Origin of the sequence: Desertibacillus haloalkaliphilus, from assembly GCF_019039105.1 — a bacterium.
Taxonomy (GTDB): domain Bacteria; phylum Bacillota; class Bacilli; order Bacillales; family KJ1-10-99; genus Desertibacillus; species Desertibacillus haloalkaliphilus.
The window spans coordinates 1-52974 of the sequence record NZ_JAHPIV010000022.1 but is presented as its reverse complement, the minus strand read 5'-3'; the positions used below and the strand labels follow the sequence as shown (position 1 = coordinate 52974).

Here is a 52974-nt window from a genome sequence, read left to right as displayed (position 1 = left end):
ATTGCGGGTGTAGTTTAGTGGTAAAACAAGAGCCTTCCAAGCTCTGGTCGTGAGTTCGATTCTCATCACCCGCTCCATATTTACTTCTTGACTGCTTCTTTGCTAGTTTGAAACAGCGTTAGCAGCACAGGAGCATGACGATAAATACTTACATTTCTTTAATTTTGGGGCCTTAGCTCAGCTGGGAGAGCGCCTGCCTTGCACGCAGGAGGTCAGCGGTTCGATCCCGCTAGGCTCCACCAACTATACATATTCAACCTTAGATCTAGGATCTAAGGTTTTTTTAATTGAGTGATTGTTTTGCTGAGACATAATTCTCATATTCATTAAGTAATTTATCGAGCTTTTGACTCATTTCAATCATTTCCTTTGATAGAAGGTTGTTATGTTTACTTATTGTATGTAACGCTTGTCTAGTTTCTTCAATTTCTTGTAGGAGCTGTTCTTTCTCATTTTTAAAAGTTGTCATTGGAGCACACCCTTGCATCGTAATTTTAATATGGTATGGTTATTACCCATATGAAGATTTTATAAACATTTGTTTTCAAAGTCTCTGCACGCTAAAAATTGAAAGTGTTAAAATAGATACAATTACATGTTGGAACCTTTTCGGTGATAAATCGTAAGTATGATAAACCGCACAGGGGCGGAGGTTAACGATGGATAGAGTAGTAAAACGGATCATAAAAGAAGTGAAAAAAGGCGACCAACAGGCGTTTGGAGAGCTCGTTGAGTTATATAAGGACAAGGTATATCAATTGTCCTATCGTATGCTTGGAAATGCTCATGAGGCGGAGGACATCTCACAGGAGGCTTTTTTACGTGCCTTTAGCAACCTTGACTCATATGATACGAAGCGGAAATTTTCAACCTGGTTATTTCGGATAGCGACGAATCTTGCTATTGATCGATTGCGAAAGAAAAAGCCTGATTACCATTTAGAGGATAAGGTTACTGGTACTGAAGGCTTAACACTGCTATCGCAAATTGCAGTTGATCAAGCGTTGCCTGAAGAAGAAGTGTTAACACATGAACTTCAAGAATGGATTCAGAAGGAAATTGCCTGTTTACCGATTAAATATCGCTCAGCAATTATTTTGAAATATATTGAAGACCTTTCGTTAAAAGAAATAAGTGAAATTCTCGACTTACCTGTTGCTACTGTCAAGACAAGGGTGCATAGGGGAAGAGAGGCGCTTCGAAAAAGACTTCGTAATGTTTAGGAAAGGAAGGGTCTGTAATGAGCTGTAAAAAGCAATATCATGAGTTAATTCATAAATACTTAGATGAAGAGATGTCAGAACAAGAAAGTAAACAACTAATCGACCACTTACAACAATGTAATTCTTGTAATCAACACTATCAAGAGTTAAAGAAGTCTATTGCCTTCGTGCAAAGTTCATCGCATATTGAAGCACCTATTGGCTTTACTGAACAAGTGATGAAGCAACTTCCTAATCAAAAAAAATCAACGAACTGGAAAGTATGGGTAAAAAAGCATCCATTTCTTGTTGCAGTCTCTGTTTTTTTATTATTAATCTCAACAAGTGTATTTTCGCTATGGAGTGATCCACATGGTGAGTTAGTTGTTACAGGAGCTGCAAATGTTCAAATTGATCAGGATGGATCGACAGTGATCGTCCCTGAAGATGAGGTGATTGAAGGGGATCTGGTTATTAGAAATGGACGGTTAGAGGTTGAAGGTGAAGTCAAAGGAAACATTGTGCTTATTAATAGTGAGCAATACCTTGCTTCAGCAGGTACTGTTTCAGGTGAAATTGAAGAAATTGACCAAATGTTAGAATGGGTATGGTATCATACAAAATCGTTTTTTACAGAGGTTATTACTGTCTTTGAACGAGATCGTAATGATTGATACGGTAAAGCTTGTTTTGAAATTGTGATATAATGATAAAGCTACTAATAGTGGGTAATTTTTGTTGAATAAGGTTTGAAGGAAGTGCTGCTATGTTTCCTGGAGAAGATTTTCAACTGCTTAATTATCTGGGAAGAATCATTGATATTTTATTAGTAACGTATGTTGTCTATAAATTAATCATGGTCATTCGCGGAACAAGAGCAGTCCAGCTATTAAAAGGGATTACAGTCATTTTAGCAGTGTGGTTTTTGAGTAGTTTTTTTGGCTTAAGGACACTGCAATGGATTATGGAACAAACGGTCACCTACGGGGTGTTGGCCATTATTATCATTTTCCAGCCAGAGTTGAGGCGGGCGCTTGAACAGTTAGGAAGAGGGCGCTTTTTTTCTAGAGGGACAAATCATCAAGATGAGGATGTTTCTAAATCAATTGATTCCATCGTAAAAGCTTCTAAGTATATGGCAAAAAGGCGAATCGGTGCCTTAATGTCAGTTGAGCGTGAAACCGGAATGAATGATTATGTAGAGACCGGGATCCCGATGAATGCTACATTAACATCTGAATTATTGATTAATATTTTTATCCCCAATACACCACTTCATGATGGGGCAGTCATATTAAAAGAGAATCAGATCGTAGCAGCTGCATGTTATTTACCTTTATCTGAAAACCCATTTATCTCCAAAGAGTTAGGTACACGCCATCGCGCTGCTCTTGGTGTAAGTGAGGTGACAGACAGTCTCACGATTGTTGTATCAGAGGAGACTGGGAACATTTCGTTAACAAAGAATGGTGAGATTCACCGTGATTTGAACGAAGAGACGCTAAGACATTTATTAGAGAAGGAACTTACAAGTGAAGCGAAGCAAACCTCTTCATCTCGTTGGCAATGGGGAGGGAAAAAACATGGATAAGCTATTTAATAGTCCCTGGTTTGTTAAGATTATTTCATTTTTCATTGCGCTAATGCTGTTTTTGATGGTTAATATGGATAACTTTAATAATCAACCAGGTGGTGTTTTGCCACGAATAAGTGATGGTTCTTATACATTAGAGGAAGTCGAACTTAGTGCATATTATGATGAAGAGAATTATGAAATCACTGAAATTACCGAAACCGTTCAAGTCAACCTTAGAGGACCGCAAAGTGTGTTGACGATGTTGCAAGTAACGAGACCGGCTTTTGATGTGTATGTTGATTTAAGGGATCGAGAGGCAGGTGTCCACCATGTCAGTATCCAACATGATGGATTTCCAAACCAACTTTCTGTGTCGATTGCGCCGCAGTTTGTAAGGGTCGTTTTACAAGACAAGAAAACAATCTCAATCCCAGTCGAAGTTGACTTGGTCAACGAGGGGGAAGTAGCGGAAGGCTATTCAATAGGGGAGCCGATCGTTACACCAGTTAATGTTGAAATTACGGCTGCCGAAGAATGGATTGATCAGGTGGCGAAGGTGAAAGCCTATGTCGATGTCAAAGATGCAGATAAAACGATTGAACAAGGGGTGCCGGTAAAGATTTATGATCATGTCGGTAATGAACTACAGTTAGATGTGGAGCCATCTGTTGTCGATGTTAAAGTACCGATTACAAGTCCACATACGGATGTACCCGTAAAAGTCACACGTGTAGGTGAATTGCCAGAAGGACTAAGTGTTGATTCATTAACGGTTGATCCTAAGGAAGTAAGGATCTTTGGACCGCAAGATATTATAAATGCAATTACGGTTATTGATGGTTTAGAGTTAGATTTGGATGAAATCACTGAAGATCAGACGGTTGAATTGGAAGTACCGAAGCCCACTGGTGTTGAGAGGGTTGACCCTGAAAAAGTCAATGTAACAGTTGAATTAAATGAACAAGAGAGTTTGGGGTTCTACAATATCCCTGTTGAAATCAGCGGGCTTGTCGACGGATATAGGGTGAATTTCGAATCTGAAGCAGGGCGCTTTATTGACGTTGTCGTCAAAGGAACTGAGACCGTCTTGAGTAAAATCATTGATACAGATATTCAAGCGTACATCGATGTTAATGAATTGTCGCTTGGTGAACATGTTGTGCCAATTCAAATTAATGGACCTCAAGACCTTTCGTTTGAAACAGATCGCCTAGAAGCAGTCATTACGATTGAGGAAGTTGAAAATGAATAAACACCATTCATTATGGTGTGACGAATGTGCATTGAAGGAGAGATCATGATGGGAAAGTATTTTGGAACTGACGGTGTTAGAGGCGTTGCTAATACAGAACTAACTCCGGAATTAGCATTTAAATTAGGCCGTGTTGGTGGTTATGTGTTAACGAGAAATACAGAAAAGCCGAAAGTCTTAATCGGCCGTGATACGAGAGTTTCAGGACAGATGCTTGAAGGGGCACTAGTTGCAGGACTTCTATCGATTGGTTGTGAAGTGATGCGATTAGGCGTGATTTCTACACCAGGCGTTGCCTTCTTAACAAAAGCTCTAAGTGCGCATGCAGGGGTAATGATCTCTGCTTCACATAACCCTGTTGAAGATAACGGAATAAAGTTTTTTGGTCCAGATGGGTTTAAATTATTAGATGCGCAAGAACAGGAAATTGAAGAGTTATTAGAACAGCAAGATGACATTCCTCGTCCAGTAGGAGTTGAACTTGGTCATGTCAGTGATTATTTTGAAGGCGGTCAGAAGTACTTGCAATTCCTTAAACAGTCTGTTCAAGAGGATTTTGAAGGCATTCATATTGCGCTTGACTGTGCCCATGGTGCAGCTTCCTCGCTAGCACCACATCTATTTGCTGATTTGGAAGCTGATATTTCTACGATGGGGACATCACCGAATGGCTTGAACATTAACGATGGTGTCGGTTCAACTCATCCCGAAGCTCTAGCTGAATTTGTTCAAGAAAAAGGAGCTGATGTCGGTCTTGCTTTTGATGGTGATGCAGACCGTCTCATCGCAGTTGATGAAAAGGGCGAGATTGTTGATGGTGATCAAATCATGTTCATCTGCGCAAAGTATATGAAAGAGCAAGGCTGGCTTAAAGATAACACAGTTGTTACTACAGTTATGAGTAACCTTGGTTTTTATAAAGCAGCTGAGGAACATGGTATCCAGACGAAGCAAACAGCTGTTGGTGACCGCTATGTTATGGAAGAAATGCGCAAGGCTGATTATAACCTCGGTGGGGAGCAGTCAGGACATATTATTTTCTTAGACCACATCACAACAGGCGATGGGATGCTTTCGGCCCTGCAGCTAGTCAATGTGATGAAAGCGACAGGAAAGTCTCTATCTCAACTCGCTAGTGAAATGGAAAAGTTCCCACAAACGTTAGTTAATGTCAGAGTTGTAGATAAAGACGCTGTCAAGACTAGTGCTGTAGTTACTGAGGCGATTGAAGCTGTGGAAAAGGAAATGGCAGGGAATGGCCGTGTGCTCGTCCGACCATCGGGAACAGAACCGCTTGTTCGTGTGATGGTTGAAGCACCAACCGTTGAACTTTGTGAGCAATATGTAAATCAAATTGTAAATGTAGTGGAAGAACAATTTGGTATGAGTGAGTAACAACTAACATAAAATAAAAAAACATGCATAGGTGGCACATCTAACGCTGCCTATGCATATTTTTAACTATACGGCAATTGGTCGTTGTTCAATAATTAGACATTGACCGTATTTACAATTTTGTTGTATGATTATCCTTGATTCAAAATGATAGGAGGATCGTACAATATCTAGAAAAGCGCCTGAACTATTTTAGGGACTACGCAGTACTAAAATAGTTGACGAGGAAGAGGTTTATCGAACGATCGGCGGATACCTCTCGGTTGCATCACCACAACCGTAAACGATTGTTTAAAACAAGGAGGCAACTCTTTGCACAAAAGCAATCGTACTGGTGAACAAATCAGTATTTAAGGTTAGCATGGATCGGTAAAGATGCGACCCTTTAAACATGTCATTATTTAAAGAGTGGGGCAAGAACGCCCCTGGTTTTCTTGCCCCCTAATCAGGGAGGTCATTCATTTATGTGTGGAATTGTCGGATATATTGGAAACCAAGATGCAAAAGAAATTTTATTACAAGGACTAGAGAAACTTGAATATCGTGGCTATGACTCAGCTGGTATTGCAATCGTTAGTGAGGATAACAACCATCTTTTCAAAGAAAAAGGGCGCATTGCTGCTTTACGTGAAGCTGTAGACTATAATGTAAATGGAACGGTCGGTATTGGGCATACACGTTGGGCGACACACGGTGCGCCAAGTCAAATCAATGCTCATCCACATCAAAGTGCTTCTAAACGTTTTACAATTGTACACAATGGTGTGATTGAAAATTACCAGCAACTGATGAGAGAGTATTTAGCAGACGTTGATTTTGTGAGTGATACAGATACAGAAGTTGTCGTTCAGCTTATCGAGAAGTTTGTTAGTGAAGGTCAATCAGTTGAAGGAGCATTTCGATTTACGCTTTCATTGCTAAAGGGCTCTTACGCGTTAGCTTTATTAGATCGTGAAGACCGTAATAAGGTATACGTTGGAAAGAACAAGAGCCCATTGCTTGTTGGCATTAGTGAAGATGTCAATGTAGTTGCTAGTGATGCAATGGCAATGCTACATGTAACTGATCAATTTGTTGAGCTAATGGACCAGGAAATGGTTATTGTTACACGTGATAACATTACGATTAAAACATTAGCTGGTGAAACCATTGATAGAGAGCCATATACAGCAGAGCTTGATGCTAGCGATATCGAAAAGGGAACGTACCCTCATTATATGCTTAAGGAAATTGATGAACAGCCACTAGTCATTCGTAATATTATTTCAAAATACCAAGACGACAATAATGATATCAAATTATCAGCCGATATTCGTGAAGCCATGAAAGAAGCGGATCGAATTTATATTATTGCGGCTGGAACGAGTTATCATGCAGGACTCGTTGGTAAGCAATTAATCGAAAAGTTAGCTGGCAAACCAGTTGAAACGCATATTGCTAGTGAATTTCTTTACAATATGCCATTATTATCAGAAAAACCACTCTTTATCTTTATTTCACAAAGCGGGGAAACGGCGGATTCACGCGGTGTCCTTGTGAAGGTGAAGGAAAAAGGCTACCCAGCATTAACGATTACGAACGTACCGGGGTCAACATTATCTCGTGAGGCAGACTTCACCTTGCATACGTTCGCTGGACCGGAAATTGCGGTAGCTTCGACAAAGGCTTACACAGCACAAATGGCTGTATTAGCGATTCTTGCTGTTGATACAGCAAAGGCTAAAGGAATCGAAATTGATTTTGATCCAATTCAAGAGTTAAGTATTGTCGCAAATGCGATGGAAGCTCTTTGTGATCAAAAAGAAAAATTAGAAAAAATCGCCCGTGAGTATTTAGCAGTAACACGTAATTGCTTCTTTATCGGTCGTGCAGCTGACTATTTTGTCTGCTTAGAAGGGGCTTTAAAGCTTAAGGAAATTTCTTATATTCAAGCTGAAGGCTTTGCAGGTGGAGAGCTGAAGCACGGAACGATTGCTTTAATTGAAGACGGCACTCCAATCATCGCAATTGCGACACAAGAACATGTCAACTTAAGCATTCGTGGAAATGTCAAAGAAGTGGCTGCTCGTGGTGCGTATCCATGTATTATTAGTATGGAAGGATTGCAGGAGGAAGGCGACACATTAGTAATTCCAGCAGTACACGAGTATTTAACAACTCTTGTGTCAGTGATTCCTTTACAGATTATTTCTTACTATGCAGCTCTACATCGTGACTGTGATGTTGATAAGCCGAGAAACTTAGCAAAAAGTGTAACTGTTGAGTAGGTTATCGTTAGTTAAGAAACTTGAGCTTGTTTTTTATCCAAACGTAATTTCAAAGCAAAAAAAGAGATGTATCTCTACTCGAGATACATCTCTTTTTTTATTTACAGATGTAAATAAGCACTACATTAAAAAGTCGTTAAACTAGTAAAACGTAATCGTAACTTTTTGCCTTTAAGATTAGTTTCGATAGTAATGTAAAATAAGCTATCATCAAAGTGTATATTTTAAATTTTTTAAATTGTGCGTTAGTTTTCCTGACGCACAAAGAGACTTCTAGAAAAAATACTGCTAACCTTGAGGGTGTAAGAAGTGGTACATAATAAAGCTTAGGGGGATTTTTTATGGAAAGGAACAAACGGAAAGCCACATGGTTAGGAGGCCTGTTTCTAGCAATGCTACTGTTACTTGCAGCTTGTGGAAATGAGCCTAGTGATTCTTCTGGTGAGTCAAACGGTGGATCAATTGAAGGGGATGAAGGAGTCGAGATTGATTCAGATCAAATTCCTGTTGGTATTCTACACTCGTTAAGTGGAACAATGGCCATGAGTGAGACATCAGTACGAGATTCAGAGTTATTAGCGATCGAAGAGATTAATGCTGCTGGTGGGGTACTAGGTAAAGAATTAGTTCCAATAATTGAAGATGGAGCCTCAGAGCCATCAATTTTTTCAGAGCGAGCTGATAAGCTTTTACAACAAGATGGAGTTGATGTCATCTTCGGTGGTTGGACATCAGCCAGTCGTAAAGCCATGCTACCTGTCGTTGAAGAAAATAATGGGCTACTCTTTTATCCCGTTCAATATGAAGGGATGGAGGCTTCACCTAATATTTTTTATGCGGGTGCAGCACCAAACCAACAAATTGTTCCAGCAGTCGATTGGTTGCTAGATAATCGGGGAACTGAATTTTTCCTTTTAGGTTCTGACTATGTTTTCCCTCGTATTGCCAACCAAATTATTAAAGCACAGTTAAAGGAAAATGGTGCAACGTTAGTCGACGAACAGTATACACCACTAGGTCATACTGATTACAACACGATCATTTCAAGAATCGGTGATTCAGAGCCGACAGTGATTTTTAATACTTTAAATGGAGATAGTAATGTTGCTTTCTTTAAGCAACTAGCAGATGCAGGAATTACAAGTGAAGATGTCACGGTTATGTCTGTAAGTGTGGCAGAAGAAGAAATACGAGGAATTGGTGCAGATGTCTTGGAAGGTCATTTAGCAAGCTGGAACTATTATCAAACAACAGAAACACCAGAAAATGAATCTTTCGTTGCCAATTATAAAGAAGCGTATGGTGAAGATCGAGTAACGGGTGATCCGATTGAAGCTGGCTATTTTATGGTTCATTTATGGGCACAAGCTGTTGAACTAGCTGGAACTACAGATGTAGATGAAGTTCGTGAAGCTGCTGCGGGTATTGAATTTGGTGCACCAGGCGGTCCAGTTCAAGTGGATGGTGATAACCAGCATGTCTATAAAACGGTAAGAATTGGTGAGGTTCGGACTGATGGACAGTTTGAGGAACTTTGGAATTCAGGGGAACCAGTAAAGCCTGATCCATACCTGGAGAGCTACGACTGGGCAAGCGGAATTATTGCGCCACAATAGAAAGGTAGATTCAGAGGGTGACTTAAAAAGTTGATGATTCACTTTTTGAGTCACCCTCATCTAAGAAAGATGGTCTGGTGTGAGATCTACATACGGATGCATGATAAGCAAATGTTTGTTTTTAAAAAACGAAGAGGGTGTGAAGCGACCTTAATAATGTTTATCACTTCTATGGAAAAGGGTGGATGAGTTTTGGAAGGAATCATTATGCAAGCATTTAATGGGATAAGTCTTGGTTCAATTTTATTATTAATTGCTCTTGGTTTAGCAATAACATTTGGATTAATGAAGGTTATTAATATGGCTCATGGTGAGTTGATTATGATCGGGGCATACGCAACCTATGTCGTCCAAGTCATTTTTAGTCAGTACCTCCCAGAAGCTATGTACGATTGGTACTTTTTCTTAGCGATACCTTTATCCTTTTTGGTTGCTGCATTAATCGGAATGTTATTAGAGCTTACGGTTATTCGACACCTCTATGGACGACCGCTTGATAGTTTATTAGCAACGTTTGGGGTAGGTTTAATCCTTCAACAAGCTGCCCGGTCGATATTTGGAGCAACCAATGTTGGTGTAGAAAGTCCTGGCTTTCTACGAGGTGGGTTAGAAGTTATGGGGGTAACTCTACCATATATCCGTCTTTTTATCCTAGCACTTGTAGTCGTCAGTTTCGTATGTTTAGCGTGGTTTTTATATAAAACCAGAAACGGTATGAAAATTCGTGCTGTTATGCAAAACCGTGAGATGGCTACATGCTTAGGTGTTTCTTCAAGAAAGGTTGATATGATAACGTTTGCGATTGGTGCTGGATTTGCAGGTGTTGCAGGTGCTGCCCTAACCTTAATTGGTCCAATTGGTCCGACGATTGGAACACACTATATCGTTGATGCCTTTATGGTTGTTGTTGTCGGTGGCGTAGGGATGCTGCTAGGGACAGTGGCTGGTGCAATGGGTATCGGTGTGTTTAATACGGTTTTTGAATATTGGACCGATGCGTCAATGGGGAAAGTTCTAGTGTTCGCACTCATTATTTTATTTTTGCAATGGCGTCCATCTGGATTACTGTCCATTCAATCACGATCTCTTGATTAATTTTGCGAGAAGGGAGTTTGACTATGCAATCGTTTAGCTCGAGGTTGTTAGAGCGTAAGTGGTTATTTCTTGCTCTAATTCTTATATTAATTTTGCTACCCTTTTTCCTATCAGATTTTCGAACCAATCTACTCGGTCGTTACATTGCTTTTGCCATTTTAGTGATTGGACTTGATTTGCTGTGGGGGTACTCAGGCGTACTAAGCCTTGGTCACGGTATATTTTTCGGGGTAGGTGCTTACATTACTGCGATGTATTTAACGATGGAAGGGATGACTGGAGCGGTTCCTGATTTTATGATGTGGAATGGAATCTCCGAGCTTCCATGGATTTGGGCAATCTTCCAAAATCCTGTTGTCGCTTTAGTAGGGGCGGTGATCGTGCCGATGATGGTTGCATCGATTCTTGCCTTTTTTACATTCCGTAACCGAATTAAAGATGTCTATTTTACGATTTTAACGCAAGCACTCGTTCTTGTGACGGTAACGCTTATTGTTAGTCAGCAACATTTAACAGGAGGAACAAATGGGTTAACTGGTTTTTCAACCGTACTCGGATTTTCGCTTTCATCACCAGTGACACAACAGGTGCTTTACTACATTTCTGTAGGCTGTTTACTTGTCGTATTTATGATCTGCTCACTTATTGTTAACAGTCGTTTTGGGAAAACATTAATTGCAATCCGTGATGGTGAAAATCGGTTGAGATTTTCGGGGTATGATACTTCAATGTTTAAAGTGTTCATCTTTACGATTTCAGCAGGAATTGCAGGTTTAGCTGGTATGTTGTTTGTGGTGCAGGTTGGAATTATTGCACCGACAACAATTGGGATTATACCTTCGATTGAAATGATTTTATGGGTAGCGATCGGTGGTAGAGGTACGCTTATTGGACCGGTAATTGGAGCGATTTTAACAAACAGTGTAAAAACGTTCTTTAGTGAGACATATCCAGATATTTGGTTGTATTTTATCGGTGCAGTCTTTGTGATTATCGTTATTTTCCTTCCTGGTGGATTAATGAGCTTAGGTGAAAAATTAAAAAGAAGAGGTGGAAAAAATGAAAAACAAGCAATTGGATCAGAAGGAACAGAGTCCAATCATTCTGCAGTCGGATAAGGTTTCTGTAAATTTTGGAGGGTTTTATGCCATTAAAGAGTTTGATTTTTCGATTCCACAAGGAGAGTTACACTTTCTAATTGGTCCTAATGGTGCTGGGAAAACAACATTCCTTGATGCTATTTGTGGCAAAACAAAGTACAGTGAAGGGACTTTGATATTTGATGGAAAGGAAAACCTTGCAAGGTTAAAAGAATTTAAAATCGTTCGTGCTGGTATTGGACGGAAGTTCCAAGCCCCGTCGACCTTCCCTCATTTAAAGGTAACCGATAATTTAGAGCTGGCAATGAAGCAAGATAAACGCGTATTCCCGATGTTGTTCTCGAAAATGAAATCAGAAGATAAAGGAAAAATTGAAGCTATGTTAGAGCTCATTGGCTTAAAAGAACAGAGGGGTACAATCGCAAAGAATCTATCTCATGGGCAAAAGCAATGGCTTGAAATTGGAATGGTCATGATGCAGGAACCTAAATTGCTATTGTTAGATGAACCAATCGCTGGGATGACTGAGGAAGAAGAACATAAGACTGGGGAGCTTCTACTAGAATTAAAGAAGAGTTGTTCGATCATTGTCGTTGAACATGATATGGATTTCGTTCGAAAGTATGCTGAGAAAGTAACCGTCATGCACGGTGGTCAATGGCTCTGTGATGGAACAATGGATGAGGTCCAGAACAATGAACGAGTGATGGAGGTTTACCTCGGTCGAAAAGGAGAGGACTCGCATGCTGAAGCTATCTAATATAGAAGTAGCGTATGATGGGAGTACAGTGATACGTGATGTTTCAATGAATGTAGAGGAAGGAAAAGTTGTTTGCCTTATGGGACGTAATGGTGTTGGTAAATCGACAATCATTAAGACGATCATGGGTGTGATCCAACCAGAACAAGGTGGGCTTTCATACGATGGGGAAGAAGTGACCAACAGAAATTCAACATACCGAGCCCGTAAAGGCTTAGGATATGTGCCCCAAGGACGAGAGATCTTTCCTCAGTTAACGATTTACGAGAATCTTCTCATGGGACTAGAGGCTAGGACGAAAAAGGAAGAGAAGATTGATGAGAAGGTGTATGAATATTTTCCTGTTCTAGAAGAAATGAAAAGCCGGCGTGGTGGTGATTTAAGTGGTGGACAGCAGCAACAATTAGCCATTGCAAGGGCTCTTGTTTCTAACCCTAGCTGTCTCTTATTAGATGAACCGACAGAGGGAATTCAACCAAATATTGTTGCAGATATTCAAGAGGTCATTAAAGACATAAAACGAAACCAAGAGAAGACGTCGATTCTTCTCGTTGAACAAAGTATTGATTTTGCAAAAAGTGTTGGTGATTACTTTTATGTGATTGATAAGGGACGTGTTGCTTACGAGGGGGAAGAGTTAGTCGAACAAGACGTAAAACAATATTTAAGTGTATAGAACGCTTTTGCAGTAGGACTATACTAAAAGGCAAAGATCTTTCTTTTAGTATAGTCCTAACTTTTAGACAAGGTACAGAAAGGACGTTCATCTTGAGGTGATCGTTTAAATTATGTTTACTCTTTACTCTTTACTCAATAGTATTACGAACAATTATTTTGTGTTGGTAAAGCCACCTACATAGCGAACGCCATATAATGTCCTCATTAAATTGATATTGATGACCTGGTCAATCTCTTCAATCGTTTTTTCTAAGAAAAACTTCCGGTTCCCAGATACCCGGCATTGTTGAAAAAATTCGGTAGTACCAAACTCCTCAACAGTTTTAGTAACATAATGTTTCACTTCGTCTGGATTTGATACATCAGCTTTAATGAAAATAACTTTCGGATCAATGTTTTGGACCTTTTCAACCGTTTCCTGACTACCTTGCTCATTAAATCAACAGCAGCAATGTTTACTCCTTCTTCTGCTAATCGTAGAGCGATTGTGTGTCCCAAGCCAATACCAGCACCTTCTTATTGAAGAAATATGTCGAATTCACGAAAAGGATATTCAATAATTTCTGAAAAAATCGAACTTTTGTGTTATAATAAATGTCGATTTATCAGAAAAGTGCAACTTTATTACCAACTTATTAGAGAGTAGTTTTGGGATGTTGTACATAAAAAAGGTCGGAAATGTACAGAAAGGTCAGGGGGAGTGAAGGTCATGAAAAGAATCGGAAGTAAATTAGTGACTGCGATTGTTTTACTCTTGTTAGTTGTAACAGTCGCTTTATCTACTGTTTCTTATTTGATGTCTTCAAATGCAGTTAGTGAGGAAGCAGAACGAGCGTTATTATACAAAGCAGAAGATAACGCACGTGTGATTGCAACTGAATTTGAAATGAGAATGAGTGAATTAGCAGGGGTTGCAAATCGAAGTGAAATCGTTAGTATGGATTGGGAACTGCAGAGAGGGGTCTTAATTAATGAGCGTGAGCGCTTGGGATATGAAACATTGACATTTGTTGACGAACAGGGGATTGCTCATTTTGATGATGGAACAACAATCGATCTTTCAGACCGTGAGTATGTGAGAACAGCACTAGCAGGAACCGCAAATGTTTCGGATGTGCTCATTAGTAGAGAAAACAACCAGCCAGTTGTCAGCATTGCCGCTCCAATTACCGATAGAGGAGAGGTCCTTGGTGCCCTAGTATCAACAGTTGATGGCTCTTATTTTAGTGAAGCGGTTCAAAATATATCATTTGGTGAAAGCGGATACGCCTTTATCATTAATGAATCTGGTGTAGTGATGGGCCATGATAATCATCAATTTGTCATTGATCAGGTGAATATGATTGAGCAGTCTGAGGTAAATCCTGATTTAATCCCATTGGCCAATGTAATGCGGGGGATGATCAAAGGAGAGACAGGTGTTGCTCAGTACCCATTTGAAGGGATCGAGCGTTACATGGGGTATAGTCCAATCGAAGGAACAGGTTGGTCTATCGCTGTAGGTGCCTTTGAAGAGGAGATCTTAGAAGGGTTGAACAGTTTACAAGCATTTATGGTGACTTTAACAATCATTGTCATTCTTGTAGGAGCTGCTATAGCATATTTATTAGGTAGAATGATCAGCCGTCCAATTAATGAAGTAGCAGAGTTAGGAAAAATTCTAGCAAAAGGCGATTTCACAGAAGATGTTTCTAAGAGCCTGTTGGAGCGAAAAGATGAAATTGGAACGCTTGCTTATGTGTTTGAACAACTGACAAAGAGTATGCGATCGATGATTACGAAGATTACCGAAAGTGCTGAAGAAGTGACAAACTCGGCAGAAAAGATGAACCTAAGTGCAGAACAATCAACAGAAGCGGCTAATGAAGTGGCAGCCTCGATCCAAGAAGTTGCTCAAGGCTCAGAAGGCCAAGTCCAAAGTTCTAATGAAAGTGCACGAGCGATGGAAGAAATGGCTACAGGTGTTCAAAAAATTGCCGAGTCGTCCTCGTCGATAGCGGAGTTTTCAAATACCACCACTGAAAAAGCAAGAGAAGGAAATGAAGCCGCTCATCTTGCAGTTAGGCAAATGGATGAAATTCAAAAGGGAACGAACGCCACAACAGAGATCATTAATGATTTGAAACAAGATTCAAATGAAATTGGTGACATCATTCAAATGATTACTGATATATCGGAACAAACGAATTTACTAGCATTAAATGCAGCGATTGAGGCAGCTCGAGCTGGTGAAGCTGGCAAAGGCTTTGCCGTAGTTGCCGATGAAATTCGAAAGTTAGCGGACCAGACAGGAAAATCAGCAGCAAACATTAATCAGCTTATCGAAAAAATTCAGGTTAATATTGCAAATGCCGTATCCTCAATGAATGAAGGTAAAGGCGAAGTAGATGAAGGTAAAAGCCTGATTACGAATGTCGGTGATATGTTTACTGATATTTTAAAAGCGATTGAGGATGTTGCTGGACAGGTTGAAGAGATGTCGGCAATCACAGAAGAAATGTCTGCAAGTTCAGAGGAAGTGACGGCATCTGTTGAAGAGATGGCAAGTACAGCTGAAGTCTCGTCTCAAAACTCGCAACAAGTTGCTGCGGCATCACAAGAACAGTTAGCGACAATGGAAGATATTCAAAAGGCATCTGAATCTGTTTCGGGAATGGCGAAAGAGTTAAAAGATTTAGTTCGTCAATTTAAAGTCTAATTAGTGATAAGAGCGTCAATTTATGGATTGATGCTCTTTCTTTTTGTAAAGCGCACCACCATCTTTAAAAAGCCCGTTGTGAGTCGGTTTCTCACAACGGGCATGTGGCGAGTGAAGCCAATGCCAATATTTTAACTAGTTTTGTCCTGACCCCTTCCTTAAAAATAGACTTAGAATATGAGTAACGCGCATATCGTTGTTATACAAAGGCCTATAACTACAGGGATGAAACTTTTTCGAACAAGGTCGAGCACGGAAATTTTGGCAAACCCTGCAATGGCAATAATCGGTGACCAAGCAACGAGGGTACCACCACCGACCCAAATGGCGCCAATTTGCCCAATTGAAGCAAGTGTTGCAGGATCCAATCCTGTTGAAGTTGCTAGTGCCTCAGCTAATGAGCCGATGAGCGGAAGAGCGGAGAACCCTGAACCATCGAGACCAGAAATCATCCCTAAGATGAGGATCCCGAAGGCGGTGATAAATGCGTTATCTGGTATAAAGGATTGACTTGCTTCAACGAGGTCAAATAAAAACGACGGTGCGTGATCTGGGTCTGTTCCTAGTATTTGTGCCGAAAGCTCTGCACTACCGATAAAGAAGAAGCCTGCAACGGGTATGACTAGACCCATCACTTTAAAGGCATAAACGAAGCCGTTGACAATATGGTCACTAACCTCTTGCAATGTTTTACGGTAGTTACGGAATAGTGACACCATTAGGATGAGCAAAATGGCTGTACCTCCGACAAGTGATGAGCCTGCTCCGTCTTCAATAGTAGGCAGGAGGTCGGAGAATGTAGCAACGACAACATAGGTGACGATGAGTAAAAATACGGACGGTACAAGAATGGCAAAAATATAGCTATATTTGTTCGTTCTTACTTCCATGTGATCAGCACTGATTTTTATATCGTCATCTCCGCTGTTTTCCCAGTCCGTTAAGTTCTTTTCTGCTGGCGTTTTAAACGATTTACGAACCATGAAATATGCGATAGTTAAAGCAACCGCCCCTGTAATCAGTGACAAAACCAATGTTTGCTCACCGATTACACTTGCTTCGATACTCGTACTAGATGCTGTTAACCCCGGTGCGACGCCTAGAATGAAGTCTGAGGAAAGCGCCATCCCATGTCCTGCTAGTGAAATGGCTAGCGCTGCTCCAATCGGTGGCAAACCAGCTTTAATCGCCACTGGGATTAGTAGAGCACCGATTAAAGGGACCGCCGGTGCAGGCCAAAAGAATAAAGATAAGAAGTAAGTGATGGCGACAAGGATCCAAAACGCTAGATGTCCATTTGTCATTACCTTTTGAAATGGGATGACCATTTGTTGATCTGCACCTATTGACTTTATTGAGCGTAGTAGTGCCGTCATTACCGCAATAATTAAAAAGATTTGAAACAGCTCAGTAGCCGCGAATAAGTTGGCATTAAAAATCGCGTGGATGCCATCTAAAAAAGAACCACTATAGGCCCAAGCAACCAAGAAACTCATAACTAACGCTGGGACTACAACATTTTGTCTAAAAAGCATTGTAACAATAATGAGACAAGTACCAGTAAGGTATAACCAATGTCCTATCGTTAGTTCCATGATTGTATGCTCCTTTACGGAAATATATGAGTCACTAATCAATGTATGCTGATAGCTAGGCCGACGTGTACATGGTACATGCTCATTCTCCTTCTCCTTGGGTATCATTTGAATGAGATAGAGGAAAAACAAATGGGTATACCGATTGATCTCGATCAGAGAAGAAGTCGTCGTTTAATTTTGTTAGAATCCGTTGACACTGAGAAAATAAATGTTATATAATTATCTCGAATTCGAGATAAAATGGTGGCATTTTTTATAGGCTAAAAAGGATGTTTGTATAACTTTATATCTCGAATTAATAATAAACCAATTAAAAATTAATTTATATTTTAAAACTTGCTTATAGAATAGGAGAGATAGATGATGGTAAAAAAAATTGATAATAAAAACATGGGCTCTAGTGATCTTGGTTGGCTAAAGAGTAAATTTCATTTTTCATTTGCACAATATTACAATCCTGACAATATTCAATTCGGTGCATTGCGAGTCATTAATGACGATTTAGTTCAACCAAAAACAGGATTTGATACGCATCCTCACCGTGATATGGAGATTATTTCTTATGTCGTTGATGGAGAGTTGACTCATGGTGATAGTATGGGGAATCAAAGCACGATATCACGAGGTCATGTACAATACATGAGTGCTGGAACAGGGGTCCTTCATAGCGAGCATAATTTAGGCGAGGATGTATTACGGTTTTTACAAATTTGGATTTTACCAGACCAACGAGGGCACGAACCGACTTATGGCGATTATACATTTGATTGGGAAGACAGAAAGAATCAATGGCTGCAGATGGTATCTGGAAAAGATGGTGAGGCACCAATTAAAGTTAATCAAGATATCCATATGTATTCCTTAGAGTTAGAGGAAGGTAAAGAGATAGGCTTTCCAGTCAAAGAAGGGAGACAAGCCTATTTGGTTCAAATCGAAGGTTCATCGGTTATTAATGAGATTCAACTAGTAGCTAGAGATGGGATGGAAATCGTCGAGGAAGACATTACAATTAAGGCAGATGAAACATCACATTTTCTAGTCATCGAAATGAAAAAGTAAGAGTAGTGAAACAGTTTTGATCTAGAAATGAATGTAAGTATTTACAACAGTTAACTCTTTGTTTCAGTTTTAGTGAACTATTATGATGAAGCGGAAGGGTGGCGCTACTAAACTGAAGTACTAATCCTATTTATTAGGCCTCCCACCACCTATATATAAGCCTCCTATTCTCAATGAGTAGGGGGCATTTTTTGTCTCCATAAAAGGATATAATGGGGATGACCAGATGGTTATGTTAGAAAATAAACAAATGAAGTACTATATTAAGGATCGGTGATTATTCGTATTTTTGAATGAGCTGATCAAGTAGCTCAAGGTGTTGCTGGTCGTTGTTTAGTATGTTTTTAACGAGCTCTAAACTTTGGGGGTCTAAATCGCCATTGAGTAGTTCTTTGGACTTCTTGATTCCCCTACTTTCGCCCACCAGAGCATCCTTTAAAATCGAGGTTCGATCAGTTGTGGCCCCTTTAAGGTTGACAACAAATTCAGCAATTGTTCCACCGAAACCAACATGATCAACAGGGACGCCACCAAGGTCTTGGATTCGCTCTGCGATCATGGTTGCGTGATGTTTATGTTCTTGTTGGAGTTTTTGTAAAATCTCTTTAACCGATTGATCATCAATGTGGTGGATATAGTTTTCATAAGCATGAATAGCCATGAAATTTCCTTCAAGGAATTTGTTTAGTTCGTCGACCACGTGGTTTTTCATCTTAAACTCTCCTTGGCACTTTTTCTTATAGGGTTTCTGTTAAATGAAGTTTTATACAGTGGGGTAGCTTTGATACAGTGCAATGAACTAAAAAGTCTTATGTAAAAGCTTTTGGCTTGTAATATTGTTAGCTAATGAATAGGAATGATATTTGTGCAGTCTGGGTAGACAGGGAAATGTGTATTTCATACTCGCTTCATTTCTTAGGGCGCTCGACATTGAGCACTTATTTTCAGGAAGAGGAGCTCATCAAATATAAAAAAGCAAAGAGGCTAAGTCAAAAGTTACATATCTTTGACTTAGCCATCTTAATGACTTAATTATGCCTGCTCATCTACTTCTTCATATATTGAGTCAATGTGTTCGACATGTTTTTCGCCCCATTCACTCATCTGGTGAAGAATAGGTATTAAGCTTTTACCATGTTCGGAAAGTGAGTATTCAACCTTTGGTGGAATTTGTGCGTACACTTTGCGCTCGATTAAATCATGGTATTCCAATTCACGTAATTGTGAGGTAAGCATTTTTTGAGTGATGTTAGGAATAGACCGTTTTAGTTCATTAAACCTCATTTTATCATTATTGATCATTTGGAATAAGATTTTGTGCTTCCATTTGCCGACAATCGCTTCTAGTGCAAGGTCTACTTTACATTCTGACATAGTTACCCCTCCTATTAGTATCCTTTTGTATACTATACCACTTTTAAGTGCGTACTTACGAAAATCTTATATATATTCCATAATAATAATAACAGAAAACAAAAACATTTGATAAACAATTAGGAGGTACACAGTAGTGAGTAACAAATTCGAAATAGGACTAGTAGTGGTAAGAGTTATACTGGGGCTAACGTTTTTTATCCACGGGTTAGATAAATTTCAAGGAGGTATCGGTAACACCGCAGCATGGTTTGGAAGTATTGGCATCCCTGAATTTATGGCGTATGTCGTTGCCATTATTGAACTTGTTGGCGGTTTAGCGATGATTTTAGGTGTTGGGGTAAGAGTGGTGGCTATTCTCTTTACATGTATTATGATTGGTGCCATTTTCACCGTGAAAATTTCCGGTGGCTTTATGGAATATGAGCTTGACTTAATTTTGTTAGCTGTTTCTGTACAGTTAGCGATTACTGGTAGTCACCTCTACTCCATCGATCGATTGTTAGCGAAAAAATCATCTGAAACAGCAGTTAACGGCTAACTAAAGGGCAGACAATGTTGAAGCTGACTTGAAGGGGGGTGAACCAATTGGCTAAGTGCGGATGTGGAAATACTAAAAACCCTAACGGCAACTGTGATGGGTCTCATTTAAATATCAAAAGTGATGAAAACAAATAATGATCATACAGTCAAGGTTACATACGAATGTGTAATCTTGACTGTTTTTTTGTTATGTTTTAATAAATCACGTAAATCTGTTCATAAGAAACCAAAAAATCGATCGCGGAATGACAGAGGAGTTAGCAGGATTGGCGAAGAAGGATTGTGTAATAGATTTCTTTTTAATAAATGGTTAAACCTAATGGGAAAGAGGGATTTTATAAATGAAGAAGCGAGGATGTATTAAGTGTGGAGGTACAGAGGCAGAGACAAAGGAAATTGCTACTACGGGAACGGGTTTATCTAAGATGTTTGATATTCAACATAACAAATTTTTAGTCGTCTATTGTAAAAACTGTGGTTACTCAGAGTTCTACAATAAAGAAGCATCGACTGCTTCAAATGTGATTGACTTTTTCTTCGGCAGTTAACAACAGCACTAACTTAAATTATTGGTATAAAAAACTCCCTATTCGTGATGGAATGGGGAGTTTTTTATGATGAAACTTTCTGTGTTGAATGACTCTCCATGATAAACTTAATCATTTTAGATAAAATAAAGAGAGTACATGGATGGAAGGTGGACATGATGGTGGCATAGACATTTTTTGAAAGGTGGGTTTTGGGTGCTGCACTATGAGCGTCAAGGTACAGGTGAACCGCTGCTTTTACTTCATGGATTTTTAAGTAATAATCGCGTCTATGATAAAGTCTTATCCGCTTTAACTGCAAACTACGATGTCATTGCTATTGATTTGCCGGGGCATGGGAAGTCACCCTACTCAGGCGAAAAGACGATATATGACTATGCAGATAAGGTAATCAATTTGTTAGATAACCTACAAGTAAAACAAGCCACTTGGATCGGTCATTCAATGGGTGGGTATATTACAATGGCTGCAGTTGAAAAGTATGAGAGTTATGTGAAGAGGGCTGCATTTGTTTACTCTTCTCCGATAGCCGATAGTACACAGGAAAGGCAAGAAAGGAATGAGCATGTTGAAATGATTAAGACGCAGGGACTGCAAGCATTTATTCAAAAACGAATCCCGGCATATTTTTCGTTTCAGGCTGACCCACAAGATTTAGAAGAGGCCTTTAGGCATGCGGAGGAAGCAACTGTTGAGGGGGCCATTGCCGCCACATATGCGATGAAAAACCGTCCAGACCAAGTTGAAATGATTAACCGTGCGAAGGTCCCATTATTCTTTTTAACCGCAAACAAGGATGTATTTGAGAAGACATTTTTGTCGAATTCTCCTCATATTATAAAAGCTACAACTATGACCTCACATATGGGCATGCTAGATGAACCGCAACAATTTTTAACTGAGCTCCAACGCTGGCTTGCAAGGACTGAAAAGTAGATGTGAAATAGAGTAAAAGAAGCAGCACAGAAAGTCCATGCTGCTCTTGCTATTCATTTTATAGGTTCAACAAATTACTTTAAATATAACATAGAAAATTGTTGGATCACCCAGTTGATTGGTGGTGCTCCTGGTGGTGCATTTCGAACCATATCGATCACCGGGATTAAGTAACCCGCTAAAATGAGAACAATAGCAAGGATAATCCATATTCTCCAATTTTCGAAAAAGGCTGGAATGTTTGTGCCATTGTAAGAGCCATCGGAAATTGGGAATGTAGCCGTTCCTTGACGTGGTGCAAATAACGCTAAGTGGAAGAAGCCTGCGACCATCATCACTGTAGAAATAAATAAGATGACACCACCGACGCTAACAGTGACATGATTGGCAAAGAAATTTGTGAACCATTCAAGTGCTGTCGGATGATCACCATAAGTTGTGTATCCCGTTCGTCGCGGTGCTCCCATTAGACCTAGAATATGCATCCCTGCTGACATGAGAATCATACCAACTGTCCAAAGTAAGGTTTGAATAACACCAAATTTATTCATCTTAGCCGTTAATGTACGACCAGTTAGATGTGGAATTAACCAATAAGCAACACCAAAGAATGTTAAGACGACAGTCGTCCCAACAGAGATATGGAAATGGCCAACGACCCACAATGTGTTATGGACGACAGCATTCATTTGGTGACTAGCATTGACAATTCCACCAGCACCAGCTGGAATGAAAAAGAGCATCCCTAACATCGGAGCAAGGAAACGCACATCACCCCAAGGTAATTTTCTGACCCATCCGAAGAGTCCTCTTGAGCCTTTTTCTCGTCCTGCTAACTCAAACGTCGCAAACATTGAAAAGGCTGTTAATAATGAAGGGGTAACAGTAGTAAATGTTAATGCAACTTGAACGAACTTCCAAAAGCTCTCAATCCCTGGCTCCATCAATTGGTGGTGGAAACCGAGAGGAAATGATAAGAGTAAAAATAAAATAAAGGCAAGGCGAGCAAGTGAGTCACTAAAAAGCTTTCCGCCAATGACTTTTGGAATGATCGTGTACCAAGCGACATAGGCAGGCATCAACCAGAAATAGACTAACGGGTGTCCGAAATACCAGAAGAGTGTACGGCTTAAGAGAATGTTAATCCCATCCCCGGCACCAAATGCCCATGGAATAATTTGGAAGATAATGGTAATAGCAAGCCCAATCGTACTTATAATCCAAAGTAACATTGTCGCTACAACCATGAAGCCAAATAAAGGCGAAATCTCACCTTTGTTTTCTTTTTTCCATTCAAAATAATGACGAAGCATCGCAGTAGCACCAATCCAGTTACCGACCACATACACTGCTAATGCAACATAAAAGAATGGGTTCGCTTGTAAAGGTGGATAAAAAGTATAAAGTACATTAGCTTGTCCTAAAATGATAAAAGCAGCGGCTACTGCTGTTCCGATAACCATAATATAAAATCCAATCCAAGCGAGTTTATGGTTTTGGGAACTGAATGACCCCATTGTTTTACTTAGTCCCGCGTAATAGAAACCATAAATAAAGTATGTGGTAAATACAAGAGCGAGGAGAACGCCGTGAGCGGTTAATAATTGATAGTAATTAATTCCCGCAGGCAAAGTGATCAGCCCAGCTCGTGATAGTCCTTGTAACACCCCGGCAATCGCACCGATCAGTAACGAAAGAAAGGCAACATACATATGCGCCATCGCAAGCTTGCTATCGTTTTGATCTACTCGAACTACTTTTTCAAGAATTCCTTCCTTCATTACTCTGTCACCTCAATTCTCATTTGCATGTTATGGTGACCGGTACCACAATATTCGTTACATACAACTAAGTACTCTCCTGGTTCGGTAAATGTATGTTCCATTTCTGTGATATGGCCAGGAACGATCATGGCATTTACATTTGTCTTTGGAATCGTAAAACTATGGATGACATCTGAACTAGTCAAGCGAAAAAGCACTTTTGATCCTACAGGGACTTCAATCTTATTGGGAGAGTAACCAAATGCCATTGCAATAATATTTGCTTCATACGTTTGATCATCTATTTGGGAAATACCAGGCTCATCGAAGGGGGGAGTTTCATTTACTTTTGTAGGGTCTATCGAAGTTGAGGTATGTCCATGAGGTTGATGGCCCTGCGCGAACGCATTTATACCTAATACCGTTAAAAATACAACTAATGTTAAGATTCCGAAAACCAACCAATATTTTTCGTAGCGGTGCATATGCATAACGTTCACCTCTTGACTGCATTTTTATAATCTGGAAATAAATAAGTAAAATACCGAAGACCAAAATCCAATGATAATTAAACCGACAACGAGCACTGAGAGCAGTGTCCCTTTTAACGGTTCTTCATCAACATCTACTACAGTGTAAGACCTTTCTTCTGATTCGAGTGGTGTTCTTGGCATCTATCTTCCCTCCCTCAACTAAAATGCTATAGCGTCTTTAGTGTATTTGAGACGCTAGGTAAAAAACTGTGACCTATTTCACGATTCACAAAATGTACAATAATTTGAAGTATTTTCCACAATCTTTCTCTAGCCTTGCAAAACATAACAGTAGGTGGATTATTGTGTGAAAATATATGAAATTGTGTAAATGGCAAGAAACCCCTTAAAGATTTGATGAAAACTTGATAAGATGAGTGTGGCTTATAGGAAATACCAAAAACTCCCAAATGTTGAAGGAGGTATTATGATGAAGAAGAAAACATTATTAATGCTTGCATCAGGTGCACTTGCAGTCAGTGTTTTAGCTGCTTGTGGAGATGGAGGAGTTGATGAACCAGGTGTAGAAGGAGAACCTGTCATTGACGACCAAGAGATGGAAATGGAGTTTACAGAGTAGAGTAAATATCATCTATGACCGTTTGTATAAAGGGTGACGCTATCGCGCGTTACCCTTTTTTGGGTCTTCAGGGAGAATTCAAGAGGCTTACTGTCGCTGCCATTCAACTAATACTAAATTCGCTTACATTCTAGTCAAATGAAATGTTCGTAAAGTCATCCATGAGTATGGAATGAGCGTATAGTTATTAATGTTACATAACTCAATGATATAATACATATATGTAACTATGGAGGTTTGCTAATGGAGTATGTACAACCGATTCGTGATAAGCAAAAAATAAAGGCATTGAAGCGTCTACTAAAACAAAGGTCAGCTAGGGATTATTTGTTTTTTGTTTTTGGTATTAATACAGGTATGCGTGTCAGTGATATGCTTCGAATCAGGGCTCATGATGTAATCGATGAGTCAAACAAAATCAGGGAGTTTTGTAATGTTCGATGTGAAAATGGTGAACGCATGAAATCATTTTACTTAAATGAAAAAACCAAGCGAGCAATCAAGGTATATATATCAGCAACTCCAATTGACCGTAGTAACTATTTATTCAAATCTCGAAAAGCTGATAATCAACCGATCACTAGGCAACAAGCATATCGCATTATTAACCAAGCGGCTCGTGAGGTGGGAATTACCGATAAAATAGGTACACATACGTTACGGAAAACCTTTGGTTACCATGCTTTTATCGGCGGAATTTCAATTTCGATTATTCAAGCGATCTTTAACCATCAAACTCGTAAAGAGACTTTGCGTTATATTGGGATGGACCAAAGCGATAATGACAAGATAAAGGTAGACGTCAATTTATAGAAATTAGAACTTTTTAACATTTGGAGGGGGTTTTCATGATAGATGATTGATCATATATTTAACCTCGATTATTTTATCTTACTTGGGGCATTATTACTCATCGTTGGTGTACTGACAACGAAGTTTTCATCACGTTTAGGGGTCCCTGCTCTTGTTCTGTTTATTATTGTCGGTATGATTGCAGGTAGTGATGGGCTAGGTCTAATTTATTTTGATAATCCACAATTTGCCCAGCTAGTCGGGATCCTAGCGCTAGTGATTATTTTGTTTGAGGGTGGTCTGCAAACGAAATGGACGACAGTGAGACCTGTTGCTCGACCAGCGTTACTTTTAGCGACACTCGGGGTGCTCATTACAACTGCGGTCGTCGCTGTTGCAGCTAAGTTTGTACTAGGTGTGACATGGCTAGAAGGTTTTCTCTTTGGAGCAATTGTCGGCTCAACGGATGCAGCTGCGGTTTTTGCTGCATTAAAAGGTCAAAATATTAAAGAAAAAATGGGAGCAACCTTAGAGGCTGAGTCAGGTACAAATGATCCGATGGCGATGTTTTTAACGCTTGCATTCATAGAGTTAATTTTAGCTGATCAACCAAATTTCTTTTTATTTATCAGCGCATTTTTCTGGCAAATGGGAATTGGCTTAATCATTGGTCTAGTTCTTGGTAAAGCAGCTTCTCTAGCCATTAATAAAATTAACCTTGATTCGAGTGGGTTGTATCCGGTGTTTGCGTTAGCTTTTGCCCTTCTAACTTATAGTGTAACCGCGATGATTGAAGCCAGTGGGTTATTGGCAGTATATGTTGCGGCGCTTGTCATTGGCAATACGGATTTAACGTATCGCCATTCGATTTTCCGTTTTAATGAAGGGTTTGCGTGGATGATGCAAATTCTAATGTTTGTCATTCTTGGTTTATTAGTGTTCCCTGGACAATTGTTTACGGCCGATATTATTTTAAAAGGTCTGATGTTATCTGCTATCCTAATTTTTGCTGCTCGTCCGATTGCTGTTTTTATATCGACCATGTTTCAGAAGTTCAGTATAAAAGAAAAGCTGTTTTTATCCTGGGCTGGATTAAGAGGGGCTGTTCCGATTGTTCTAGCGACTTTCCCTATGATTGCTGGGTTAGAAAATAGCCCATTATTCTTCAATGTTGTATTTTTCGTTGTTCTTACTTCTGCGCTTATCCAAGGTTCAACGATTCCGGTCTTTGCTGAGAGGCTTAACCTCACCGGGCCGAAGCGAGAAACGCCTCTTCATTCTTTAGAGCTTGTTTCAATAGGGAAAGCAAACGCCGAAATCGTTGAATTTGAGGTGAATGAAAATGCATCAATTGTCGGGCAATCATTAGAGGAGATAACCTTTCCTCAAGATGTCCTCATTAATGCAATCATTAGGAATGGAGATTTAATTACTCCGTATGGACAAACCAATATCGAGTCAGAAGATATCTTGTATATCTTAGTATCTCGAAAAAGCAAAAAAGCACTGAAGAAAATTTTAAATGAAAAAAGACACGATGTTGCGGACAATTCGCTGCCAGAGAATTAAACATTGAGGCTATCCTTATCAAAAATTTATAGGGTAGCCTCTTTTTTTGTCTATGGACAGACACCGTTGCTCCCTTTATCTCAGTACATAAGATGAAAATATATGTATGAAAAGTGAGGTGGGGATCTGATGTTTGACCGTTCAATGGTAAAAGTGGCACGCGATTTTGGAGAAAAGATCGATCGTTCGCTACGAAAGAAACTCGTAGGCTTATATAAGCCGATGCGTTGGACGCCGTGCTTTTTGCATGGAAGTTTGGAGAAACTATTTAAGAAAATCAAAAGGTATCCTGTTGTGATTGAGTTTGAAGGTGGAGAAGATACTTTCTGGTCAGGACTAAATGAAGTAGATGAAATTCTCATGCATCATAAGCGCTGTCGACGCACGCATGAGTTTGAAAGGATTTCATGCGGTTCATTCATTTTAACAGCCGAGGCAATTGAAGAACTTTGCTATCGTTGTCATTCCATCAAAAAAATCCATGATGACCGCGAATTCCATGCCTTGCTTGACGTCGCATCTCCATCGATTCATGCCAATCTCGTCAATGATCAAGGCTATACAGGTAATGGTGTAACGGTGGCTGTTATTGATACAGGAATCCATCCACACTCAGACCTCTTAAACCCTGAAAATCGTATCGTTGGCTTTCGTGATTTTATAAATGGCCGCGAAGAACCTTATGATGATAATGGTCATGGTACCCATTGTGCAGGTGATGCCGTAGGAAATGGATATGAATCAAATGGACAATATCATGGACCAGCTCCAGAAGCTAATGTTGTCGGTGTAAAAGTGTTAAATAGTATAGGTTCTGGAACGCTCTCTACGATTATCCAAGGTGTTGAGTGGTGTATTGAAAATAGAGAGGAGTATGGGATTGATATTATTTCTATGTCACTTGGAAGTCATGCGACTGAGCCGGCAGAAGAGGATCCAGTAGTAAGAATTGTTGAGCGTGCATGGGAGGAAGGGATTGTTGTTTGTGTTGCGGCTGGGAATTCTGGCCCTAATCCACAGACAATCGCAAGCCCAGCAATTAGTCCGAGAGTGATAACTGTTGGCGCAATGGATGATCAGGACACAGTTGAGCGTTCTGATGATAGAGTCGCAGCATTTTCTAGTCGTGGACCGACGATAGATGGCCTAACAAAGCCTGACCTATTAGCGCCGGGTGTTGATATTGTTTCCCTACTAGCCCCGGATACAAAATTAGCGAAGCTATTAAAAAAAGACCGTGTCGGTGAACATTATATTCGAATGTCAGGGACGTCAATGGCAACACCGATTTGTGCGGGAGTTGTTGCACTAATGTTAGAGCGAGACCCTGAACTGTCCCCGGATCAAGTAAAAAAACAACTCCTTAAGTCAGCCGAAGATTGGGGACTTGAACCACACACACAAGGAGAAGGCTATATTGATGCTCATGAGGCTGTCTTGTAAAAAAGATGAGTAAAAGGGAGGTCTGTTAATTAGCGGGTCTCCTTTCGTTTTGTCTATAAGACGAAAGAGTACAAAAATAATTCAGTAACGATAAGCAAGTGAGTAGCTTGCTGAATAGACTATCCTAAGTCATTGTAGTGCTTTTAAAGCTAGATTACCTCGAACCCTAGGAACCCCCTCCTGGGCAAATATAAACGATAGGTTGTCAGGTTTAATAGAAAGGGAGAAAGGGGATGTGATGATGTTTGAAAACATACTATTAGCGGCAGATGGTTCATCTCATTCTATTCGTGCTGCGGATAAGGCCATTGCTCTAACCAAGAAAAATGCAGAGTCGTATCTAACGATTGTATACGCTGTAGATGTTTCGGTTGCTAAAGAGGATGTATTACTTCACTGGGGAGGCATTGGGATTGATGAGCAACGGAAAAAGAAACTGCAGGTCATTGAAGAGAAGGCAAAGGCTGCTGGGGTTAACTATGATTTAAAAATTATACGTGGAGAACCTGGTGCAGCAATTGTTAACTTTGCTAAGCAACATAAAACAGATCTTGTGGTAATCGGTAGCCGTGGGCTAAATAAGTTACAAGAGATGGTGTTGGGAAGCGTCAGTCAAAAGGTTGCCAGACGTGTACAATGTCCGGTTCTAATTGTTAAGTAGGATAGATGTTTAGGTACAATTCTTAAGACCATTCTAGGTCTAGGTATTGTACCTAAGTTGTTATAGTACAACCCTTAGACGAATCAGAAAAAAGGAAAGTAAACTAAAGGAATTTTTTTCAAGATGGTGTTGACGCGCATGGTTTATCTGTTATATAATACATTTAACAAAAGATAACTTGTTATGAAACAGAAAATAAAAAAAGGAGCGATTGAATATGAGTCGACAAGAACGGGCAAATATGATTACATTCATTGAAAAGGTGAAGGGGTATGGCAGAAATGAGTTAATGGTAATGACAGATGCCGATATCGAATATATTTACAACAGAACCTATGATCTTTATGAAATTAATGAGTAAAAATATCTGCTAAAAGACTAGTTAGTTCAATCGTTGTAAATAAACTTGCGTTAAAGGGTGAAAAGAAGGGCCATAGGGTGCAAAATCACCTCATGGCCCTTCTTTTTTATTTATATAAACTCGCTTGGGCTAAAACTGTGCTGCTGTTTTTACAGTGCACCCCCAGTCCTCTTCACTTTTTATCATTTACTAGAGATAGCCAGTCCAACTGCACTTGCCTAATCAGACAAGCAACATATCTGCAGTACAGCCGTGGGGGTGTCATTGGTGAGGCGATGAAGGGCAAAAGAGAACTACTATCGCAGAAGTTTACCAATTAGTGAGAGGAGTAAGACTATAGCAATCGTAAAACAAGTAGCAATGAGCCAGATTTCTTCTTTTGTATTCTTTTTGATAAAACCACCTACTCTCCTGAAAAGAATGTCAATGACTATTAGCTTGTTACAAAATCGGCAATCTTTCATCGCAGAAGTTACCGATCGTCCAATTGAAAGTGATATAATAGGAGTTGGAATATATGAGGGAAGGTGAAATTTGTTGAAACTTTCAAACAAGGCTTTGTTTATTCTGATTGCAGCAATAACAGTTCTCTATGGGGTCGGCTACTGGGTCATAGGCCATCTTATTACCCAATAATGAATACAAATGTTGTATAGGCATCACTGCTATTCAAGAAATGATAGAAATCAACTTTTCCCGGGAAATGTTTTGTCGAAAGTGACAGATCATTTCCTAATTCGATTCAATTATATATTTTTTTACAGGGTCAATTGTAAGTAAAGTTGTAGCAATGCCAGTAGCAGCGACAGCGATTGTCGAAAGGACTAACTCTTGAGGTGAGATAACAACAATTCCTGAAGCGACAACAATTAAATCGACAATAAATACGACAATGCCCACATTAATCTTGATAGCTTCTGCGATCATTTGAGCAAAGAGATCGAGTCCACCGGTGCTAATGTCATAGATGAACATTGCCCCAACGCCAACCCCGAGCAAAAGCCCTCCAATGATTGCATCTAGTAATGGTGAAGTTTGTAGAATTGGTAGTTTTACAAAGGAAAAGAGATCGATAAAAAGTGCAGAAACAACAAGACCAACGATACTATTAATAAAAAATGATCGATAATAAACCCATGCATAGATGTAAATGGGGATGCTTGTAAGTAGTATGGTTGTACCAATATTAAATCCCCATTGGTAATGGACGATTAACCCGAGGCCAATAATCCCTCCATCGAGAATTTTATGAGGTACAAAAAAATTATTTATCCCAAAACTAATGAGGAAACTACCAATTAAAACGGCGCTTACTTTCATGAACATAGTTCTATCATCTCCAAAAGTTAAAACAGACATGTTCCAAACATATGCCTGTACATAGCAACTTTATGACAAAGGATGGTTCGGGACAGAACTAGTTAAAATATTGGCTAGAAGTTGACTTCCGTGAAATAAACTACAAATACCGCTTTAGTAACGAAACAACCATGAGGTCCATGACAAGTAGAGCAATTACAATCATGTACATCGTTTTTGGACTAGTTAATGAAGCTATTATTGAGCCGAGAGCAGCCCCAATTAATAAAATGAACGTATAGAGTGAAACTGCCTCACTTTTGTAACTGTGATCTAGAGTGCCAATTAGATGCACTATGACAGGGATGACGACTGCAATCCCACTTACGAATAGTATTGACGATATATAGCTAGCACCTAGGGGTGTGAAAAATAATTCGACTGCTAAACCAGCGATTGACGCACATAAACCAATGATAAGCAGGTTTATGTAGCCAAATTTTTTAGAAACATCATTAAGAAAGGGGATAACAAACATCCCGATCAATCCACATGCACGAAAAAATAGAATTTGTTGTTCATTCGTTTGATGGACCACTTTTAAATGTTCGCCTACTGAAGCATAATAACTAACAAACGAAAGTAATAACGTAATTGTAATCAAGTAGGTGTAACGTAAAGGGCGCTTAAGTATTAAAGCAAACATTTTTGTCCATGTTGAAAGAAGGTTTTGGCGCAACTTAGGTGTTTTTGTTTGCGGCACGTAACATACGACGAGAAAAAAGCCGATAAGGTAAATGGCTGAAAATATAAGAAACATAATAGTCCAATCATATAGAAGAAGAAGGCTAGCACCCATAAATTGCCCGAAGATCCCAGCTGCTAGGAAACCGCTATTCATTAGGGCGAGTGGTAACAGTCTCTTTTCAGGAGGGAATTGTTCTAAGAGATAGGTAAAAGCAACAGGTGCAAACGAGGCTGCAAAAAAACCTTGTAATGCTCGGATGATCAGTAGGGAATGTATAGTTGAAACAAAAGCTAGCGTAGATGTGCAGATAATTAAAGCAACTAATCCAAAAAGAATGATTTGTTTAGGGCGAAATCGCAATGATAATGGACCAAAGATCAATAAGCCAAAAGCATAAAATAACATAAAAATACTGCTAGCCCAGGCCATGGGTGTTGTTGAAGCGGTGAATAAATGGTGGAGGTCGTTAGTGAGTGGAATCATCATATAAATATTAGCAACAATTGTAATCGCTAAAAATGTAAAGGTAGCAGTCACCCCTTTATAGCTTATAGGTTCATGCATTGGTTTTTTTAGATTGGGCATGATGATCTCCCCTTAATTTATAGGTGTCGGTTTATCGTATGTTATCAAAGATAATGCAGTGATTCGTGCGGTTTTACAAATGAGGTGACAGATGTCTAGGGGTGTTAGCTAGAGCTACATTGGATGCTATGGAGCATGGTTTCATGTATAATAAAGTTAAAAACAATGGAGGCATTTACATGGAATATGATGTGAAAGTTAAAAATAGATTAAAGCGAATTGAAGGTCAGGTCCGTGGGGTGCTAAAAATGATGGAGGAAGAGAAGGACTGTCAAGATATTGTCGGTCAGATGGCTGCAATACGGAATGCTCTTGATCGTGCAATAGGTGTTGTTGTCAGTAATAATTTAGAGTCATGTATCCGTGAACAGATAGAAAAAGGTGAAGATACCGATGAAACAATAAAAGAGGCTGTTAACTTACTGGTTAAGAGCAGGTAGCTAATGAGTATGGAGTCACATGAAGTTGTGACTTTTTTTTGAAATTTTTTTCTAGCGGCTGAGAATTCCGACAATTCAACGCTAAGAAATGTTGAAAGCGCTTGCATTTATTGACGTTTGACTTTTTAGTGTGATATAATTCACTTACAATGAAAATCATTCTCATTATAATAATTATAAATTATCAAACGAACTAACTATATTTTCTCTTGGAGGTTTATTATGGGGTTCATTCAGTTACATCAGATCACAAAATTTTTTAATCAAGATTTCAAACCGGCGGTAGACAGTGTTGACCTAGACATTGAAAAAGGTGAAATTATCACATTGTTAGGTCCTAGTGGGTGTGGTAAGACAACGACTTTACGCATGATTGCAGGTTTTGAACAGCCAAGTGTCGGGAAAATTCAAATTGGTGATTTAGTAGTGCATAATGATAGCCGTTCTCTTCCTCCTGAAAAGCGAGGGATCGGTATGGTGTTCCAAGACTATGCCCTATTCCCCCATCTAACTATAGAAAAAAACGTTATGTTCGGTTTGAAAAAAATGAATACCCGGGAAAAGAGGAAGAGAGTGAAAGAGGTCCTTGAATTAGTTGGATTAGATGATTACGGACGTCGATTCCCTCATGAACTTTCTGGTGGTCAGCAACAACGAGTTGCGTTAGCACGAGCATTAGCACCTCGTCCGCATGTGGTATTGATGGATGAGCCGTTTAGTAACTTAGATGCGGGCTTAAGAGAGAAGATGCGCTTTGAAATTACAAATATATTGCGTAAAGCTAACACAACAGCGATCATTGTTACGCATGATCAAAAAGACGCCTTTGCAGTTTCCGATCGTGTCGTTGTGATGAATGATGGTGTCATTCAACAAATTGCAACGCCAAAAGAAATGTACCGTTGTCCGAAAAACTGCTTTGTTGCCCAATTTGTTGGTAAGACCAATTTATTGACGGGTACGCTTTGCCAAGATTTGAAGCATGTAGATACACATATCGGGAAAGTATGTTTACCTCAACGAACTGAAAATCTATTGGACCAAGTGAAAGTTTCGATTCGCCCTGAGGGTTGCCATTTAGTAGAGCAGGGCCGCTACACAGGGAAAGTTGAAAGAGTCACATACAGTGGTGAATACCAAGAAGTTGAATTACGTTTACCATCTGAAACAGGTGTAGCAGAACCAATGGTGATCTATGCGCCTGTGGAACAAGAAGTTGAAGTTGGTTCTGTTGTGTCATTTGATATTAAACCTGAATTAGTTGCCCTTGTTGATTAGTATTATAAAAGTTAACAAGATTGATAGATCATGTGGCATAGGTTTGATTAGCGCTTTCGAACGTATGCCTTATTTCATGTTTAAAAATGAAAGTCTGATTCTTTAAATTTAATTGAAAACCGTTTTCAAATACTATTGACAATGATTATCAATACCAATATAATTCTATTTAGAAATGATAATTAATTTCATTTAGACGTTTAAAACGTAGGAGGGAATATTAAGATGAAAAGAAGCTTTAAACTACTATTTTTTGCAATGCTAGTCTTACTAACAGTTATTGCTGCAGGGTGCGGCTCAAGTGAAGAGACGGATGCCGGTGCAGGTCAACAAGACTCTCCAGATGACACAACTGCAGAAGAGCAAGCAAGCCAAGATGAAGATGAAGGTGTTGTTAACCTTTATACAAGTCGTCACTATGATACGGACAGAGAACTATACGATGTCTTTGAAGAGCAAACAGGTATTAAGGTAAACGTTATTGAAGGTAAAGGCGATGAATTAATTGAACGAATGAATATCGAAGGTGAAGAAACTGAAGCTGACGTCTTTATCACTGCAGATGCTGGGAACTTGCATGTTGCAAAGGAAAATGGCCTATTACAATCAGTAGAAAGTGATGTTCTATTTGAAAACATTCCAGAGAAGTTACGTGATGTTGATAATGAATGGTTTGGTATCACAAAGCGTGCACGTGTAATTGTATATGATAAGGATCGTGTTGATCCATCTGAGCTTTCAACGTATGAAGCACTAACCGAGCCAGAGTGGGAAGATAGAGTTTTAATCCGTTCATCTGAAAATATGTACAACAAGTCGTTACTAGCATCTTTCATTGAGCTTAATGGTGAAGAAGCAGCAGAAGAATGGGCAGCAGGTATTGTTAATAACATGGCTAGAGACCCTCAAGGCGGTGACCGTGATCAGGCTAAGGGTGTTGCAGCTGGTGAAGCAGATGTAGCAATTATGAATACGTACTATATCGGTCGTATGCTAAACTCTGAAGATGCTAATGAAGTTGAAGTTGCTGAGTCCGTGGGCATTTTCTTCCCGAACCAAGAGACAAATGGTACTCACATAAACATTAGTGGTGCTGCTGTTACACAACATGCACCAAATGCAGATAATGCAGTTAAATTCATTGAATTCTTATCTAGTGAAGATGCGCAAGGTAAATTTGCTTCTGCAAACTTTGAATACCCAGCCAACCCGAATGTTGAGCCGGCAGAACTTTTACAATCATGGGGAGAGTTTGAGGAGCAAGATATTGATTTATCAGTATTAGGACAAAACCAGCAAGAGGCAATGAGAATTTTTGACCGCGCTGGGTGGAAGTAGTAATCGCAAGAGGCTGGGACAAAGGTTGGTTTACCTTTAGTCCCGGCCTCTGTTATTTATTGTAGTTTCAATTAGTTATGAATTTCTGTATAATTAATGCTAGTTTTAATTATTTTTAATAGTTGATTGTGATTGCGGTTGTATTTTTGTCTTAAGGATGTGTCAACAGTGAAACTGATACAGCAAACCAAACAACATATGAATCTATGGGCAGTGCTAAGTCTACTATTTATTTCGATTATTATCATTCCAAATTTCCTAATCGGTATAAATTTATTTACTGAGCCTAATGAAAACTGGCAGCATATTAAGGATTATTTATTAATTAACTATACGTACAACACGTTAATTATTGTCGTCTTTACGGCGCTTGCTACCATGTTTATTGGGACAAGCCTTGCCTGGCTTATTACAAGTTATAAATTCCCTTTGCGTAATTTCTTTAAATGGGCATTAATTTTGCCATTAGCGATCCCTGCGTATATGGGAGCCTATACGTATCATGGGATTTTGAACTATACAGGTGTTATTCAAGTAACACTAAGAGATTTCGACATTATGGTGGATCAAAAGTACTTTAACATTATGACGATCCCAGGGGCTATTTTTATATTTACGCTGTTCCTTTATCCCTATGTCTATGTAATAACAAAGGGGTTTTTAGAGAACCAATCTGCCTCTATTATTGAGAATGCAAGATTACTAGGGGGCAATACGTTTCAAATATTCTTCCGTGTCGTCCTTCCGCTTTCAAGAGCAGCGATTATCGGTGGCGTGGTTCTTGTTGTCATGGAAGTACTTAATGATTATGGTGTAGCCAATTACTTTGGAATCCAAACATTTAGTACCGCCATTTTTAGAACATGGTATGGGATGCAAGATCTTGATTCTGCATTAAAGCTGGCAGGAATATTGATGTTTCTAGTTATTGTGATTTTAGTTGCTGAAAAACTAATCCGTGGCAGAAAGAGCTATAGCTCTTCAACGGCAAATGTACGACCGATAGAGCCTAAGCAGTTGAAAGGTACAAATAAATGGCTAGTATTCTCTTACTGCTCCTTCATCTTTTTGATTGCTTTTTTCATTCCTGTTTTGCAATTAAGTTATTGGGCGTTCTTGACCTTCGAAAATGTTTTTAGTAGCGAATTCATTACCTTAGTTTATAATTCTGTTTTCGTAGCTGGGATTGCCTCTGCTATTATTGTTGTTGTCGCCTTAATCATTGGAAACTATACACGTTTGCATCGGGGATTTTTGCCGAAGATATTCTCGCGAGTGATTGCTCTTGGTTACTCGATCCCGGGTGCTGCGATTGCGATTGCAGTGATTACGATTTTTATGAGTATCGATGGTTTGTCTGCAACAGTCGCTGAGTTCTTAAACTTAAATGGGGCGATGGTTCTACGGACGACGCTTGTGATGTTAGTGTCTGCCTATATTATCCGTTACATGGCTGTTGGTTTTAATGCAATTGAAGCCGGATTTGAAAAAATCGGTTCGTCTTATACAGAGGCATCAAGAGGTTTAGGGATGTCGACAATCAAAACGTTCTTTAAAGTCGATATTCCAATGTTAAGAGGGGCGATTTTTGGTGGCTTTATTCTCGTGTTTGTTGATATCTTAAAGGAATTACCGTTGACACTATTTTTACAACCATTTAACTTCTCAACACTTGCAACACAAGCTTATCGCTATGCAAATGATGAAATGGTACACGAAGCGGCATTAGCATCGCTGTTTATTATTGCGGTTAGTAGTCTTTGTATTTTCTACTTTTATAAAATTCTAGATAAGGCATCTAAATAAATATGATACAAAAAGATTAAAGCATAACTTGGCTTTGGTCTTTTTTTTGTGGAAAAAGATATGGATTGAGCTAGCAAGTCTGAATAGTCAGAGAGGAGATGTATGCGTACCTGAACCATCTTAGATTAGAGTTCGATAGTTCGCTAAGGGGAGAAATGAGCGATCGAGGTTGTTGATAAGATTAGGGCGTTATTTGCGTTAATCAAACGTTTAATTAAAGGACCAAGCCCGATTTTTAAAAAGTCATAAAATAGTATAGACATTTAGAGACTTTTATGGAAAAATAAAAGTTGCACATGGGAAAGATTATTAGCTAGTACAAAAACTATTGTTGTCATCAAAATCAAATGTTAGTGCCATTGATATTTGTTAAAGACTTTTTTGGCTAAAAATTAGTATAGAGGAGGAAGACGTATGTTCAAGAGTGATCGTTTCTTTCTGATGGTCGTGTCGATTGTTATGTTTAGTTTGTTCCTTGTTGGTTGTGGGAACGGGGAAGAAAACCAACCGCAGGATGAAGTTGTTACTGACGAAAATGAGGGTTTATATATCGTAACAAGTTTTTCGATTTTGAATGATGTTGTTAGTGAAATCATCGGTGATCGTGGTACCGTTGATTACATTGTACCGATTGGAGAAGAGCCTCATGAATATGAGCCGATACCTAGTGATTTTCAAAAGGTAAGTGATGCAGATGTTTTTTACATCAATGGTTTTAATTTAGAGGAATGGCTCGAAGGGTTAGTGCAAAATGTCGGTGATGTGCCAACTGTTGAAGTTACAGAAAGTATCACGCCTATTAAGTTAGAAGGTGGAGATGTTGATGACCCCCATTCATGGATGAATGTAACGAACGTCATTACAAAGGTAGAAACCATTGTTAATGACTTAGTCGAACGAGATCCTGAAGGTGAAGAAGTTTACCGAGAAAATGCAGCAGCTTACATTGAGGAACTTGAAGAGCTTGATGGTTGGATTGCTGAACAGGTAGAACAAATTCCTGAAGATATGCGTGTTATAGTCGTTAGTGAGGATGCATTTAAATACTTTGGTGAGGCATATGGTATGGAAACGGAAGGCATCTGGGAGTTGAATTCACATGAGGAAGGTACTCCTAGTCAAATGTCACGCGTAGTTGACGTTGTACGCGACAGACAATTACCAGCTATTTTTGTAGAGACGACAGTAAGTAGAAGCTACATGGAGACTGTTTCAGATAATACTGGGGTAGACATTGCCGGGGAAGTTTATACCGATGCTGTTGGTGTTGAAGGTAGTGGCGCTGAAACGTATATTAAAATGATGGAGCATAATGTCAATACGTTTGTTGACGGCCTAACTCAATGAGAAAGTAAGAAGCGATCGTAGCACACAGAAAGTGCAACGGTCGCTTCTTTTCATATGTTATCCTCTGCTGGTTACTTATATGATTCTTGCAATTGGTCGGTCTAGGTTACATAAATCGAACAAGTAGACCGACGAGCACAAGCACTGCAAAACTAATCCAGATGATTTTTTGGACGACTTGTTTATTGACACGACGTTTACGCCAGCGATTTGGGTCAAAACTGACTTCATTATCATCAAAGACATGTCGGTATTGATAAAACGGTCTAGCCTTACGAAGAATAATTGGTGCAAGGGCTGCTCCGGCAATCAAGCCGAACAGGTGTGCAAAAATATTAATGTTTGTATTTACAAACGTCATGACCAGGCCGATGATTAAAATCGTCATGACAACTTGAGAATTTGCTTGGTCAATTAAGTCTTGACGATTTAACACCATGTAGACATAGATGCCAAATAGTCCAAAAATTGCTCCAGAAGCCCCCAGGTGAGGTGGGTAGTTTAGACCACCGATATAGAACGTAGCAATATTAGCAATGACACCCGTTGTGATATAAATAAGAATAAAACGGAACTTTCCGAGCATCCGCTCTAGCGCTGGCCCAAACAACACGAGTGAAAATGAGTTAAACAACACATGGCTTAGCGTAATATGCATAAAGATCGGAGTGACTAAGCGCCAATACTCACCTTGGGCGATGAGAGGATTAAAGCCGATGCCAAGGTTGCGAACCAATGAACCGAACGGTAAAAAATTCATCCAAACAAACAGGATTAAATGAATAGCGACTAGAATCGTTATAACAGGGTAGTTTCGCCTGAATGTGTAGAAACTTTCATTACGAATAAACATAGAAAACCACCTTTTATATGAATACTTAATAATAAGCGATAAGCCAATGAGATATGCTCTCATTTTAGCATAATGAATAGGCTAACGTGTTGAAAAGTTACTATTGAAATGTATGTGAGTTGGACAATATTATGACTAAAGAGGTAGGAACAGCAGATGATTACAGGGATAGGTATAGATATCGTAGAATTAGCACGCATTGATAAGTTAATAAAGCAACAACCACGGTTCGTTTCGAGAATTTTAACCCCAGGGGAACAGGAGACTTATCGACGGTTGCCTCACCATAGAAGCATAGAATTTGTGGCGGGGCGTTTTGCGGCAAAGGAAGCTTTTGTCAAGGCGGTAGGGACTGGGATTAGTAAGCAAGTCGGTTGGCAGGACATTGAAATTAGTAATGATCACTTTGGAAAACCAGTTGTTTCTTATCCAACCGAAGATTATATTCATCTATCAATATCTCACAGTAAGGAGTATGCCATTGCACAAGTAGTCATTGAGCGCTTGTCAAGCTAGTCTGCATATTGTGTGAGTTTGTCTCATATAGTGTTAGTGCGGTTAGGAGGGACCTATTATGCGTGTGGTAACTGGTGAAGAAATGCACCAAATTGACCGTTTTACCATTGAAGAAATTGGTTTAGCAGAAGAGTTGTTAATGGAGAATGCTGGCCAGGCCGTTGTTCGTAAACTGCTGACTTGGATTGAAAAAACCGATCGAATTGCTGTGGTTATTGGAGTTGGAAACAACGGAGGAGATGGATTTGTAATCGCAAGAGCCTTGCAGGAAAAGGGCTACGTTGTTGATACGTGGTTAGTTCCTGAGGAGGATCGAGTGAAAGGTGCAGCTCGATATCATATGGACGTTTACAAGCGATCAGGGTTTTCTCTGTACCCTTATAGCGACCAAAAAGGTACATTCGCAGCGACTTTCCCTCATTATACAGTCATCATTGATACACTTCTAGGAACCGGGGGAAAAGGACCGCTTCGCCATCCGTATAATGAAATTGTAGAAACGATGAATAATAGTCAAGCTGAAGTCATTTCTGTTGATTTGCCTAGTGGATTAGCAGCAAATGAAGGTGGTCAGTCGACCCCTTGCGTTCATGCGACACGGACGATTACGTTACAATGTCCCAAGCTTAGTGCTTATATGTACCCTGAGGCAAATGACTATGGTGAGTTAGAGGTTGTTGACATTGGCATTCCAAACAAAGCAATCGAGAAGGTTGCTCCAAACCGGTCGATTTGGGGCGAGACTGACGTACGACAAACATTACCGAAACGGCAGGCTTCTTCTCATAAAGGAAACCATGGAAAGGTTAGTATTATTGCTGGGTCTCAAGGAATGACAGGTGCGGCTATTTTAGCTGGAAGGGCTTGTCACCGTAGTGGTGCCGGACTCGTTACGTTAGCGGTTCCTGATATCATTCATGACATTGTTGCATCGCAAGTGGTGGAAGCCACATTTAAACCTCTTGCGTCAAGAGATGGAGGGCTCGATGGTTTGGAAACAGCAAATGATCTTCGAGTTGATCAATTTGATGCAATCGCTATTGGACCGGGAATAGGCCGTTGTACTCACCTAGAGACTATTGTTTCAGGATTATTAAAAAACTATACAGATCCTTTAATTATAGATGCAGATGGCTTGTTTCATTTGCAACAACTTTTACCACAGTTAAAAGAAAGAAAGGCCGAGACGATCTTAACCCCACATGCGGGTGAGATGGCTCGCCTGCTTGGTTGTTCAGTTCAAGAAGTGGAGAGAAATCGTTTCTCGTTATCAGAGCAGTTTGCAAAAGAATACGGTATTTATTTAGTGTTAAAAGGGCCATACACAATTGTGACGACACCAAAGGGGCAGCAATTTGTTAATACAACGGGAAATCCTGCGTTAGCAAAGGGTGGTTCAGGTGATGTCCTCACAGGGATGATATTAGCCTTTATTGCCCAGCATCAATCCATTCAAACTGCTATTAATAATGCTGTGTTTCTTCATGGTAAAGTAGCTGACGTTTTAGTTGAGCAAGACTCATCGGTGCTGGATGTCTTGGCGACAGACGTGATTGACACATTACCGAGGGTATTGCGTGCATTTCTATCATAAACCACAGGTCGTAATGGACACCCTCCTTTGTCGTTGAATCGAGACAAAGGGGTGAAACGATGAGAAAAACGTTTAAGATGTTGATCGTGGGTGTAGTTATCATGCTAGTTCTAGCTGCGTGTGGTGAGAAAACGCAAGAGGATATCATTGAAGATCTTGAGAAAAAGTTAGATGGAATGACTGGATACAAAGCCAATGCAACGATGGTGCTGCAGACAGGTAATGAGCCACAGCAATATGATGTTGAGATTTGGCACCAAAAAGAGAACTATTATAGAGTAGCTCTAAAAAATGAAGAGAAGGATCAAAGTCAGATTATTTTACGAAACGATGATGGGGTATTTGTGCTTACACCAGCCCTAAATAAAAGCTTCCGATTCCAAAGTGACTGGCCGAACAATAACAGCCAAGTTTACTTGTACGAATCTTTAATTGAAGATGTTTTAGTGGATGCAGAGCGTACGTTTAATGCAAGTGAAGAACACTATGTTTTCCAAACGAACACGAACTATCAAAATAAAAATTTAAACAGTCAAGAAATTACACTAAATAAAAATGATCTCTCACCAGCTTCTGTTAAAATTATGGATGCTGACTTTGAAGTATTAGTTCAAGTTGATTTCACTAGCTTTGAAATGAACAGCAGTTTCGATGAAGGTGATTTTGGAATGGACCGCAACATGACAGGTGCGCAAATGGAAGTGCCGACAATGGCGGAACCTGATTCAGAGGAGCCGATGACGGTTTACTTTCCTATGTATGAGCCTCAAGGTTCTAGCTTAACAGAATCAGAACAAGTAGAAACTGAAGATGGCTCAAGATACATTTTGTCCTACACAGGTGACAAATCGTATACACTCATTCAAGAAAAAGCACGTGTTGTTCCTGCGACTACACCAATGGATGTCATTGAGGGGGACCCTGTTGACCTAGGATTTACCGTTGGTGTGATGTCAAACGATTCTATTCGTTGGACGTATGATGGTGTAGATTTCTTCCTAGCTTCTGAAGATCTAGATGAGGAAGAAATGATGGCGGTGGCTCGTTCGGTTTACGGAACACAGGTTAAATAATTTCAGCATAAGCAAAAGGGCTCAGGTGATCTACAAGGGAACTGAGCCCTTTGCTTTTGTAAATTTCCACAAGGAATTTAAGTGAATCGTACCAATGAACGCCCTCCTAGAGTGCATATAGAGAACGTTTCCTAAAAAAATGCGAAAATAAGACTAATATCGACTTCATACGTTATAAAATAGACAATGACTAAGGTCGATTGACAACAGCAAATGTGAGCGTAATAATCAAATATAAAGCTAAGGGTTATGTAGAAAAACCTTGGGGTCGAATTCCGAGGAGGGAGCGCGGTGGAAGTTCAGCAACAGTTTTTTCGTGATACATGGGTTGAGGTAAACCTAGATCACATCGAAGAGAATATCAAACAAATAAAAGGTATATTCAAACAGGAAATGAATATTATGGCTGTGGTGAAAGCGAATGCTTACGGTCATGGGGCGGTAGAAGTAGCCAAGAGGGCGATTCGAGCGGGTGCAAGATATTTAGCTGTATCATTCCTTGATGAAGCACTTCAACTTCGACAAGCTGGTATTGTATCGCCAATTTTAGTATTTGGTCGTGTACGTCCGCACGATGTAAATCTCGCAGCGGCTCATCAAATAGCAGTAACGGTTTATCAAGAAGAATGGTTGCTAGAAGCTAAGCAGCATTACACAGCGGACCAGTCGTTACGCTTGCATGTAAAGTTTGACACAGGTATGGGTAGAATTGGAATAACAAATAAAGAAAATGGAAAAGCTGTTATAACGTTAATCCAATCATGCGAAATGTTCGAGCTCGAAGGAGTGTTTACTCATTTTGCTACTGCCGATGATACGGACCTTGATTACTTCAATAAGCAGTATAGCCGTTTCTTAGATGTGTTAGCATGGCTAGAAGATTGGGGTGTCTCTGTTAAGTTTATTCATTGTGGTAATAGTGCCACAGGCTTGCGGTTCCCTGACAAAGTCTTTAATATGGTGCGGTTAGGAATTGCCATGTACGGTCTGTCTCCTTCAGAGGAAATCAAAGAAGAGATACCAGTTAACTTGAAAGAGGCTTTTTCATTACACAGTCGTATTATTCAGGTGAAGGAAATTCACCCTGGGGATGCGATTAGCTACGGTGCCACTTATGTTGCTGCTGAAAAGCAATGGATCGCTACGATACCAATTGGCTATGCGGATGGGTGGTTTCGTTACCATTCAAGTCAAGGAGGCTATGTACTGGTTGATGGAAAGCGTGCCCCGATTGTTGGCAGAGTATGTATGGACCAGTGTATGGTACGTTTACCATATGAGGTCGAGGTAGGAACTGTTGCAACATTAATTGGTTCTCAACAAGATGAACGAATTACAGTGGACCAAGTCGCAAAGAGATTGGAAACAATTAACTATGAAATTCCATGTATGATTGGAAGTCGTGTGCCAAGGATATTTATTGAAGAACAAAAAATCATTGCCATCAGAAATGGAATCCGGCTCTAATATCGCAGCGATTCAATTGCAAATTGTTTTCTTGAGAAGGGAAACTAAGAAATTTGACGAATATCAGATAAGGAGAAACATCAGAACAGCTTTGCAAATCATGATTGAGAATGCTATTATTAATTGTGGAACGTAAAATAAGGTCGTTAAGGTGTACGTGGGGGTGTTTGCCTGTGTCTGAACAGAGCACAAAACGAATTATGATAAGTTTACCACAACATTTGTTGAATGAGGTGGATGGGATCATTGAGCAAGAAAATGTAAATCGAAACGAATTCATTTATCAAGCTACTAAGATGTATCTTCGAGAACGGAAAAAACGTCAAATTCGTGAGACGATGCAACAGGGTTATATGGAGATGGCGAAGATTAATTTAAACATTGCTTCAGAAGCTTTTCTTGCTGAGGAGGAAGCAGAGCATACCCTAGATCGCTTAGTTAGTGGGGTGTAGGTTTTGATTGTAAAACGTGGCGATGTTTACTTTGCGGACTTATCACCTGTTGTTGGTTCAGAGCAAGGTGGAGTAAGACCAGTTCTTATCATCCAAAACGATATAGGGAATCGGTTTAGTCCGACCGTCATCGTCGCAGCCATTACAGCGCAGATCCAGAAGGCGAAGCTGCCGACTCATGTTGAGATTAATGCGAAACGGTATGGATTTGACCGCGACTCAGTCATTTTATTGGAGCAAATCCGTACAATTGATAAACAACGTTTAACGGATAAGATTACTCATTTGGATGATGATATGATGAGTCGGGTGAATGACGCTCTGCAAATTAGCTTAGGACTAATTGATTTTTAATAATTTTTTATTGAAGTTTTCAGCAGTGAATATATTTGATACGTTGAAAAAAGTTGCGTCTCTTAGAGTAGAAGCAACTTTTTTTGCGTTGAACAGACCGGGGCGCGACCAACACGATCTCGGTCTGTTCTCTCATTTTAGGAATAAAGTCATGCAGTTGTCTAGTAAAATGTTCCGAACGTGAGCATTCATAAACGTCTTCTTTGCAAGCGTGTGCAATAAATGAAATAATATGACTACATAAATAGTGAAAAGGGGGAGAGCTCATGCAACCTTTTATTGTGGAGTTCATCCATTCGAGAAAGGACGAACTCGTTGAACGTTGGTTGGAAGAGTTAACAGCTGTACGAGATAAAAATCTTGAAAATATGTCAGATGCCGTCTATCAGCATACAAATCGAGAATTTATTCAAACGATTTTACATACCCTTGATGCGGACGTTGAACAGACAGGGGAACGGCTAAGTGAATTTACGAGTCGATTGATCAAGCTTGGATGGCCACTTGGGTATTTTACACAAGGACTGCAAACGTTTCGGCGCATGGTTTTTGAAGCGTTAGCTGCTGAGGAGGATGATGCCAAGAAGGTGTATCGATTATCTTGTGATGTTGAGGAGTGGATAGACTCCATCATTAACCAATTTGTTAATGACTATAATGGATCATGGGAAAGCACAATTAATCTACAAAAGATGGCTTTGCGGGAATTGTCAGCACCATTAATCCCTGTGTTTGAAAATATTAGTGTCATGCCTTTAATCGGTACAATTGATACGGAGAGGGCAAGACTAATTATGGAAAACTTATTAGAGGGTGTCATTGAACATCGTTCACAAGTTGTACTGATTGATATTACGGGGGTACCTGTTGTTGATACAATGGTCGCTAACCACATTATTCAGGCGTCTGAGGCTGTTCGTCTTGTTGGGACTGAGTGCATTCTAGTTGGGATTCGTCCAGAGATTGCACAAACTATTGTCAACCTTGGAATTGAATTAGGGAAATTCCCAACGAAGAGCTCGCTGCAAAAGGGAATCGAAACGGCATTAGAAATGACAAATAAAAAAATGGTAGATATATAGAAAGTAGGGGATATCGTGAGAATTCCAATTTTAAAGCTGTATGACTATTTGCTCATTAGTATTCAAGTGGAACTAGATGATCAAACGGCTCTCCGCTTTCAAGAAGACCTTTTAAATAAAATACATCAAGAAGGTTCATCAGGAGTAGTGATTGATCTGACATCAGTAGAGGTCATTGATTCCTTTATTGCAAAGGTGCTAGGGGATGTAATTGCCATGTCTAATCTATTAGGTGCCAAAGTTGTACTGACAGGTATTCAACCAGCAGTTGCGATTACCTTGGTTGATATGGGCGTTAAGCTTAAAGGTGTTCCCACAGCACTTGACCTCGAACAAGGTCTTGAGAAATTACAACAGGAATTGGAGCGATGACAATGAGTGTTCAGTCCTGCGTCGAGGTTAATAGTGAGTGGGGGATTGTTGCGGCAAGGCAAGAGGGGCGTAGCTTAGCTAAGGACATTGGTTTTGGAAATGTAGACCAAGCGAGAATTACGACAGCAATCTCGGAATTAGCTAGAAACATCTATTTGTATGCAAATCAAGGGAAGGTTTGTATGGAGGTTGTAGAATTATTTGATAAGCATAAACTCAAGCGAGGCATCAAGGTTGTCGCTGCTGATCAAGGACCAGGGATTACTGATGTTCGTCAAGTGATGGAGGATGGTTTTACAACTTCCGGTGGGTTAGGAGCAGGGCTACCTGGTGTGAAGCGTCTCATGGACGAATTCTCAATTGATTCAAAAGAAAATGAAGGGACAACGATTACCGTGGTTAAGTGGCTCCGTTAAAAGGGGGAAGATGATGAGAGATACGTACGTACAATTGCATCGTAATTATAAAAATTTAATTCGGAAATACTTACTACATAAGCGAGAACAAGATCTATATCAAGCGCAACAATTTAGCAAACGGATGCTGGAGAATCAAATATCACCAGAGGAAATGGTTAGTTTGCACCGCACGGTGATCGAAGAGTTGCTCCCTGATATACCAGACGAGGTTAGTGACTCTTTTGAGTTCTTGTTGGAAGTAATGATTGGCTATGGCTTGGCCTATCGCGAGCACCAAAGTCTTCGTGATCGCCAACAAGAGCTAGAGGCTGAGATCGATGTGGCGGCAAGTATGCAACAGACGTTGTTGCCAAGTAGGTTACCGAACGATGAATCTTTAGATATCGGTGTGATAAGTGTACCTGCTCATAAAATGAGTGGCGACTATTATCATTACATTCAAGATGAAAATAACTGTATTGGAATTGCGATTGCTGATATTATCGGTAAAGGTGTCCCAGCTGCCCTTTGTATGTCAATGATTAAATATGCTATGGATAGTTTGCCTGAGCAACGGATGCAACCAGGCGCCTTACTTGAAAACTTAAACCGGGTCGTAGAGCAAAATGTCGATGATAGCATGTTTATTACGATGATGTATGGCTCCTATGATCCACGTGTCCATCAGTTTTCTTATTCTGGAGCAGGCCATGAACCAGGTTTCTATTATCACGCAAACAATGATAGTTTTGAAGAGTTATATGCAAAAGGGCTTGTGCTCGGAGTTTCAAGAAAGACAACATTTCGTGAATATACAAAGCAAGTAGAGGCTGGAGATTTTATCGTATTACTTTCGGATGGTGTCACGGAATGTAGGGATGGGGATCGTTTTATCGAAAGGGAAGAAATCACAGGTCTTATCCGAAAATATATGGATCAACCTGCGCAAGATGTGGTTGAGCACGTTTATAAAGAGCTAAACGAAATGCAAGGCTTTAAATTAACGGATGATTTTACGCTAATGATTTTACGGAGAAAGGTTTAATCGGAATCGATACGTGGTAAAGCATATAGACCAACTGTTGAACGGGAGGGGAAGAAGTTATGAATTTACATTACAAACATAAGCGAGAAGACGATATTTGTTATTTATACTTAGCCGGAGAAGTGGACGCATATACAGCACCTGAATTAAGGAAACAGTTATTGCCACTAACAGAAGAAGAGGGTCAAGTAGTGGTTGTTGACTTATCTGAGCTTACTTATATTGATAGTACTGGACTTGGGATTTTTATCGGTGCGCTTAAATCATCACATCAACATCAAAGTAAATTAAAGCTAGTAGGTGTAAGGAGTCGTGTGAAACGCTTATTTACGATAACAGGGTTAGATGAAGTAATAGATATCGACGAAGAAAGGGAGCGAGCATAATGACACAGATCGGTGATTTCGTTGATTTAAAAGTTCCTGCAAAGCCTGAGTATGTAGGGATTGTCCGTTTGACTGTTTCTGGAATTGCAAACCGAATTGGCTATTCCTATGATGATATAGAAGACATTAAAATTGCTGTTGCAGAAGCATGTACGAACGTAGTTGATCATGCTTATGAGGATAGTGGAAATATAGCTGTTTCCTTTCATGTTTGCGATGATCGTTTAGAGATTATTGTTGCAGACAAGGGTGAAAGCTATGATTTAGATGAACTAAGAGCTACGTTAGGGCCGATTGATGTTGATAAGCCAATTGGTGAATTAAAAGAAGGGGGGCTAGGTCTTTTTTTAATTAATACGCTAATGGATAAAGTTGAAATTAGTGAAGAATCTGGGGTTGTTATCGTAATGACAAAGTTCCTACATAGAGATGGGGTGGAACAGGATGTCGACGGAATCTCAACGTCATCAACATCGAACTAGGAAAAATGAAATTTATCAATGGATTCAGCAATTTCAACATGAACGGACAGAAGAGGTTCAAACAAAACTAGTGAAAGAATTCGAGCCGCTAGTACAATCACTAGCGAAGAAATTTTCAAGGAATGGACCGGAAGTTGATGATGATCTCATCCAAGTGGGGATGATTGGGCTGTTAGCCGCACTTCGTCGCTACGATGATGAAATAGGGAGGAGCTTTGAATCATTTGCTATCCCAACAATTATTGGCGAGATAAAACGGTACATACGTGATAAAACGTGGAGTGTCCATGTACCAAGAAGAATAAAAGAGCTTGGACCACAAATAAAAAGGGCTGTTGAGCAATTAACGAACGAATACCAGCGTTCCCCAAATGTAAAAGAAATTGCCGCGTTTCTAGGAGTGTCTGAAGAGGAAGTATTGGAAACGATGGAGATGGGGAAAAGCTATCAAGCGTTGTCTGTGGATCGTTCACTTGAGGCTGATCAAGAAGGTGGCGAGGTCACCTTATTAGATTTGGTTGGCTGTAATGAGACTGGTTATGAAAAGGCGGATCAACAGATGGTGCTTGAAAAAGCTTTTTCAGTATTGACTGAGCGTGAAGAGGAAATATTGCGATGCACCTACTTTAAGAACCTAAGTCAAAAGGAAACAGGTGAACGACTTGGGATATCACAGATGCATGTTTCTAGGTTGCAACGAAGGGCGTTGCAGAAGCTTCGTGAGTCGATTCGATTAGAGCCATCGGAGTGTATTCAATGATTGATCAATATAGTGATGGCATGATAGAGGCAGTTGTGTATCAACGAGCTAAGCTAGGTAATGACTGTTGCGGGGATGACTATTATATGGTTCGAACCTCTGAATACTTTTTATGTGCTGTTGTTGATGGACTAGGGAGTGGTCGTGAGGCGAGGCGCGCAGCAACTGCGGCAACGTCTGTTATTGAACACAATCATCATCTTAGTGGTCAGAGGATAATCGATCTTTGTAATACGGCCTTGGTAAACAAGCGTGGTGTCGTCATAACGATTGTTAAAATAGACTTTAAGGTTCAGAAAATTTTTTATACGAATGTCGGGAATACCAAATTTTCACTACAAATGGCAAATGGTAATGTCATACGTCCGATTCCGACACAAGGTTACCTTTCAGGAAGGAAGTATCCACTCGTAACACAAGAGTATACATATGATAATGGGACACTGTTTATGGTATGCTCAGATGGTGTAAGTGGGAAACTAGATCGTGAGCTTATAGAAGCCGTCGAGACTTCTCCACAATTGGTATTAACAGAAACGATAAGTAAATGTCAACCGATAAAAGATGATTTAACTTTTATCGTTGGTAAGCTATGATAGAAAGAGCCTAGCATGTGAGAGATAGGCTCTTTTTTAGGTTATATATAGTGAAAAACCAAATTCCTACTATACTAATACCAAATTCTATAGCAGGGACTGTTGTAGAGGTACAGAATTATTTTACTGTGTAGAAACGGAAAAAGGTGGTAAAGATATACGTTCAAGGAGGCCTGCAAATGAGCGAAGTTATTAATACAGAAGCTATGATAAAGCAAATAGCTACGGAAGTGAAAATTTCAGATAAAGTGATAAAAAATGTCATTCAGTTAATTGATGAAGGAAATACAGTTCCATTTATCGCAAGGTATCGGAAGGAATTAACAGGTGGAATTGATGAAGTGGAAATTCGTGACATCACTGAAAAGTGGCAATATGTTAAAAATCTAGCGGATAGAAAAGCAGAGGTTATTCGTCTGATTAGTGATCAGGGAAAACTGACAGATGAATTACAAGCCCAAATTCAAACCTCTAAAAAATTGCAAGAGGTAGAAGATCTCTATCGTCCGTATAAGCAAAAGCGAAGAACAAAGGCGACCGTCGCTAAAGAGAAAGGGTTAGAGCCGTTAGCTGCGTGGTTGTTTTCGTTACCTCGGGAAGGTGACGTCACCAAGGTGGCGAGCGATTATATATCAGAGGAGAAAGAGGTTCAAACTGCAGAAGATGCGATCCAAGGGGCTGAAGATATTATTGCAGAGTGGGTATCAGATGATGCCGATATCCGTAAGCAGATTCGAACATTGGCGTTTAAAGAAGGGAAAGTTGTTTCAAAGGAAAAGAAAGCAGAGGCTGATGAAAAGGCCGTTTATGAGATGTATTATGAATACGAGGAACCCGTTCAAAAGGTTGTGCCCCATCGGGTGTTAGCGATGAATCGAGGTGAAAAAGAAGATATCATCAAAGTCTCGATCTCGTTCCCTGTCGATAAAATTCAGAAGCTACTTGAACGAACATATATAAAAAAGCATGGTTCAATCGCCGTTTCATACATAGAAAGAGCAATTCAAGACGGTTATAAACGGTTAATTGAACCATCGATTGAACGTGAAATTCGTAACGAACTGACAGATAAGGCAGAAGAACAAGCCATCCACATATTCTCGGAGAATTTGAGGAACCTTCTTTTACAGCCACCGATTAAAGATAAGGTCGTTTTAGGTGTGGACCCTGCTTATCGTACAGGCTGTAAATTAACTGTCGTTGATGATACGGGGAAAGTGCTGGCGATTGAGGTTATTTATCCAACCCCGCCACGAAATGAAACCGAAAAATCAAAACAGGTCGTTCACTCTCTGATTAACAAATTTAATGTGGATGTCGTTGCGATTGGGAATGGAACCGCATCAAGGGAGACGGAGCAATTTATTGCTGATACCTTAAAAGGAGTAGAGAAAGATGTCTTCTACTTAATTGTTAATGAAGCTGGAGCGAGTGTCTACTCGGCATCAGACTTAGCTAGGGAGGAGTTCCCAGATTTACAAGTAGAAGAACGGAGTGCGATTTCAATTGCTCGACGCCTCCAAGACCCTTTAGCTGAGCTAGTGAAAATTGACCCAAAATCGGTTGGAGTTGGGCAGTATCAACATGATGTCTCGCAAAAGCGGTTAAATGAGTCCCTTACATTTGTAGTTGAAACGGCAGTTAACCAAGTAGGAGTGAATGTTAATACAGCTTCTAGTTCGTTATTACAGTATGTTGCTGGTCTGTCCAAGGCAGTAGCGAATAATATTGTTAAAAAGCGTGAAGAAGAAGGGAAATTTTCCGATCGCAAACAATTGAAGAAGGTTCCGAGGTTAGGTGCGAAAACGTATGAGCAGAGTATAGGTTTTATGCGTGTGCCTGACGGTGACAATCCGTTAGATCGAACAGGGATTCATCCGGAGAGCTATCAGGAAACGATGAAGTTGTTACAATCTGTTGAGGCAACATTAGATGATATCGGAACTGACTCCGTTAAGGAAAAGCTTCAAGGATTAGATGTCAGTCAACGGGCAATTGAACTGGAAATCGGTGAACCGACCTTACGTGATATTATTGATGCGCTCATTCGCCCTGGTCGTGACCCGCGTGATGATTTATCAAAACCTCTATTGAAAAAGGATGTTTTAAAGCTTGAGGATTTAGAAAAAGGCATGGAACTACAAGGAACGGTTCGGAACGTTGTTGATTTTGGTGCCTTTGTTGATATTGGTGTAAAACAGGACGGTCTTGTCCATATATCAAAGCTAACCAACCGCTATGTAAAACATCCGATGGAAATCGTTTCAGTTGGTGACGTTGTTACTGTCTGGGTGGAGAGTGTTGATGAGAAGAAAGGGCGGGTTGCCCTAACGATGCTTACACCGGAAAAGCAAATACAATAAGTGGTAAAGACCTGCTAACTTCCATGTTAGCAGGTCTTTTTACTTTCAGGGTGTTGCCTCCTTTTGTAGTAAAACCAACATTGATTTAATAGGCGGATTTGATATCGATCTTTTTGAAGGTAGGCGTTTTTTAATTGCTTCTTAAGCCAATGTGGCATATTTAGCCTCCTTAAGCACCATTGTGATATTATTAATACTATATGTGTGTGAGTTTGTCTAAGTTGATAAGTTTTTAGATTTTTTTATGGGGTAGGCGGATATCAAATGGATAGAGAAGAGTTACAAAGGTTAGTTGAACATATTTCCGAAGAAAGTTTTGGGTTACCTTTTAAGCATGAAGCAAGGTTTAACAATCGGTTGCGAACAACAGGTGGACGTTACTTGTTGCGTAGTCATGATATTGAGTTAAATCCTAAGCAACTTGAGGTGTTCGGTTATGATGCATTAATCGGAATTATTAAACACGAATTATGTCATTATCATCTACACTTACAAAACAAAGGGTACCGTCACCGTGACCGTGACTTTAAAGAACTCCTAGCAGCAGTGGATGGTTCAAGGTATTGTGAGATTCTTCCGGACATGAAGCGAACCGTGAAAGTTGAACACCAGTACCAGTGTAGTGATTGTGAAACTGTATATCGAAGAAAGCGAAGAATGGATACGAACCGTTATGTTTGTGGGAAATGCCGCGGCAAGTTGAAGAAAATTAAATAGCTTGTTGACTTCCACAAAAATCGATGATATATTATAAAAGTCGCTGATGAGATATGCGGGTTTGATTAGCGAATCAAACGGATTTTTCAATCAAGTGTTGACTTGGTGGTCATTAACGCTTATAATTATTAAAGTCTGAAGCGAAACATTATTCCACAGTAGCTCAGTGGTAGAGCTATCGGCTGTTAACCGATCGGTCGCAGGTTCGAATCCTGCCTGTGGAG

At 39.8% G+C, this 52974-nt stretch carries 55 protein-coding genes and 3 tRNA genes; 46 read left to right on the top strand and 12 right to left on the bottom strand.

Annotation, left to right across the window (positions count from 1 at the left end; translation table 11 throughout):
* Positions 1 to 3 precede the first annotated feature (3 nt).
* Positions 4 to 77, top strand: a tRNA-Gly gene (locus tag KH400_RS19540).
* An 89-nt stretch (positions 78 to 166) separates the two neighbouring features.
* A tRNA-Ala gene (locus KH400_RS19535) sits at positions 167 to 242 on the top strand.
* Between the two features lie 41 nt (positions 243 to 283).
* On the opposite strand, the gene KH400_RS19530 is transcribed toward KH400_RS19535, so the two are convergent.
* The gene (locus KH400_RS19530; RefSeq protein WP_217227560.1) at positions 284 to 469 is read right to left on the bottom strand and encodes an aspartyl-phosphate phosphatase Spo0E family protein; all 186 of its coding nucleotides are present in this window, start codon (positions 467 to 469) and stop codon (positions 284 to 286) included.
* Between the two features lie 190 nt (positions 470 to 659).
* Between KH400_RS19530 and sigW the strand changes: the two genes are divergently transcribed.
* The 11 genes from sigW to urtE all read left to right on the top strand — a co-directional run bounded on the left by sigW (position 660) and on the right by urtE (position 12939).
* Positions 660 to 1223 carry an RNA polymerase sigma factor SigW gene (gene sigW, locus KH400_RS19525; RefSeq protein ID WP_217227559.1) on the top strand — a complete coding sequence of 188 codons (564 nt, stop codon included), beginning with the start codon at positions 660 to 662 and terminating at the stop codon, positions 1221 to 1223.
* A gap of 17 nt (positions 1224 to 1240) precedes the next feature.
* Positions 1241 to 1876, top strand: coding sequence for an anti-sigma factor family protein (locus tag KH400_RS19520; RefSeq protein WP_217227558.1), 636 nt, complete (start codon positions 1241 to 1243; stop codon positions 1874 to 1876).
* 92 nt (positions 1877 to 1968) lie between these two features.
* Positions 1969 to 2793 carry a diadenylate cyclase CdaA gene (cdaA, locus tag KH400_RS19515; RefSeq protein WP_217227557.1) on the top strand — a complete coding sequence of 275 codons (825 nt, stop codon included), beginning with the start codon at positions 1969 to 1971 and terminating at the stop codon, positions 2791 to 2793.
* Positions 2786 to 4030, top strand: a complete 1245-nt coding sequence (locus KH400_RS19510) for a CdaR family protein (protein WP_217227556.1) — start codon at positions 2786 to 2788, stop codon at positions 4028 to 4030. The genes cdaA and KH400_RS19510 overlap by 8 nt, the downstream gene beginning before the upstream one ends.
* A 48-nt stretch (positions 4031 to 4078) precedes the next feature.
* Positions 4079 to 5425 carry a phosphoglucosamine mutase gene (gene glmM, locus KH400_RS19505; protein ID WP_217227568.1) on the top strand — a complete coding sequence of 449 codons (1347 nt, stop codon included), beginning with the start codon at positions 4079 to 4081 and terminating at the stop codon, positions 5423 to 5425.
* Between the two features lie 464 nt (positions 5426 to 5889).
* A complete protein-coding gene (glmS, locus tag KH400_RS19500) occupies positions 5890 to 7692 on the top strand; it encodes a glutamine--fructose-6-phosphate transaminase (isomerizing) (protein WP_217227555.1) in 1803 nt (600 codons plus the stop codon).
* Between the two features lie 341 nt (positions 7693 to 8033).
* Complete coding sequence (gene urtA, locus KH400_RS19495; RefSeq protein WP_217227554.1) at positions 8034 to 9308, top strand: urea ABC transporter substrate-binding protein; 1275 nt, start codon at positions 8034 to 8036, stop codon at positions 9306 to 9308.
* 192 nt (positions 9309 to 9500) lie between these two features.
* Complete coding sequence (urtB, locus tag KH400_RS19490) at positions 9501 to 10403, top strand: urea ABC transporter permease subunit UrtB (protein WP_217227552.1); 903 nt, start codon at positions 9501 to 9503, stop codon at positions 10401 to 10403.
* 23 nt (positions 10404 to 10426) lie between these two features.
* The gene (gene urtC, locus KH400_RS19485) at positions 10427 to 11521 is read left to right on the top strand and encodes an urea ABC transporter permease subunit UrtC (RefSeq protein ID WP_217227550.1); all 1095 of its coding nucleotides are present in this window, start codon (positions 10427 to 10429) and stop codon (positions 11519 to 11521) included.
* Positions 11463 to 12263, top strand: a complete 801-nt coding sequence (gene urtD, locus KH400_RS19480) for an urea ABC transporter ATP-binding protein UrtD (RefSeq protein ID WP_217227548.1) — start codon at positions 11463 to 11465, stop codon at positions 12261 to 12263. Before urtC ends, urtD begins: the two co-directional genes overlap by 59 nt.
* Positions 12247 to 12939, top strand: a complete 693-nt coding sequence (gene urtE, locus KH400_RS19475; RefSeq protein WP_217227546.1) for an urea ABC transporter ATP-binding subunit UrtE — start codon at positions 12247 to 12249, stop codon at positions 12937 to 12939. Before urtD ends, urtE begins: the two co-directional genes overlap by 17 nt.
* A gap of 153 nt (positions 12940 to 13092) precedes the next feature.
* On the opposite strand, the gene KH400_RS27460 is transcribed toward urtE, so the two are convergent.
* Complete coding sequence (locus KH400_RS27460; RefSeq protein WP_438821129.1) at positions 13093 to 13320, bottom strand: Rossmann-fold NAD(P)-binding domain-containing protein; 228 nt, start codon at positions 13318 to 13320, stop codon at positions 13093 to 13095.
* Between the two features lie 330 nt (positions 13321 to 13650).
* On the opposite strand from KH400_RS27460, the gene KH400_RS19465 reads away from it, so the two are divergent.
* Positions 13651 to 15639, top strand: coding sequence for a methyl-accepting chemotaxis protein (locus KH400_RS19465; protein WP_217227545.1), 1989 nt, complete (start codon positions 13651 to 13653; stop codon positions 15637 to 15639).
* A gap of 170 nt (positions 15640 to 15809) precedes the next feature.
* Here the strand turns inward: KH400_RS19465 and KH400_RS19460 are convergent, their stop codons facing one another.
* Positions 15810 to 17234 carry a hypothetical protein gene (locus KH400_RS19460; RefSeq protein ID WP_217227544.1) on the bottom strand — a complete coding sequence of 475 codons (1425 nt, stop codon included), beginning with the start codon at positions 17232 to 17234 and terminating at the stop codon, positions 15810 to 15812.
* A 366-nt stretch (positions 17235 to 17600) separates the two neighbouring features.
* Between KH400_RS19460 and KH400_RS19455 the strand changes: the two genes are divergently transcribed.
* Positions 17601 to 18296 carry a pirin family protein gene (locus tag KH400_RS19455; RefSeq protein WP_217227565.1) on the top strand — a complete coding sequence of 232 codons (696 nt, stop codon included), beginning with the start codon at positions 17601 to 17603 and terminating at the stop codon, positions 18294 to 18296.
* A 277-nt stretch (positions 18297 to 18573) separates the two neighbouring features.
* Here the strand turns inward: KH400_RS19455 and KH400_RS19450 are convergent, their stop codons facing one another.
* Positions 18574 to 19008, bottom strand: a complete 435-nt coding sequence (locus KH400_RS19450) for a DUF2383 domain-containing protein (protein WP_217227543.1) — start codon at positions 19006 to 19008, stop codon at positions 18574 to 18576.
* A gap of 320 nt (positions 19009 to 19328) precedes the next feature.
* Complete coding sequence (locus tag KH400_RS19445; RefSeq protein WP_217227542.1) at positions 19329 to 19670, bottom strand: winged helix-turn-helix transcriptional regulator; 342 nt, start codon at positions 19668 to 19670, stop codon at positions 19329 to 19331.
* 136 nt (positions 19671 to 19806) lie between these two features.
* Between KH400_RS19445 and KH400_RS19440 the strand changes: the two genes are divergently transcribed.
* The 3 genes from KH400_RS19440 (at position 19807) to KH400_RS19430 (ending at position 21697) form a co-directional block, all read left to right on the top strand.
* Positions 19807 to 20211: a DoxX family protein gene (locus KH400_RS19440; RefSeq protein ID WP_217227541.1), complete on the top strand. Its 405-nt coding sequence runs from the start codon at positions 19807 to 19809 to the stop codon at positions 20209 to 20211.
* A 343-nt stretch (positions 20212 to 20554) separates the two neighbouring features.
* Positions 20555 to 20761: a zinc ribbon domain-containing protein gene (locus tag KH400_RS19435; protein ID WP_217227540.1), complete on the top strand. Its 207-nt coding sequence runs from the start codon at positions 20555 to 20557 to the stop codon at positions 20759 to 20761.
* Positions 20762 to 20956: 195 nt separating this feature from the next.
* Positions 20957 to 21697 (top strand): alpha/beta fold hydrolase, encoded by a 741-nt coding sequence (locus tag KH400_RS19430; RefSeq protein WP_217227538.1) that lies wholly within the window; start codon positions 20957 to 20959, stop codon positions 21695 to 21697.
* 74 nt (positions 21698 to 21771) lie between these two features.
* Here the strand turns inward: KH400_RS19430 and KH400_RS19425 are convergent, their stop codons facing one another.
* Genes KH400_RS19425 through KH400_RS19415 form a run of 3 tightly spaced genes read right to left on the bottom strand, consistent with a single transcriptional unit; the run spans position 21772 to position 24134 of the window.
* On the bottom strand, positions 21772 to 23466 hold the full coding sequence (locus KH400_RS19425) for a b(o/a)3-type cytochrome-c oxidase subunit 1 (RefSeq protein ID WP_217227564.1): 1695 nt from the start codon (positions 23464 to 23466) through the stop codon (positions 21772 to 21774).
* An 11-nt stretch (positions 23467 to 23477) separates the two neighbouring features.
* A complete protein-coding gene (locus KH400_RS19420) occupies positions 23478 to 23951 on the bottom strand; it encodes a cytochrome c oxidase subunit II (protein ID WP_217227536.1) in 474 nt (157 codons plus the stop codon).
* Between the two features lie 24 nt (positions 23952 to 23975).
* Complete coding sequence (locus KH400_RS19415; protein WP_217227534.1) at positions 23976 to 24134, bottom strand: cytochrome c oxidase subunit 2A; 159 nt, start codon at positions 24132 to 24134, stop codon at positions 23976 to 23978.
* 286 nt (positions 24135 to 24420) lie between these two features.
* On the opposite strand from KH400_RS19415, the gene KH400_RS19410 reads away from it, so the two are divergent.
* The 6 genes from KH400_RS19410 to KH400_RS19385 all read left to right on the top strand — a co-directional run bounded on the left by KH400_RS19410 (position 24421) and on the right by KH400_RS19385 (position 29399).
* Positions 24421 to 24573: a hypothetical protein gene (locus KH400_RS19410; protein WP_217227532.1), complete on the top strand. Its 153-nt coding sequence runs from the start codon at positions 24421 to 24423 to the stop codon at positions 24571 to 24573.
* Between the two features lie 243 nt (positions 24574 to 24816).
* Positions 24817 to 25386 carry a tyrosine-type recombinase/integrase gene (locus tag KH400_RS19405; RefSeq protein WP_217227530.1) on the top strand — a complete coding sequence of 190 codons (570 nt, stop codon included), beginning with the start codon at positions 24817 to 24819 and terminating at the stop codon, positions 25384 to 25386.
* A gap of 42 nt (positions 25387 to 25428) precedes the next feature.
* A complete protein-coding gene (locus KH400_RS19400) occupies positions 25429 to 26934 on the top strand; it encodes a potassium/proton antiporter (protein ID WP_217227529.1) in 1506 nt (501 codons plus the stop codon).
* A gap of 129 nt (positions 26935 to 27063) precedes the next feature.
* Entirely contained in the window at positions 27064 to 28377 is a 1314-nt protein-coding gene (locus tag KH400_RS19395) for a S8 family peptidase (protein WP_217227528.1), read from the top strand.
* A gap of 238 nt (positions 28378 to 28615) precedes the next feature.
* Positions 28616 to 29038: a universal stress protein gene (locus KH400_RS19390; protein WP_312889285.1), complete on the top strand. Its 423-nt coding sequence runs from the start codon at positions 28616 to 28618 to the stop codon at positions 29036 to 29038.
* A 217-nt stretch (positions 29039 to 29255) separates the two neighbouring features.
* On the top strand, positions 29256 to 29399 hold the full coding sequence (locus KH400_RS19385) for a BH0509 family protein (protein WP_217227527.1): 144 nt from the start codon (positions 29256 to 29258) through the stop codon (positions 29397 to 29399).
* A gap of 732 nt (positions 29400 to 30131) precedes the next feature.
* Here KH400_RS19385 and KH400_RS19380 read toward each other — a convergent pair.
* Entirely contained in the window at positions 30132 to 30725 is a 594-nt protein-coding gene (locus KH400_RS19380) for a YitT family protein (protein WP_217227526.1), read from the bottom strand.
* 133 nt (positions 30726 to 30858) lie between these two features.
* Positions 30859 to 32031 carry an MFS transporter gene (locus KH400_RS19375; RefSeq protein ID WP_217227525.1) on the bottom strand — a complete coding sequence of 391 codons (1173 nt, stop codon included), beginning with the start codon at positions 32029 to 32031 and terminating at the stop codon, positions 30859 to 30861.
* A gap of 179 nt (positions 32032 to 32210) precedes the next feature.
* Here KH400_RS19375 and KH400_RS19370 point away from each other — a divergent pair, with 179 nt between their 5' ends.
* The 5 genes from KH400_RS19370 to KH400_RS19350 all read left to right on the top strand — a co-directional run bounded on the left by KH400_RS19370 (position 32211) and on the right by KH400_RS19350 (position 38240).
* Complete coding sequence (locus KH400_RS19370) at positions 32211 to 32471, top strand: metal-sensitive transcriptional regulator (protein WP_217227524.1); 261 nt, start codon at positions 32211 to 32213, stop codon at positions 32469 to 32471.
* A 222-nt stretch (positions 32472 to 32693) separates the two neighbouring features.
* The gene (locus KH400_RS19365) at positions 32694 to 33749 is read left to right on the top strand and encodes an ABC transporter ATP-binding protein (RefSeq protein ID WP_217227522.1); all 1056 of its coding nucleotides are present in this window, start codon (positions 32694 to 32696) and stop codon (positions 33747 to 33749) included.
* A 225-nt stretch (positions 33750 to 33974) separates the two neighbouring features.
* Complete coding sequence (locus KH400_RS19360) at positions 33975 to 35087, top strand: Fe(3+) ABC transporter substrate-binding protein (RefSeq protein WP_217227519.1); 1113 nt, start codon at positions 33975 to 33977, stop codon at positions 35085 to 35087.
* Positions 35088 to 35285: 198 nt separating this feature from the next.
* On the top strand, positions 35286 to 36893 hold the full coding sequence (locus KH400_RS19355) for an ABC transporter permease (protein WP_217227562.1): 1608 nt from the start codon (positions 35286 to 35288) through the stop codon (positions 36891 to 36893).
* Between the two features lie 414 nt (positions 36894 to 37307).
* Positions 37308 to 38240 carry a metal ABC transporter substrate-binding protein gene (locus KH400_RS19350; RefSeq protein ID WP_217227518.1) on the top strand — a complete coding sequence of 311 codons (933 nt, stop codon included), beginning with the start codon at positions 37308 to 37310 and terminating at the stop codon, positions 38238 to 38240.
* A gap of 106 nt (positions 38241 to 38346) precedes the next feature.
* On the opposite strand, the gene KH400_RS19345 is transcribed toward KH400_RS19350, so the two are convergent.
* Positions 38347 to 39093 carry a rhomboid family intramembrane serine protease gene (locus tag KH400_RS19345; RefSeq protein WP_217227517.1) on the bottom strand — a complete coding sequence of 249 codons (747 nt, stop codon included), beginning with the start codon at positions 39091 to 39093 and terminating at the stop codon, positions 38347 to 38349.
* Between the two features lie 156 nt (positions 39094 to 39249).
* Between KH400_RS19345 and acpS the strand changes: the two genes are divergently transcribed.
* The 15 genes from acpS to KH400_RS19270 all read left to right on the top strand — a co-directional run bounded on the left by acpS (position 39250) and on the right by KH400_RS19270 (position 52033).
* Entirely contained in the window at positions 39250 to 39609 is a 360-nt protein-coding gene (gene acpS / locus KH400_RS19340) for a holo-ACP synthase (RefSeq protein WP_217227516.1), read from the top strand.
* Positions 39610 to 39667: 58 nt separating this feature from the next.
* Positions 39668 to 41203 carry an NAD(P)H-hydrate dehydratase gene (locus KH400_RS19335; RefSeq protein ID WP_217227515.1) on the top strand — a complete coding sequence of 512 codons (1536 nt, stop codon included), beginning with the start codon at positions 39668 to 39670 and terminating at the stop codon, positions 41201 to 41203.
* Between the two features lie 59 nt (positions 41204 to 41262).
* The gene (locus KH400_RS19330; protein WP_217227514.1) at positions 41263 to 42276 is read left to right on the top strand and encodes a LolA family protein; all 1014 of its coding nucleotides are present in this window, start codon (positions 41263 to 41265) and stop codon (positions 42274 to 42276) included.
* 291 nt (positions 42277 to 42567) lie between these two features.
* A complete protein-coding gene (gene alr / locus KH400_RS19325; protein ID WP_217227512.1) occupies positions 42568 to 43743 on the top strand; it encodes an alanine racemase in 1176 nt (391 codons plus the stop codon).
* Positions 43744 to 43943: 200 nt separating this feature from the next.
* The gene (locus KH400_RS19320) at positions 43944 to 44195 is read left to right on the top strand and encodes a CopG family ribbon-helix-helix protein (RefSeq protein WP_246589877.1); all 252 of its coding nucleotides are present in this window, start codon (positions 43944 to 43946) and stop codon (positions 44193 to 44195) included.
* Positions 44196 to 44198: 3 nt separating this feature from the next.
* On the top strand, positions 44199 to 44549 hold the full coding sequence (locus tag KH400_RS19315) for a type II toxin-antitoxin system PemK/MazF family toxin (RefSeq protein ID WP_026675763.1): 351 nt from the start codon (positions 44199 to 44201) through the stop codon (positions 44547 to 44549).
* 266 nt (positions 44550 to 44815) lie between these two features.
* Complete coding sequence (gene rsbRA / locus KH400_RS19310; protein ID WP_217227509.1) at positions 44816 to 45631, top strand: RsbT co-antagonist protein RsbRA; 816 nt, start codon at positions 44816 to 44818, stop codon at positions 45629 to 45631.
* 15 nt (positions 45632 to 45646) lie between these two features.
* Positions 45647 to 46003 (top strand): STAS domain-containing protein, encoded by a 357-nt coding sequence (locus KH400_RS19305; protein ID WP_217227508.1) that lies wholly within the window; start codon positions 45647 to 45649, stop codon positions 46001 to 46003.
* A gap of 2 nt (positions 46004 to 46005) precedes the next feature.
* Positions 46006 to 46419, top strand: coding sequence for an anti-sigma regulatory factor (locus KH400_RS19300; protein ID WP_217227507.1), 414 nt, complete (start codon positions 46006 to 46008; stop codon positions 46417 to 46419).
* Between the two features lie 13 nt (positions 46420 to 46432).
* The gene (locus KH400_RS19295; RefSeq protein ID WP_217227561.1) at positions 46433 to 47446 is read left to right on the top strand and encodes a PP2C family protein-serine/threonine phosphatase; all 1014 of its coding nucleotides are present in this window, start codon (positions 46433 to 46435) and stop codon (positions 47444 to 47446) included.
* A gap of 59 nt (positions 47447 to 47505) precedes the next feature.
* Complete coding sequence (locus tag KH400_RS19290) at positions 47506 to 47832, top strand: STAS domain-containing protein (protein ID WP_217227506.1); 327 nt, start codon at positions 47506 to 47508, stop codon at positions 47830 to 47832.
* On the top strand, positions 47832 to 48314 hold the full coding sequence (gene rsbW, locus KH400_RS19285; RefSeq protein ID WP_217227505.1) for an anti-sigma B factor RsbW: 483 nt from the start codon (positions 47832 to 47834) through the stop codon (positions 48312 to 48314). Before KH400_RS19290 ends, rsbW begins: the two co-directional genes overlap by 1 nt.
* Positions 48277 to 49074, top strand: a complete 798-nt coding sequence (gene sigB, locus KH400_RS19280; protein WP_217227504.1) for an RNA polymerase sigma factor SigB — start codon at positions 48277 to 48279, stop codon at positions 49072 to 49074. The genes rsbW and sigB overlap by 38 nt, the downstream gene beginning before the upstream one ends.
* Positions 49071 to 49670: a SpoIIE family protein phosphatase gene (locus KH400_RS19275; RefSeq protein ID WP_217227503.1), complete on the top strand. Its 600-nt coding sequence runs from the start codon at positions 49071 to 49073 to the stop codon at positions 49668 to 49670. The genes sigB and KH400_RS19275 overlap by 4 nt, the downstream gene beginning before the upstream one ends.
* A 179-nt stretch (positions 49671 to 49849) precedes the next feature.
* The gene (locus tag KH400_RS19270; RefSeq protein WP_217227502.1) at positions 49850 to 52033 is read left to right on the top strand and encodes a Tex family protein; all 2184 of its coding nucleotides are present in this window, start codon (positions 49850 to 49852) and stop codon (positions 52031 to 52033) included.
* A 26-nt stretch (positions 52034 to 52059) separates the two neighbouring features.
* Here KH400_RS19270 and cmpA read toward each other — a convergent pair whose 3' ends face one another.
* A complete protein-coding gene (cmpA, locus tag KH400_RS19265) occupies positions 52060 to 52191 on the bottom strand; it encodes a cortex morphogenetic protein CmpA (protein WP_217227501.1) in 132 nt (43 codons plus the stop codon).
* A 106-nt stretch (positions 52192 to 52297) separates the two neighbouring features.
* On the opposite strand from cmpA, the gene KH400_RS19260 reads away from it, so the two are divergent.
* On the top strand, positions 52298 to 52750 hold the full coding sequence (locus tag KH400_RS19260; RefSeq protein WP_217227500.1) for a SprT family protein: 453 nt from the start codon (positions 52298 to 52300) through the stop codon (positions 52748 to 52750).
* Between the two features lie 152 nt (positions 52751 to 52902).
* Positions 52903 to 52974 (top strand) — tRNA-Asn (locus KH400_RS19255).

What these genes read in the sequence shown, in the direction of transcription:
- KH400_RS19455 (WP_217227565.1), top strand. Translation starts at nt 17,601, where the DNA reads ATGGTAAAAAAAATTGATAATAAAAACATGGGCTCTAGTGATCTTGGT.
- KH400_RS19375 (WP_217227525.1), bottom strand. Translation starts at nt 32,031, where the DNA reads ATGCCCAATCTAAAAAAACCAATGCATGAACCTATAAGCTATAAAGGG.
- KH400_RS19520 (WP_217227558.1), top strand. Translation starts at nt 1,241, where the DNA reads ATGAGCTGTAAAAAGCAATATCATGAGTTAATTCATAAATACTTAGAT.
- KH400_RS19390 (WP_312889285.1), top strand. Translation starts at nt 28,616, where the DNA reads ATGATGTTTGAAAACATACTATTAGCGGCAGATGGTTCATCTCATTCT.
- KH400_RS19275 (WP_217227503.1), top strand. Translation starts at nt 49,071, where the DNA reads ATGATTGATCAATATAGTGATGGCATGATAGAGGCAGTTGTGTATCAA.
- KH400_RS19460 (WP_217227544.1), bottom strand. Translation starts at nt 17,234, where the DNA reads ATGGAACTAACGATAGGACATTGGTTATACCTTACTGGTACTTGTCTC.
- KH400_RS19290 (WP_217227506.1), top strand. Translation starts at nt 47,506, where the DNA reads ATGAATTTACATTACAAACATAAGCGAGAAGACGATATTTGTTATTTA.
- urtA (WP_217227554.1), top strand. Translation starts at nt 8,034, where the DNA reads ATGGAAAGGAACAAACGGAAAGCCACATGGTTAGGAGGCCTGTTTCTA.
- KH400_RS19420 (WP_217227536.1), bottom strand. Translation starts at nt 23,951, where the DNA reads ATGCATATGCACCGCTACGAAAAATATTGGTTGGTTTTCGGAATCTTA.
- KH400_RS19400 (WP_217227529.1), top strand. Translation starts at nt 25,429, where the DNA reads ATGATTGATCATATATTTAACCTCGATTATTTTATCTTACTTGGGGCA.
- KH400_RS19415 (WP_217227534.1), bottom strand. Translation starts at nt 24,134, where the DNA reads ATGCCAAGAACACCACTCGAATCAGAAGAAAGGTCTTACACTGTAGTA.
- KH400_RS19450 (WP_217227543.1), bottom strand. Translation starts at nt 19,008, where the DNA reads ATGAAAAACCACGTGGTCGACGAACTAAACAAATTCCTTGAAGGAAAT.
- urtE (WP_217227546.1), top strand. Translation starts at nt 12,247, where the DNA reads ATGCTGAAGCTATCTAATATAGAAGTAGCGTATGATGGGAGTACAGTG.
- acpS (WP_217227516.1), top strand. Translation starts at nt 39,250, where the DNA reads ATGATTACAGGGATAGGTATAGATATCGTAGAATTAGCACGCATTGAT.
- sigW (WP_217227559.1), top strand. Translation starts at nt 660, where the DNA reads ATGGATAGAGTAGTAAAACGGATCATAAAAGAAGTGAAAAAAGGCGAC.
- KH400_RS19295 (WP_217227561.1), top strand. Translation starts at nt 46,433, where the DNA reads ATGAGAGATACGTACGTACAATTGCATCGTAATTATAAAAATTTAATT.
- sigB (WP_217227504.1), top strand. Translation starts at nt 48,277, where the DNA reads ATGTCGACGGAATCTCAACGTCATCAACATCGAACTAGGAAAAATGAA.
- KH400_RS19410 (WP_217227532.1), top strand. Translation starts at nt 24,421, where the DNA reads ATGATGAAGAAGAAAACATTATTAATGCTTGCATCAGGTGCACTTGCA.
- KH400_RS19405 (WP_217227530.1), top strand. Translation starts at nt 24,817, where the DNA reads ATGGAGTATGTACAACCGATTCGTGATAAGCAAAAAATAAAGGCATTG.
- KH400_RS19365 (WP_217227522.1), top strand. Translation starts at nt 32,694, where the DNA reads ATGGGGTTCATTCAGTTACATCAGATCACAAAATTTTTTAATCAAGAT.
- KH400_RS19355 (WP_217227562.1), top strand. Translation starts at nt 35,286, where the DNA reads ATGAATCTATGGGCAGTGCTAAGTCTACTATTTATTTCGATTATTATC.
- KH400_RS19300 (WP_217227507.1), top strand. Translation starts at nt 46,006, where the DNA reads ATGAGTGTTCAGTCCTGCGTCGAGGTTAATAGTGAGTGGGGGATTGTT.
- KH400_RS19270 (WP_217227502.1), top strand. Translation starts at nt 49,850, where the DNA reads ATGAGCGAAGTTATTAATACAGAAGCTATGATAAAGCAAATAGCTACG.
- urtD (WP_217227548.1), top strand. Translation starts at nt 11,463, where the DNA reads ATGAAAAACAAGCAATTGGATCAGAAGGAACAGAGTCCAATCATTCTG.
- KH400_RS19395 (WP_217227528.1), top strand. Translation starts at nt 27,064, where the DNA reads ATGTTTGACCGTTCAATGGTAAAAGTGGCACGCGATTTTGGAGAAAAG.
- KH400_RS19530 (WP_217227560.1), bottom strand. Translation starts at nt 469, where the DNA reads ATGACAACTTTTAAAAATGAGAAAGAACAGCTCCTACAAGAAATTGAA.
- KH400_RS19465 (WP_217227545.1), top strand. Translation starts at nt 13,651, where the DNA reads ATGAAAAGAATCGGAAGTAAATTAGTGACTGCGATTGTTTTACTCTTG.
- KH400_RS19345 (WP_217227517.1), bottom strand. Translation starts at nt 39,093, where the DNA reads ATGTTTATTCGTAATGAAAGTTTCTACACATTCAGGCGAAACTACCCT.
- urtC (WP_217227550.1), top strand. Translation starts at nt 10,427, where the DNA reads ATGCAATCGTTTAGCTCGAGGTTGTTAGAGCGTAAGTGGTTATTTCTT.
- KH400_RS19435 (WP_217227540.1), top strand. Translation starts at nt 20,555, where the DNA reads ATGAAGAAGCGAGGATGTATTAAGTGTGGAGGTACAGAGGCAGAGACA.
- KH400_RS19510 (WP_217227556.1), top strand. Translation starts at nt 2,786, where the DNA reads ATGGATAAGCTATTTAATAGTCCCTGGTTTGTTAAGATTATTTCATTT.
- KH400_RS19370 (WP_217227524.1), top strand. Translation starts at nt 32,211, where the DNA reads ATGGAATATGATGTGAAAGTTAAAAATAGATTAAAGCGAATTGAAGGT.
- cdaA (WP_217227557.1), top strand. Translation starts at nt 1,969, where the DNA reads ATGTTTCCTGGAGAAGATTTTCAACTGCTTAATTATCTGGGAAGAATC.
- KH400_RS19360 (WP_217227519.1), top strand. Translation starts at nt 33,975, where the DNA reads ATGAAAAGAAGCTTTAAACTACTATTTTTTGCAATGCTAGTCTTACTA.
- glmM (WP_217227568.1), top strand. Translation starts at nt 4,079, where the DNA reads ATGGGAAAGTATTTTGGAACTGACGGTGTTAGAGGCGTTGCTAATACA.
- KH400_RS19350 (WP_217227518.1), top strand. Translation starts at nt 37,308, where the DNA reads ATGTTCAAGAGTGATCGTTTCTTTCTGATGGTCGTGTCGATTGTTATG.
- KH400_RS19445 (WP_217227542.1), bottom strand. Translation starts at nt 19,670, where the DNA reads ATGTCAGAATGTAAAGTAGACCTTGCACTAGAAGCGATTGTCGGCAAA.
- KH400_RS19385 (WP_217227527.1), top strand. Translation starts at nt 29,256, where the DNA reads ATGAGTCGACAAGAACGGGCAAATATGATTACATTCATTGAAAAGGTG.
- KH400_RS19335 (WP_217227515.1), top strand. Translation starts at nt 39,668, where the DNA reads ATGCGTGTGGTAACTGGTGAAGAAATGCACCAAATTGACCGTTTTACC.
- KH400_RS19380 (WP_217227526.1), bottom strand. Translation starts at nt 30,725, where the DNA reads ATGTTCATGAAAGTAAGCGCCGTTTTAATTGGTAGTTTCCTCATTAGT.
- KH400_RS19330 (WP_217227514.1), top strand. Translation starts at nt 41,263, where the DNA reads ATGAGAAAAACGTTTAAGATGTTGATCGTGGGTGTAGTTATCATGCTA.
- glmS (WP_217227555.1), top strand. Translation starts at nt 5,890, where the DNA reads ATGTGTGGAATTGTCGGATATATTGGAAACCAAGATGCAAAAGAAATT.
- cmpA (WP_217227501.1), bottom strand. Translation starts at nt 52,191, where the DNA reads ATGCCACATTGGCTTAAGAAGCAATTAAAAAACGCCTACCTTCAAAAA.
- KH400_RS19320 (WP_246589877.1), top strand. Translation starts at nt 43,944, where the DNA reads ATGATAAGTTTACCACAACATTTGTTGAATGAGGTGGATGGGATCATT.
- KH400_RS19260 (WP_217227500.1), top strand. Translation starts at nt 52,298, where the DNA reads ATGGATAGAGAAGAGTTACAAAGGTTAGTTGAACATATTTCCGAAGAA.
- rsbW (WP_217227505.1), top strand. Translation starts at nt 47,832, where the DNA reads ATGACACAGATCGGTGATTTCGTTGATTTAAAAGTTCCTGCAAAGCCT.
- rsbRA (WP_217227509.1), top strand. Translation starts at nt 44,816, where the DNA reads ATGCAACCTTTTATTGTGGAGTTCATCCATTCGAGAAAGGACGAACTC.